Consider the following 56,991-nt stretch of genomic DNA (forward strand, 5'->3'; position numbering starts at 1 on the left):
TCGACGACTTCGTCGATGACACAGATCTCGTCGCCCGCATCAAGGCCAAATCACCGCGGTAGCAACCGGCCGGTTACTCAATGACTTAGCAGACTCTCAACGAACGTGGCCTCGCGCGTCTAAACATTCGTCCAAACATTCTGTTTTTGTTCTGTTCGCATTTCGGCGCTCTAACGCGCATCGCGAACGCCCTGAGCCGACCACATGTGGCAGGCCCAAGATTGCTTAGAATAGGGGAAGGATTGTTGCGGCACCTCACGCGCTGAGACGGCCCGCATGGGGCCGTACAGCCGACTGGCGGACTCAGGCCTGCGGCTTGCGCTTGGTGCGCTGCTGCTGCGCCTGAAGCGCCCTGACCTTCTGCCGGACCTTCTTGGTGTAGTGCAGCACCATCGCCGGGCTCTGCCCCGTTACCGAGGCAACCAGGTCGTCGCTACAGGCCGCCTCCACGAGCTCACAGGCCGCGTTGTAGCGTCAACTGTGAATTTCGTAATCGAGCCCCCAATGCGCTCCATGACGTTCCTGACGGCCGCCGAGGCGCCACGATAGGACCAGCGATTAGTCCCCCGCTCATTCGTCAGGATGAAGACCGAGTTCCGCTTGGCCGCGTCCAGCGCAATCTGGAGCTCGGGCAGGATCGGCACCCAGAGCTCTTTGCCGGTCTTGTTCTGCCGAACGACGAAGCCGCCATTCTCGATGTCGGACCAGCGCATCTCGAGCACGTCACCGATCCTCTGCCCCGTGCCAACGCAGAGATCCATGACAAGCCGCTCTCGTGTGCCGAGAGGGCATGTGTCCCGATAGACGTCCAGAGGCTCCTGCGGCCACGGCTCGCGGTCTTTCTGGACGGTCTTCAGCTCGGGAACACCGCGAACGGGATTGGTCTCCCGCCAACCCAGGTCAACGCAGTGCTCCATCAGGACCCGGAGCACCCGCAGCGAGTAGTTCGCGAAGTAAGCTTTTTCGGAATTTGCATCGCGCAGCCGGATCACGTCCTTGCGCTGCATTTTGGCGGGATTGGTCTCTCCCATGATCTCGCGGAAGAAATCGAGATGCTTGTCATAGTCGAGCCCGGTTCGGGGTTTCAGATCTCGATACCTGGGCGAATTCCTGTAGCTGTCGATCAGCGCCCCGAAGTTGCGGGCTATGACCTTTCGCGGCGCATCTTTCTGCGACAGGATGCCCGCGTACTCCCGCCAGAACTCGGGCGTTCCGAACTCAGACTGGAACTTCTGCGACGGCCCGCCGCTCGGCAGAAAAGCCGATCATCTCGCGAAGCAAGCCGGCATCGGCGCCCTGCTTTGCCAGCGCACGCAGGTCAATCGTGGGTTTGGTCCTCCGGGGCGTCCCTCGGTTCAGCTTGGTTCTGCAACCCGACCCGACCGAGACGCCCGATGGCCACCGAAAGCTACACCACGTCAATGGTCGTCACCTTCGGATGGGTATCGACCCGCGATGACGGACAGCGGCCTCAACCTACTTGGACAACGGATGCACCACGCGCCATAGAAGCGCCCGCCATCTTGCCAGTCACTGTTTTTTGAACAGGCGGTGGACCGTTCGTGACGCCATCGGACCACCGGGCCAGATGAGTCTTTCAACCCGCACAAAGGCAGCGGCTTTGTCGTGCATGTCGGCTTTGGACAGAATGGATATCGCCCATTCCTCAACGGCTTGACTCCAATACAGGAATCTCGGTTGAGTTTGTCATTTATCCAATTGCGCTGGAGACGGGCGCGCCCTGATCCCTTTCACCTTGCCGATAAACTCCGGGGGAGTCGCCGCAGGCGACGGGGGCTGGCCCCCTGTCCGGCCGGCCTCAGCCGTTGCCGGTGGGATTGAGCGCCGCGGCCAGCAGGCTGCGCGCATAGTCGGTTTGCGGCCGCTCAAAGAGGTCCTCGGCGTCGCCGTATTCCACCACGTCGCCCTGCTTCATCACCAGCACCTTGTGCGACATCGCCCGCACGACCTTGAGGTCGTGGCTGATGAACAGGTAGGCCAGTCCGTATTTCCGCTGCAGGTCCCGCAGCAGCTTCACGATCTGCACCTGCACCGTCATGTCGAGCGCCGATGTCGGCTCGTCCAGCACCACCAGGCGCGGGCGCAGGATCATGGCGCGGGCGATGGCGATGCGCTGGCGCTGCCCGCCCGAAAATTCATGCGGGTAGCGGTCCATCGCCATCGGGTCGAGCCCGACCTCGGCCATGACCTCGGCCACCAGCTGACGCACCGGGCGGCCGCCGGGATTGCCGTGCACGCCCAGCCCCTCGGAAATGATCTGCTCGCAGGTCATGCGGGGCGAGAGCGAGCCGAAAGGGTCCTGGAAGACGATCTGCATCTCGGCGCGCAGCTTGCGCAGCCGCTTGGTGGACCAGGCGCGCATGTCCTCGCCCATGAAGCGGATGCCGCCTTCGGAGGCGATCAGCCGCATCAGCGCCAGCGCCACGGTGGTCTTGCCCGACCCGCTTTCGCCGACGATGCCGATGGTCTCGCCCGCGCGGACGGAAAAGCTGGCGTCGTTCACGGCCTTCACATGGCCAACCGTCCGTTTCATCAGCCCCTTGTGGATCGGGAACCAGATCTTGAGGTGCTCGGCCTCGGCCACGACCCCGGCGTCCTCGGGCACCGGGTCGGGGGTGCCTGTCGCCTCGGCCGCCAGCAGCATCTGTGTATAGGGGTGCTGCGGCGCGTCGAAGATCTGCGCCGTCGGCCCGGCCTCGACGATCTCGCCGTCCTTCATCACGCAGACCCGGTCGGCGATGCGGCGCACGATGCCCAGGTCATGGGTGATGAAGAGCATCCCCATCCCCTCGTCCGCCTTCAGCTCGGCCAGCAGCTCGAGGATCTGCGCCTGGATCGTCACGTCAAGCGCTGTGGTCGGCTCGTCCGCGATCAGGATGTCGGGCTTGTTGGCAAGCGCCATGGCGATCATGACACGCTGGCGCTGCCCGCCCGAGAGCTGGTGCGGATAAGCGCTGAGCCGCGTTTCCGGATCGCGGATGCCGACCCGCGTCAGCAGCTCGAGGATGCGCGCCCGGGCGGCATCGCCGGTGATCCCCTGGTGCAGCGCGAGGCTTTCGCCCAGCTGCTTTTCCAGCGTGTGCAGCGGGTTGAGCGAGGTCATCGGCTCCTGGAAGATGAAGGAGATGTCGTTGCCCCGCACCTTACGCAAGAGCTTGCCATCGGCGCCGACCATCTCTTGCCCGTCATAGGTGACCGACCCCTCGACCATGGCGCTGTCGCCCAGCAGTTGCACGGTGGACAGCGCGGTCACCGACTTGCCCGACCCGCTTTCGCCGACCAGCGCGACCGTCTCGCCGCGCTCGAGCGCAAAGCTCACGCCCTTGACGGCCCGCACCGTCTGGCCGTCCTGCCGGAAGCTGACGGTCAGGTTCTTGACGGTCAAGAGGCTCATGAAAAGGTCTTCCTCGGGTCGAAGGCGTCGCGCACGCCCTCAAAGATGAACACCAGCAGCGACAGCATGATCGCGAAGGTGAAGAAGGCGGTGAAGCCGAGCCAGGGCGCCTGCAGGTTCTGCTTGGCCTGCAACGTCAGCTCACCCAGCGACGGCGCCGAGGACGGCAGGCCGAAGCCCAGGAAATCGAGCCCCGCGAGGGTCGAGATCGTGCCGGTCACGATGAAGGGCAGCATGGTCACCGTCGCGACCATGGCATTGGGCAGCATGTGGCGGAACATGATGGTCCAGTTCGACACGCCCAGGGCCCGGGCGGCGCGGACGTATTCGAGGTTGCGCGCGCGCAGGAATTCCGCCCGCACGACGCCCACGAGCGCCGTCCAGCTGAAGAGGATCGTCAGGAACACCAGCAGCCAGAAGCTTCGGCCCAGGATCGCGAAGAGGATGATGATGACGTAGATCGACGGGGTGGACGACCAGATCTCGATCACGCGCTGGAAGATGAGGTCCAATAGCCCGCCGAAAAAGCCCTGAAGCGCGCCGGCGATGATGCCGATGACCGACGAGACCACGGTGACGATCAGCGTGAAAAAGATCGACAGGCGGAAGCCGTAGATCACCCGCGCGACCACGTCACGCTTGGTGTCGTCGGTGCCCAGCCAGTTCTGGCCGTTGGGCGGCAGTGGCGCCGCGCCGGGGCGGTCGACGGGGGTGTTGAAGCTGTAGGGAATGAGCGGCCAGAGGGTCCAGCCCTTCTCGATCGCCTCACCCTCGACCACGCCGTCCTGCGCGTCGAGGATCACGCCCTCGGGGTCGTCGAAACAGATGTCGAGGCCGCCGGATTCGATCAGGCATTGCACCTCGATGTCGCGGTAGGGCGCTTCGGTCCGGAAGTCGCCGCCAAAGGCCGTCTCGGGGTAGAAGGTGAAGATCGGCGTGTAGTACTCGCCGCGATACTTCACCAGGATCGGTTTTTCGTTGGCGATGAACTCGGCAAACAGGGTGATCGTGAAGATCACCCCGAAGATGATGAGCGACCAGAAGGCGCGGCGGTTGCGCTTGAAATTGTTCCACCGGCGCCGGTTCAGCGGCGACAGGCGGCCCTTTGGGACCTCGGGGATGTGCAGCGGCTGCGGAGCGTCGGTCATGGCTCAGCCCTCCCGCCGCTCGAAGTCGATGCGGGGATCGACGAAGACATACATGAGGTCCGACAGGATGCCGACCACCAGCCCGATCAGGCCGAAGATGAAGAGCGTGCCGAAGATCACCGGGTAGTCGCGCGCCACCGCCGCCTCGAACCCGAGGCGCCCGAGGCCGTCGAGCGAAAAGATCGTCTCGATGATCAGGCTGCCCGAGAAGAAGACACCGATGAACACCGCCGGAAAGCCCGCGATCACGATCAGCATGGCGTTGCGGAAGATGTGGCCATACAGCACGCGGCTTTCGGTCAGGCCCTTGGCGCGGGCGGTCATGACGTAGTGCTTCTTGATCTCGTCGAGGAAGGAGTTCTTGGTCAGCAGCGTCAACGTGGCAAAGGCCGAAATGGTCGAGGCGATGACCGGCAGGGCGATGTGCCAGAAGTAATCCGCGATCTTGGCGAAGAAGCCCAGCTGGTCCCAGTTTTCCGAGGTCAGACCGCGCAGCGGGAAGATCTGCCAATAGGACCCGCCCGCGAACAGCACCAGCAGCAGGATCGCGAAGAGAAAGCCGGGGATCGCGTAGGCCACGATGATGACGCCGCTGGTCCAGGTGTCGAAACTCGACCCGTCGTTCACGGCCTTGCGGATACCCAGCGGGATCGACACGGCATAGGCGATCAGCGTCGACCAGAGGCCGAGCGAGATAGACACCGGCATCTTTTCGATCACCAGCTCGATCACGCCTTTCGACCGGAAATAGCTCTCGCCGAAGTCGAGCCGCATGTAATTCCACATCATGTTCAGGAACCGCTCCAACGGCGGCTTGTCGAACCCGAACTGCCGCTCGAGATCGGCGATGAACTCGGGCGGCAAGCCGCGCCCGCCGGCGTAATCCTGCGAGCCGGTGCCGGCCCCGCCGCCGCTCTCGGCCCCGCCACCGCCACCGGCGATGCCTTCGAAGACATCGCCGCCGCCATCGACCTGGGCCAGGATCTGTTCGATCGGGCCGCCGGGCACGAATTGCACCAGCGTGAAGTTGATCACCATGATACCGATCAGCGTGGGGATGATCAGCAAGAGCCTTCTCAGGATATAGGCGCCCATGGGCTTACAGTGCGCCCGCGTCGCGGAGCGCCTGCTCCTTTTCCGGGTTCACCCACCACAGCGACATCTCGCCAAGCCCCTTGGGCGGCGGGTTGTCGGTGTAGGGCCGGTCGAACATGTCGAGATAGGCGATGTTGTGCACGCCCTTGTACCATTGCGGCACCCAGATGTGCATGGCGCGCAGGCTCCGGTCGAGCGCGTGGACGGCGGTCGTCAGCTCTTCGCGGCTGTCGGCGTCGATGATATGCTGGATCAGCGCGTCGATGGCCGGGTTGCTGAGGCCGGCGGTATTTGCCGAGCCTTCGACGCTCGCCGTGTCGGATCCGAAGATCTGCCGCAACTCGTCGCCGGGGGTCTGGGACATGGAGTAGCGCTGGGTCACGATGTCGTAGTCGAAGGTCTTCTCGCGTTCCTGGCTCTCGGCCGCGTCGACCCGGGTGGCGTCGGCGCGGATGCCGAGCCGGCCGAGGTTCTCGACGAACGGGTTCACGATCCGGTCAAAGCTGGGCGAGTCGTTGAGGAACTGCACCTCGAGCACCTCGCCGGCCGCGTTGCGGCGCAGCCCGTCGTCGCCGACGGTCCAGCCGGCCTCGTCCAGCAGGCGGCCGGCCTGGCGCAGGCTGCGGCGGTCGGCCACGGTGTCGGCGGCCTGTACGGGCGGCACGAAGGCCTCTTCGGTGAACACCGTCTCGGGCAGGTGTTCGCGCAGCGGCTCGAGCAGGGCCAGTTCGGCCTCGGTCGGCATGCCGCTGGCCTGCAGGGTCGGCGAGTTCTCCCAGAAGCTGTCGGTGCGGTCATAAAGGCCGTAGAACAGCGATTCATTCGCCCATTCAAAATTGTAGGCCAGCCCGATCGCCTCGCGGACGCGCGGGTCCTGGAATTTCTCGCGGCGCAGGTTGAACCAGAACCCCTGCGTGCCGGCGGGGCGGCCATCGGGCAGGGTTTCGACCTTGATTGTGCCGTCCTCGATGGCGGGAAAGTTGTAGGCCGTGCCCCAGAGCTTGGACTGGAATTCCTCGCGGAAGGCATAGGCGCCGCCCTTGAACGCCTCGAAGGCGGTGGTGTAATCGGCGAAATATTCGACCTTCAGCACGTCGAAATTGTTCTGGCCGATGTTCACGGGCAGATCCTTGCCCCAGTAATCCTCGCGCCGCTGGTAGCTGACGGACCGGCCGGGATCGACCGAGAGCAGCGCGTATTCGCCCGAGCCCACGGGCGGCTCGAGCGTCGCCTCGGCGAAATCGACCTCGCTGTAATACGCCTCGGAGAAGACCGGCAGGCCGGCGGCGGTCATCAAGAGTTCTTTCAGCGCGCCCTCGGGCTTGAAGGTGTATTTGACCGTGTGTTCGTCCAGCGCCTCGACGCTTTCGAAATCCTTCAGGATCACCTTGTAGACCGGGGCGCCCTTTTCCAGCAGCACGTTGTAGGAAAAGACCGCGTCGGCGGCGGTGACCGGGGTGCCGTCGCTGAACCGCGCCTCGGGACGCATGTGGAAGATCACCCATTCGCGGCTTTCGGGATATTCGATGCTTTCGGCCAGCAGGCCGTACATCGAATCCGGCTCGTCGAGGGTGCCGGTCATCATGGATTCGAAGAACACAGAGGACAGCGCCGCCGCATTGCCCTTGAGGATGTAGGGCGAGAGCGAATCGAACGTCCCGAAGGCCCAGGTCGACATGGTGCCGCCCTTGGGCGCCTCGGGGTTCACATAGTCGAAATGCTGGAACTCGGGCCCGTATTTCAGCTCTCCGAAGATCGACACGCCGTGGGAGCGGATCACCTCGTCCTGCGCGCGGGCGGCGCCGGCCCAGGCGCCCAGCGCGACCAGCACTGCCCCGCCGGTCAGCGCCACCATCCTGCGAAAGTCCCGGGTCCGTGTCGTCGCAATCGGTCGTGCACGCATGTCAGCCTCTTTCCTCAGTCCTGTGGATGGATCTGGTGCAAACAACTTAAGTTTCGAGTCAAAGGCTATTCAAGTTGAGAAACCGTGAACGAAAGGTGAAAGCACCGTGTTCGGACAAAAAAGCCGCCGCACCGGGTGCGACGGCTTTGCAATTCTGCGCAAGACAGGCTGGATCAGCCGCCCAGCGTCTCCAGGTAGGCGATCAGGTCGGCGCGGTCCTCGGCCTTCTTCAGACCGGCAAAGCCCATCTTGGTGCCCGGCGCAAAGCCCTTGGGGTTCTCGAGGAAATGGTTCAGGTTGTCCGGCGACCAGACGTCGGCGACCGCTTCCAGCGCGCCCGAATAGCCGTAGCCTTGGACGCTGTCGACCGCGCGGCCGACCACGTTGTACAGCGTCGGGCCGGTACCGTTGGCGCCGGGCTCGACCTGGTGGCAGGCCTTGCACTTGTTGAAGACGCGCTCGCCCGCGCCAGCATCAGCCGAGGCCAGAAGGGTCGCGAAATCGGGACCTTCTTCCACTTCGCCGCCGCCGGTTTCGCCGTCGGTTTCAATCATGTAGCCCATGGCGTGTTCTTCGTCGCCGTGGCCCACGGGACCGACGTGGTAGATCGATTCAGCCGTCCAGTTGGCCAGCAGGTACACCAGGAGGGCGCCGCACACGGCACCGCCGGCCTTGGTCAGAGTCATCGTGTCGAACATGGCTTGCCCATTCGCTGCAGGTTTCGTCGGGCGGTATGTATATGCTTCCCCTGCCCCAACGCAAGGTGTACATGCCGCGACCAAACGACAGGGGCCTTCGGGCGCCGACCGACGGACAAGGACCACCCGCCATGACCCATCGCATCGCTTTTCAGGGCGAACCCGGCGCCTACAGCCACGAGGCCTGCCACGCCGCCCGCCCCGAGATGGAGGCCCTGCCCTGCCGGACCTTCGAAGATGTGATCGACGCGGTCAAGTCGGGCGAGGCCACGCTGGCCATGCTGCCGGTCGAGAACTCGACCTATGGCCGGGTGGCCGACATCCACCGGCTGCTGCCCGAAAGCGGGCTGCATATCGTCGATGAGGTCTTCACCCGCGTGCGCATCAGCATGATGGCGAACCCGGGCGTACGGCTCGAGAATGTCCGCGTGGCGCGCGCGCACATGGTGCTGCTGCCGCAGGCCAAGTCGTTCCTGGTGAAACACGGGATCGCGCCGGAAAGCTCGGTCGACAGCGCCGGCGCGGCGGCCGACCTGGCCGCCAGCGGCGAGCGGGACGTGGCCGTGATGGCGAGCGAACTGGCGGCCGAGATCTACGGGCTCAACATCCTGGCCCGCGACATCGAGGACCACGGGCACAACACCACGCGATTCCTCGTCATGTCGCCCGAGGCCGACCTGGGCCGGCGCAGCGACGACATGATGACCACCTTCGTCTTCCAGGTGCGCAACATTCCGGCCGCGCTCTACAAGGCGATGGGCGGTTTCGCGACCAACGGCGTCAACATGACCAAGCTGGAAAGCTACATGGTCGACGGCAGTTTCACCGCGACGCAGTTCTATGCCGATATCGAGGGGCACCCCGAGGACCCGGCCGTGGCCCGCGCGCTGGAAGAGCTGGCCTATTTCACCAAGGAACTGCGGATTCTTGGTGTCTACCCGGCCGATCACAAGCGGCACTGACAGCACGGGGGCGCTGCCCCCGTCCGCCCGGTGGGCGGACTCCCCCGGAGTTTATCGGCAAGATGAAGGGGGATCGGGTGCCTTGCTCGGGCCCGGACGCGCGGCGGAGATTGCGGGAGTAAGGGGCCAGCCCGCGGGCCGCGGGCTCGGCACAAGGATAAGGAGGGGCCCCAGGCGCGAGACAAAAGGTCGTGGGGCTCCGCCGCTAGGGCTTCGCGGGATATTTCCGGCAAGATGAAGCGGGATCGGCACCTGCGGTGACAGGGGGCCTTGCCCTTGGGCGGCGGCGCTGTGATGGTCGGACGAACAGGGGATTTGCCGGGCAGAGTGTCGTCATGAAATGCATTCTTCACATCGGGACCGAGAAGACCGGGACCACCCTGTTGCAGGACTGGCTTTACGACAACCGTAAGGCGCTGTCGGCGCAGGGGATCGCGTTGACCTCGAGCGCGGCGGCGCCGAACAACCGTCGGCTGGCGGCCAGCGTGATGCAGGAGCCGGACGATTTCTTTCGCCGGCTCGGGCTGCTTGAGCCCGGCAAGGCGGAGGCGTTCTTTGCCACCTTCCGGGCCGAGTTCACCGCCGAGGTGCAGGCGCTTGCCAAGACCCATGACACGTTGGTGCTGACGTCCGAGCATTTTCACAGCCGGCTGGAGACGGTCGAGGAGATCCGGGCGCTCAGAGCCTTCCTTGCGCCGCTGGTCGAGGACATCGTGGTGCTGTGCTATTTCCGCGAGCAATCCGAGGTGCGGCGGTCGCTTTATTCCACGGCGCTCTGGGTCGGGGTGTCGACCGGGCCGATCGACGGGTTCCAGCGTCACAACGACGAGCGGGACCATTACTACAATTACGAGCTGATGTTCGGCAAATGGGCCGAGGTCTTTGGAGAGGACGCGCTGCGCCCGCGGCTCTACGGCACGGCGCATTTCGAAGGCGGCGACATCCGCCGCGATTTCCTGGCGCAGCTCGGCCGCGATGTGGACGCGGCCAAACTGTCGTGGAAGGTGACGACCGCCAACACCAGCTTTGGCCGGCTGAAGTCGGTCATCGCCCGGGCGCTGAACATCGCCCAGCCGCAATATGTCAAGGATCGCTACAACGACACGCGCCACCGCCTGATGGCCCGGATCGCCGAGGCCGACGCTCTGGACAGCGGCCCGCTGACCAGCCCCGGGCAGGCCGAGTTCCACGCCCGGTTCGACGCCTCGAACCGTCGCTTTGCCGAGAGGTTCCTGGGCCGGACGGGCAATCCCTTTCCCGCGCCGGACGACACGCCCCGCAGCGCCGGAGAAGCGCAGATCGAGGCGGCGCTGCTCGAGGGGATGCAGGCGGTCTTTGCCCGCCCTGGCCTTGTCGTCATCGGCAAGGAAGAGGCGCGGCGGCTGCGCGACATGGCGCTGCGGCTGCACAAGGCCGGCCAGGTCCATGATGCGCGGTTCCTGCTGCGGATGGCCGTGCGCGCCGTGCCCGGCCTGCCCAAGGCGCAATCGACGCTGGAGGCCTGGGAGGCCGAGGCCCAGAAGGCCCCGGCCCGCTGACCCGGAGGCTTCAGGCCGCCGGCGAGACCAGCGACACCGGCAGGTCCTTGGCGCCGAAGGCCTGGATCTGGTCCTCGGCCCAGAAGCGGATGTCATGCTTGGACACGACCCTGCGCATCTCTTCCATGCGGGCGCGGCGGTCTTCCTCGGACATGACCAGCGCGGCCGAGATCGCGCTGTCCATCGCCCGGTGCGAGAAGGGGTTCGTGAGCACGGCCGAGCTCAGCTCGACCGCGGCGCCGGCGAATTCGGACAGCACCAGCACGCCGTCGCCATCGGTGCGGGCGGCGCAATATTCCTTGCACACCAGGTTCATCCCGTCGGCCAGCGGCGTGATCCAGGCCACGTCGGCCGCCTGGTAATAGGCGATCAGGTCGCGGAACGGCACCGGCTGCGAAATCAGCGCCACGGGCTGCCATTCGAAGCTGCCGAAGCGGCCGTTGATGCGCCCGGCCAGCTGTTCGAGGTCGTTCTGGATTTCCTCGTAGGCCACCATGTTGCGGTTGGCCGCCACCGACACATGCATCAGCCGCACCTTGCCGCGCAGGTCGGGGCGGCTGTCGAGCAGGCGCTCGTAGCTTTGCAGCTGTTCGATCCCGCCCTTGGTGTAGTCGGTGCGCCCGACCGACAGGATCAGCTGCGCCTCGCCCAGCTCCTTCCGGACCTCCGCCAGCTTGACGGCAGTTTCCTCGGTCCCGGCGAGGCGTTCGATATACTCGACATCGACGCCCACCGGCGAGGCCTGCAACGTGATCTCGTGGCCGCCGTAGGTGAGCCGGGTGGGCACGCTTTGTTCGGACAGGGCCGAGGTCTGCGAGGACAACTCGGGCTTGACCTTCTCGCGCTTCAGCACGTCCACCTCGAGCAGCGAGCGCGCGGCATGGACGAAATTGTTGACGTAGCGCGGGATGTGGAAGCCGACGACGTCGCAGGCCAGCAGGCTTTCCAGGATCTCCTTGCGCCAGGGCAGCACGTTGAAGATGTCGGCCGAGGGAAAGGGCGTGTGGTGGTAGAAGCTGATCTTCACATCCGGTCGCAGCTTGCGCAAATAGCCGGGCACGAGCCACAGGTTGTAGTCATGCACCCAGACCACCGCGCCCTCGGCCGCCTCGGCGGCGGCGGCTTCGGCAAAGGCCCAGTTCACCTCGCGGAAGGTCGGCCAGTCGACGGGGTCGTAATTGTAGCGCTCCTTGAAGCCGTGCAGGATCGGCCAGAACGCCTCCTTGGACGAGACATGGTAAAAGCTGCTGACCTGTTCGCGGGTCAGCGGCAGGCGCGACACGCTGTAGGTGCCGTATTGATCGTCGATCTCGATCACCCGCTCGAAATCGGGGTTGCTGGGGTCCTCGGCCTCTTTCCAGGCCACCCAGGCGCCCTTCTCGAACCGGCCGAAAAAGCTTTTCAGCGTCGGGACGATGCCGTTGGGGCTCTTGTTCTCGCGGTATTCGATCTTTCCGTCGACCTCCACCTCTTCGTAGGGCTGGCGGTGGTAGACGATGACGAGGTTGGAAGACATGTCAGGCTCCTTTCGGGCTGTCGTGCAGGTCGAAGGCGGCGATCGCCTCGAGGATGCCGGCCGCGCCATGGCCGCCTGCGTGGTGCAGGTGGGGCGCTTCGCCCAGCGCCTCGACCAGGGCGGGTTCGGAATTGCCGACGGCGACCGCGGGCAAGCCGCAGGCCAGCATCGACAGGTCGTTCATCGTGTCGCCGGCACAGAGCACGCGGCGCGCCTCGATGCCGAGATGATCGACCAGCCGGCGGATCGACGGGCCCTTGGAGACGCCCTTGGGCAGTACGTCGAAATAGCGGTTGTCCGAGATCAGCCAGTCCAGGCCCAGCTCCTCGACCTTGTCCTTGGCGGAATGGTCGAAATCGGCGGGGTGCAGGTCATAGCTGACGCGGTAGCGAAAGGCGGTGGGTTGCAGCGAGAGGCCGGAATGGCCGTCGAGCGCCGCGCGCACCACGTCGCCCTGGTCCTGCCAGCGCGCGGCGATGTCCTGTTCCAGCGGCTCGATCGGGGCGATATCACCCTCGGGCGTCACCTCGGCGATGGTCGTGCCCACGTCGCCGACCACGTATTCGGGCCAGGGCAGGCCCTGCTTGCGGCACATCTGCATGATGAACTCCGGATCGCGCCCGGTGACAAAGATCAGGCCCACGGTGTCGCGGTTGTCCTCGATCCAACCGTAAAGGCGGGCGCGGTCGCCGTCGCTGCCGCCCAGGAAGGTGCCGTCGAGGTCGGTCGCCAGCACCATGCGGCGGGCCGAGATGTCGGGGCGCGGGGTGGCGTGGACGTTCATTTGCTGTCTCCGAATTGCAGGCTGAGGCCGGGGGCCGGGTGGGAAAAGCTGAGGTCGAGCGCGCGCGGCTCCGCCTCGATCGGCCGGGACCAGAGCGCGTTGAAGCTGCCGGCAAGGTCGGCGCCGGTGTGCAGCACGGCATTCACCGTCTCGCAGATCGGCATGGGCACGTTGATGCGCCGCGCCAGGTCGATGACGGAAACGGCGTTCACCTCGCCCTCGACCACCACGGGCTGCGCATCAAAGCACATGGCGCGCGGGATGCCCTGCCCCAGCTGGGTGCCCAGCGACATGTTGCGCGAGGTGGTGGACGAACAGGTCAGCGTCAGGTCGCCCGCGCCCGACAGGCCGGTCACCGTCTCGCGCCGGCCGCCCAGCGCCTCGGCCAACTGCTTCATCTCGTCGATGCCGCGGGTGATGAGCGCGGCGCGGGTGTTCTCGGCAAAGCCCGCGCCCGACATCATCCCGCAGGCGATGGCGATGACGTTCTTGACCGCGCCGCCCACCTCGACGCCAACGAGGTCGTCGCTGACATAGGGGCGAAAGCCCCCGCCGCTGAGCGACACGGCCAGCCGCACGGCCGGGCTCTGGTAGGGGTCGAGCCGGTCCTGGTAGGCGAAGGGAAAGGCCACGGTGGCGGCAGTCGGATGCTCCAGCGCGGTTTCGGCGGCAAAGGTCGGGCCGGACACGGCGCCGACCGGGTGGCCGGGCAGCTCCTCCGAGACGACCTCGGACAAGAGGTACCCGGTGCCGCGTTCGACGCCCTTGCAGGCCAGCGCGATGGGGATGCCCTCGGGCAGCTTGCCGGCGATGGCGCGGCACATCTGGCGCAGCGACGAGGACGGCGTGACGATCAGCAGCGCGTCGATCCCGTCCAGCGCGGCATCGAGATCGGCGGTGGCGGTGATGCCGGTGGGCAGGTCGATCCCGGGCAGGTAGGCCTCGTTGCGGCCGGTGGCGTTGATCGCCTCGGCCAGCTCGGCGCGACGCGCCCAGAGGCTGACCTCGCGGCCGTTTCGGGCAAGAACGCTGGCCAGGGCAGTGCCCCATGATCCAGCGCCGAGAACGGCCAATTTCGTGTAAGGCAGGGCGGGCTTCTGGTCGACAAAGTCCTTGATAACGAACCTCCATTGGATGATCCGCAGGGTGCGCGGACGAATTTCTCGCTGCAAGGCAAACGTGCCGCAGCGCAGAAAGTTCCCGGAAATTCGAGATTATCGGTTATTTTTTCGGCGCGGTGCCCGTCAGGTCTCCACCAGCCCATCGGTGAACTGCAGCCGGGCAAGGCGCGCGTAAAGCCCGCCTTCGGCCACCAGCGCGTCGTGGGTTCCCTGCGCGACGATGCGGCCGTTCTCCATCACCACGATGCGGTCGGCCTTTTTCACCGTGGCCAGCCGGTGCGCCACGATGACGGTGGTCCGGTCGGCCGAGACGCGGTCGACCGCCGCCTGCACCAGCCGCTCGCTTTCGGCGTCAAGCGCACTTGTCGCCTCGTCCAGCAGCAGCACCGGCGCGTCGCGCAGGATGGCGCGGGCGATGGCGATGCGCTGCTTTTGCCCGCCCGACAGCATCACGCCCCGCTCGCCCAGCCAGCTGTCGTAGCCCTCGGGCAGCGCGGCGATGAACCCGTCGGCGGCCGCGGCCTGCGCGGCGGCGCGCACCTCGTCGTCGCTGGCCCCCGGCCGGCCGAACCGGATGTTGTCGGCGGCCGAGGCGGCAAAGATCACCGGATCCTGCGGCACCAATGCAATCGCCTTGCGGAAGTCGTCCCGCGCCATGTCGCGCAGGTCGATGCCGTCCAGCGTGACGCGCCCCTCGGCCGGATCATAGAACCGCTGGATCAGCTGCACGATGGTGGTCTTGCCCGCGCCCGAAGGGCCGACAAGGGCCACCGTTTCGCCCGGCTCGATCACCAGGTCGACCCCGTCGAGGGCCGAGACCTCGGGCCGCGTCGGGTAGGCAAAGCGCACGCCCTCGAAGCCGATCCGCCCCCTGGCGGGCATCGGCAGGGCGACGGGCGCCGCCGCATCGGTCACGGTGTCGGTGGCGGTCAGCAGCTCGACCAGACGCTCGGTCGCGCCGGCGGCGCGCTGCAGCTCGCCCCAGATTTCCGAAAGCGCCGCGACGGACCCGGCGGTCATCACCGCGTAGATCACGAATTGCACCAGCGCGCCGGGCGACATGTCCCCGGCCCGCACGTCCCGCGCGCCGATCCACAGAACGCCGACCACGCCCGAGAACACCAGGAAGATCACGATGGCGGTCATCACCGCCCGCGTGGTGATCCGCTTGCGCGCGGCGACAAAGCTTTTCTCGGTCACGTCGTCGAACCCGGCGCGGCTGAGGTCTTCGTGGGTGAAGGCCTGCACGGTCTGTACCGCCAGCAGCGTTTCCGACGCGGTGCCGGACGAGGCGGCGATCCAGTCCTGGTTCTCGCGGCTCAGTACCCGCAGGCGGCGGCCCAGCGTCAGGATCGGCACAATGACGACGGGCACGATCAGCAGCACGAGGCCGGTCAGCTTGGCCGAGGTGAAGAGCATCAGCACGATGCCCCCCAGCAGGATCAGCGCGTTGCGCAGGGCGATGGAAATGGACGAGCCGATGACCGACAGGATCAGCGTGGTGTCGGTGGTGATGCGGCTCAGCACCTCGCCGGTCATGATCTTTTCGTAAAAGCTGGGCGACAGGGCCAACACGCGGGCAAAGACCGCCTTGCGGATGTCGGTCACGACCCGTTCGCCCAGCCGCGTGACCAGCGCGTAGCGCACCGCCGTACCGAGGGCGAGCAGCAATGCGAAGGCCAGCGCCGCCCCGAAGTAGCGGTCTAGCAGCGCGCCGTCCTCGGTGCCGAAATTGTCGATGACGCGGCGCACGGCCATGGGCATGACCAGCGAGATCGAGGCGGTCAGCACCAGCGCGACCACGGCCGCACCGGCCAGCGCGCCATAGGGACGGATATAGGGAAATAGCGCCTTCAGCGCGCCCACGCGCTTGGATTTCTCGCGCTCCGCCTCCGCGCCCGGGGTGTTCCTGTCCGCCATCCACGTCCCTCCTGCCCGGTTGGTCCGGGTCGGTGGCGGGTTTGTGCCATCTGGGGCGCGCTGGTCAAGAGGCGCTTTGACGCCCCCCGGCGCCGGCAGCGGGGCCCGGACCCCGGGCCGCCTCTCGTCGCGATTGCCCAAGGCGGGCCGGATGTGCGACCATTGACATGCCAGGCAAATCAACCAGGAGGTCTGCCATGAAGATCATCCGCAGGACCTTCTGCGCCGGACTGGGCGGCGTGACGGCCCTCGCCGGGCTCGGCCTCGGGCCGTCCCTGGCCGCGCCCGCACCGCTGGTCGCGCGCAAGGCCCGCGTCCAGCTTGCGCCCGAAGGCTACCCGGACACCGAGGTCTGGTCCTATGACGGCACGATCCCGGGCCCCTTGATCCGCGTCCCGCAAGGCGCGCGCGTGCAGCGGCAACTGGTCAACGACCTGGACGAGCCGACGTCGATCCATTGGCACGGCATCCGCATCGACAACGCCATGGACGGCGTCTCGGGCCTGACGCAGGACCCGGTGCCACCCGGCGGCACCTTCGTCTACGACTTTGCCGTGCCCGACGCCGGCACCTTCTGGTACCACGCGCACCGCAACTCGATGGAGCAGGTGGGGCGCGGCCTCTCGGGTGTGCTGATCGTCGACGAAACGATGCCGCCGGAGGTGGACGGCGACGAGGTGCTGATGCTGGACGACTGGCTGCTTGATCCGGACACCGGCGCCTTTGCCGCGCCCTTCGCCCAGCCGATGATGATGAGCCATGGCGGCCGCACCGGCAACCTGGTCGGTGTCAACGGGCGCTACGATCACGCCCTGACCGCCCCCACGGGCGCGCGTCTGCGCCTGAGGCTGATCAACGCCGCCAATGCCCGCATCTTCTCGTTGCGGCTTCAGGGCATGACCGGCTGGACCGTGGCGCTGGACGGGATGCCGCTGGAGGTGCCCGAGGCGGCAGACGGCGCGATCACTCTGGCCCCCGCCCAGCGCGTCGACCTCATCGTCGACGTGACGGCGACGCCCGGCGCGGCGGCCGGGCTGCTCATGGGGATGAACGATGACAGCTGGAATGCGCTGGTCGAGATGGAGGTCACCGCCGGCCGTGCCCCGCGCGGCACCGCGCCCGCGCCGTTGCCCGCCAATCCGAACACCGCCCGGCCCGATCTGGCCGGGGCGCGCCGGCTCGAGATGGTGATGGAAGGCGGCGCCATGGCGGGGCTCGAGCAGGCCACCTACCAGGGCGAAACGCTCGACTTCCGGGGGCTGATCGACCGGGGCCAGTTCTGGGCGCTTTCGGGCCAGGCCGGGCTGTCCGACACGCCCTTTGCGCGGCTGGATCGCGGCGAGGTCCTGCGCCTGGGCCTGGTCAACCAGACCGCCTTTCCCCATGCCATGCACCTGCACGGCATGCATTTCCGGCAGGTCCGGGCGGATGGCAGCCTTGGCCCGCTGCGCGACACGATCCTGTCGATCCCGCGCGAGCCGCTCGAGATCGTGCTGGTCGCCGACAATCCCGGAAAGTGGCTGCTGCATTGCCACATGCTGGCCCATGCGGCCACGGGCATGACCACCTGGATCGAGGTCGCCTGACGCCAGCCCGCCCCGGCCCTCGGCCCGGCGCGGATCGGACCTTGGTCCGGCCCGGGGCCGGACCCTTGCGCGCAAGCCCATGGACCACCGCAGGATGTGCCGCCCGCCCCGCCGCCGCAGGATGCCCGCACCCAGACATCACGGAGCGGGACAATGGACATCGAGAAGATCGAAGTGAACGGCGCGAATATCCAGGTGAAATACCAGGATGGTTCGCGCGAAGAGATCACGGCCGGCGTGTACGAAGCGCGCGACACCGAGGGCGACCGGACCGAACGGCGCACGGCGACCGAGGCGGACATCGCCCGGCTGACCACCCTGGCGACCGACTGGCTGGCCGAGGTGCAGCCGCTGGACGCGCTGGTGATCGAGGTGCAGATCCTCGGCACCCATATCGACATCTATTATGACGACGGCCGCAAGGAATCGATCCACGACGGGTTCTACGAGATCAAGAACGCCGCCAACGACACGATCTACCAATCCCCCGCCACGCCCGAGCTGACCGAACGGCTGAGCGGGCTCGAGGCCGGAGAGCTGGGCTCGGGCGAGCCGGGCAGCACCGATCCAATCGTGCTGGACGGCACCGACGGTGCAGACGACATCGACGGCACGGCGTTGAGCGACATCATCTCGGGCGGCCTTGGCGACGACACCCTGCGCGGGCGCGAGGGTGACGACACGGTCACCGGCGACGAAGGCAACGACCGGGTGCGCGGCGACCAGGGCGCGGATGACGTCTCGGGCGGGGCCGGCGATGACCGGGTGCGCGGCGGGTCGGGCGATGACGTGGTGCACGGGGGCGACGGCAACGACCTGGTGCGCGGCGACTGGGGCAACGACATGGTCTACGGCGACGCGGGCCACGACACCGTGCGCGGCAACCACGGCGCCGACACCGTCTCGGGCGGCGACGGGGACGACCTCGTGCGCGGCGACGAGGGCGATGACCTGGTGATGGGCGACGCGGGCAACGACCGGGTGCGCGGTGGCGATGGCAACGACACCGTGCTGGGCGGCGACGGCGATGACCGCGTGGACGGGCAGCTGGGCGACGACACGCTGGACGGCGGCGCGGGCGAGGACCGCTACGATGGCGGCCTCGGGGCGGATGTCTTTGTCTTCTCGGCCGATGGCGTGACCGACCGGATCGTCGATTTCGAAGACGGCATCGACGTGATCGACCTGTCGGCCTTCGGCCATGTCGGCGGCGCGGCGGCGCTCACGCTGACCCAGGTCTCGGTCGACCATGTGGCGATCGACCTGGGCGGCGGCGACCTGATCGACGTGTCCGACTGGACCCTCGGCCAGGTGGACGACAGCGACTTTTTGTTCTGAGGCCCGACCGGCCCCTCCCCGGGGGCCGGTCCGCCGCGTGGGCCCGTTGCCCAACCCGGGTCCCCGCGGCACATCGCGTGTCAGCCGCCCGACCAAAGTCCATTGCCAGCGCCGCGCGCGCGGCTAGGGTGAGCTGATTGAAGACCGGGACCAAAGCGGCGTGACCCCAAGACACTGGACAGACCTGACCCTCGCGACCCGCTTTGCCATCGCTTGCGGCGTGGTGATGATCGTCTCGGCGGCGCTGATCGGCAGCTTCGTCGATCACCGGATCGAGGCCACCGTGGTGCGCAACAATGCCGATGCCGCCGCGCTCTACATGGACAGCGTGATCGCCCCGCTGGGGCAGGAGCTGGCCGAGGACAACCGCCTGTCGCCCGGCGCGCGCCAGGCCCTGACCGAGGTGCTGGGCGCCCCGCCCCTGTCGGACCGCGTGGTGTCCTACAAGCTGCGCAACGCCGATGGCGTGCTGGTCGCCGCAAGCGATCCCGAGCTCATCGGCCGCGATTTCGGCATGACGGACGAGCTGCGCGCCGCCCTTGCGGGCGAGGTCATCGCCACCTTCGAGGACCTGCACGACGAAGAGGACAGCGGCGAGGCCGCGCTTGGCGTGCCCCTGCTCGAGGTCTATTCGCCCATCCGCGAGGCCTGGTCGGGCGAGATCATCGGCGTGGCCGAGTTCTACGAGATCGCCGAGGTGCTGCATGGCGATCTGCGGACCGTGCGGCTGCTCAGCTGGCTGACGGTGATCGGCGTGCTGACGGTGATCGGCGGCGCGCTGTACCTCATCGTGCTGCAGGGCAGCCGGACCATCGTCGCCCAGCAGGGCGAGCTGACGCGCCAGAACGCGGCGCTGCGGGCGCTGTCCGACCGCAACGCCGGGCTGCGCCGCCGGGTCAGCCAGGCCGCCGCCCGTGCCGCCGCGCTGAACGAGGCAACCCTGCGCGGCGTCGGCGCCGACCTGCACGACGGGCCGGCGCAATACATGGGCTACGCGGCGCTGCGGCTCGACGGGCTGCGCCGCCACGCGCCGGACGACGCGGCGCGCGCCGATTTCGACGCCGTCTCGACCGCCATCGCGGATTCGATCCGCGAGCTGCGGCAGATCTCGCGCGGGCTGGCCCTGCCCGACATCGAGCGCCGCACGCCTTGCGAGATCCTGTCGGGCGTGGCCGAGGCGCACAGCGCCCGCACCGGCGCGCCGGTCGCGCTCGACTGCCGGCTGGCCGATGACCTGCCCCTGTCCGAGGCGGCGCGCATCTGCCTTTACCGCGTGGCGCAGGAAGGGCTGACCAACGGCTGGCGCCACGGCGGCGGGGCCGACCAATCGCTCGAGGCGCATAGCGCGGGCGGCACGCTGCACCTCGCGGTGCGCGACCGTGGCCCCGGCCCGGGCCAGGCCCAGCCCGACCCCGATGGCGGGCTCGGCCTGGCCGGGCTGCGCGACCGGGTGGAATCGCTGGGCGGCACCGTCGTCCTGATGCCCCGCGGCGACGGGCCGGGCGCCGAACTGACCATGATCCTGGACCTGGAAGAGAGCCATGACTGACCCGATCCGCATCCTGGTCGCCGATGACCACCCGATCTACCGAGACGGCCTGGCCCGCACGCTGGAAGAAGACCCCGCCTGTCGCGTCATCGGCCAGGCCACCAACGCGCGCGAGGCCGCCGAACAGGTGGCCGCGCTGCGCCCCGACGTGGTCCTGCTGGACCTGTCGATGCCCGAGGGCGGCGGCATGGCCGCGCTCGCCGCGATCCGCGAAATGGAAAACGCGCCCAAGGTCGCCATGCTCACGGTGTCGGAAAACGACGACGACGTGCTGCGCGCGCTCAAGGCCGGGGCCATGGGCTACGTGCTCAAGGGTGTGGCCGGGCCCGACCTGGTGCGGATCGTCAAGGATCTGGCGGCGGGGCAAAGCTATGTCTCGCCCAGCCTCGCCATGCGCATCCTCAACGCCATGCGCAGCGGGTCCGAGCGCGAGGCGCATCCCGTCGACAGCCTGACCAAGCGCGAGGAGGACATCCTGCGCCTTGTCGCCAAGGGCCTGTCGAACAAGGAGGTCGGCCGCGCGCTGGACCTGCAGGAGAAGACGGTCAAGCACTACATGACCACGATCCTGCAAAAGCTCCAGGTCCGCAACCGGACCGAGGCGGCGCTGATGGCCCGCGAACGCTGGGCCGAGAAGCCGGCGCGCTAGGCGCCGCGCGCCCCGGACCCGTCGCCGCTCGGGCGGCTTCGGTTCCGGGGGGGCTTTTCCGGTGTCAGGAAAACAGGATATCGCTGTCCAGCGGCGCGTCGCCGCGCAGCAGCAGGATCTCGTCTTCGAAGGCGATGCGGGTGGCGCTCCCCAGGTCGGTGACGGCAAGGTCCGCAAAACCCGTCGCCCCCCAGGACCGCAGGTCGAGCGTGTCGATCCCGGTCTCGAAGTCGATGACCCGGTCGACCTGGCCGTCACGTTCCAGCACGAAGGTATCGGCCCCGGCGCCGCCGATCATGCGGTCCTGGCCGAAGCCGTCGATCAGCACGTCGTCGCCAGCGCCGCCGCGCAGCGTGTCGCCGCCCCGGCCGCCGTCGATCCAGTCGTCGCCCGCGCGGCCCGACATGAGGTCGCGCCCGCTGGCGCCGAACATGGCCTGCGAACCGGCGCTGCCGGTCAGCTCATCCTCCCCGTCCGTGCCCACGCGGCGGTCCCAGGTCAGGAACTCGGTGCGATAGATGTCCACCTGCTGGTCCAGCGGCGGGGTGCGGTTCCAGGCCCCGGCCGAGATCGACCCGTCGCCCGAAGCGCCGATGTCCCAGCCCATGTAGGGGATGCGCGGATCGTCGCTTTCCAGCTGCATCAGCATCAGCACCGGCGCATCGCCCGAGATGTCGTAGACGTAGATCGCGCCATCGTTGACGTCGTCGCCGGTCGTGGTGTTCAGGTCCGGCCCGTCCCAGCCCGGCGCGCCCACGTAAAGCGTCTTGCCGTCCGCGGTCAGCGCGATGTCCTGGCCGAACTGGTCGAGCACATCGTTGTCACCGGCGGTGAAGGACATGCGCAGCGTCGGCGCGCCGGTCTCGTCCAGGTCGTAGACATGGACGCTGCCCCCGCGCGTCGCGTCGAACAGCCCCGCGGTGCCCACGTCATCGGCCGAGGCGACAAGCACGGTGCCATCGGCCGACAGCGCCATGTGCTCGCCGAAACTGGCGCGGACCCCCGTCGCGGGCTCGGCGATCCGGGCCACGAAGGCCGGCGCCGCGCCCGACAGGTCGTAAAGGTAGATCGCGCCCTGGCTGGTGCCCGACATCTCGAACGGGGCCGAGATCGCGGCCAGCGTCCCATCGGCCGACAGCACCATGCCGCGCCCGAACCCGCCGCCCGCCGGATTTCCGGCGGGAGCCGTGTCGATGGTGTAAAGGAACGTCGGCGTGCTGCCCGAAAAATCGTAGACATGGACTTGGGCCGCCCCGCCGACCGCCGTCGGCTGCACGGCCATGATCATGGCGCGGGTGCCATCGGCCGACAGGACGATCTCCTCTCCGAAGCGGTCGTAGCCGGTCAGCCCGTCCGGCGCCTGCATCGTCCCGGCCAGCAGCGGCGCGGTGCCGCTCAGGTCGTAGACATAGACCATGCCGGTGTCGTTGATGTAGGACGGATCAAAGACCGAGGGGTCTTCCTCGCGGTCATGATCGTCGCCCGGCGCCGAGACCAGCAGCAGACTGCCATCGGCGCTGAGCGACACGGAATAGCCGAAGTAATCGTCGGCGAGCAGCGTCGGTTGCAGCACCGCCAGCGGCGCCGAGAAATCGCTCGTGTCGTAGATATAGACCGCACCCTGGGCCGTGCCCGGAATGTCCGGGTAGGCATGGGGGCCGGCGCCGATGACCATCAGCCCGCCATCGTGGCTGAAGGTGATCTGGTTGCCGAAACCGTAGCCGCTGAACGTGGCCGTGAGCCGCAGGTCTTCCGTCAAAATCGTCATCCTTGAAATCCTTCGAGATCGGCCGATATGCCCGGCCCTGTCCGTGATGATGGACCGCGTCCGCCGCCTCGACGACGGACCTTGGTCCGGTAAACTGCGGCCTACCTGTCGCCCAGCAAGGCGCGCAGGCGGGCGGTGTCGTCCGGGCGCAGCGGGCGGCTGCGCACGACCCGGCCGCGCGGGTCGGTCAGCATGTACCGGCCCTGCCCCATGACCTCGCGCCAGCCCCGGCGGTCGACGATCTCGGCGGCACCGTCGCGGCTGTTCATGCGCACCATGATCTCGCTGGCCGCGCCGGGTTTGGTCCCGGCGATGCGGCGCAGGTCGCCCGTGGTGGCGGCCCGCGTCTCGCGCAGGCGGCCATCGGGGCCGGTGGCGCGGTAGCGACCGCGCTGCACGCTTTCGCGGCTGCCGTCGGCATAGGTCACCGCGGCGGTGTCGATCCGCGCCGGCGGCGCCGGGCGCGGGCCGTTGCCGTCCCGCCCGGCCTTGCCGCCCCCGCTCCCCGGGCTCCCCTTGCCGGATCGCCCGCTGTCCGGGGCCCGGCTGCCCGATGTCGAACTGCCCGGGCCGGAGGCACCCGAGGCGTCCTCCCCGGTCGCGCCCGACCCGGTCGAACCGGAGCCGCCGCTCTCGTCGCCCCGATCGTCCCCGCGATCGTCCGATCCGCCCCGGCCGCTGTCGTCGCCCCGGCTGTCGCCTTCGCCGCTGCGCCCGCGGCCCCGGCCGCCGCCATCGTCGCCGCGGTCGTCGCCGCCCCGGCCCCGGCCGCCACCGTCGCGATCACCGTCATCCCGGTCGCCGTCCTTGGCCCAGCCCGGCAGCGGCCCCGCCACCAAGGCAGAGCCCGCCAGGATCAGTCGCAAGATGTCACGCCTCGTGGTCATTCCCGCCCCCTGAAAACCCCGCCGCGCGGCATCGCGACGGGGATCGCCCCGGGCCTCAGCGCAGCGCGCTCAGGCGGGCCATGTCTTCCTCGGTCGCCATCCGCTCGCGCACCGTCCGCCCGGCGGGGTTCTTGAGCTCGTAGCGGCCGTTCTCGATCTCTTCCTTCCAGCCGGTGGAATAGCGGGCCTCGATCTTGTTCGGACCGGTCTCGTATTCCACGAGACGCCCGACGCGGATCACCTGCGGACCGGCCCCGTTGCCGTGGCGGCCGGCGCTGTCGTCGCTGCCCCGGCCGCGCCCGCCGCGGTCATCGCCCGCACCGTCGTCCGCGCCCCGGCCCCGGCCGCGCCCGCGGTCGTCATCGGCGCCGTCGTCGCTGCCCCGCCCGCGGCCGCCCCGGTCGTCGCCGGGCGCATCGTCCGAACCGCGGCCCCGGCCGCCCCGGTCGTCGCCGGCGCCGTCGTCACTGCCGCGCCCGCGGTCGTCCCCGCCCCGGTCATCGCCGCCCCGGCCCTTGCCGCCATCGTCGCCACCGCGGTCGTCGCCGCCCTTGGCGTAAGCCGCCGGGACGCCAAGGCTCCAGCCGCCGTTGCTGAAATCCGTGCCCAGCGGCGACAGGGACAGCAGCGCGCCGGCCCCGAGAAGAAGAGCCATCCGGCCCAGGTTTTGCGTGATCATGTCGCGATCCTCCGAAAGCTGTGGTGCCGACCATCCGGCAGATCGACCCTGCGCCGTGCCGCGCGACCGGGCCATCCCCGCCAGACCCCTGCGCGCAAGAGGGCCGACCATGCGCCCCGACCTTGCCGGACTTCGCGCGGCCGCGCATCGGACCTTGGTCGGACGCAAGCAGGGCCCCTGGTCTGCCCGGCCCTGGCAAGGCCCCTTGCGCCCCCGGCCGATCCGACCCAATCTGGGCCCAGACGCCCGGCCTGGCCCGGCGCGAACACGAGGGGATGCCATGACCCTGCCCGCCCTTTGCAGACGCCTTGCCCTGTTGCCCCTGCTGGGCTTCGGCCTCGGCTGGACCGCCGCGCAAGCCGAAACCATCGCCCTCGGGCTACTCGCGCAGGAACGCATCGCCCTGACCGCCACGGCCAGCGAGCTGGTAACCGAGCTGCCGGTGCCCGAGGGTACGGCCGTCACCGCCGGCACGCTGCTGGTGCAGCTCGATCCCGGCACGCGCAAGGCGGCCGTGGACGTGGCCCGCGCGCAGCTCGCCATCGCCAGCGCCGAGGTCGACCGGCTGACCGCCGGGGCCCGCGCCGAAGAGATCGCCATCGCCGAGGCCGGCGTCGCCGCCGCCCGGGCCGCCGCGACCGAGGCCGAGGCGACGTTGCAACGCGATCGTCAACTGCTGACCAGCGGCACGATCACCGAGGCCCGGCTGCAGGCCACCACCGCCGCCCGCGACGCGGCCGAGGCCGGGCTGGCCGGCAAGATCGCCGCGCTGGACGAGCTGCGCGCCGGGGCCCGCCCCGAGGACCGCCGCATCGCCGAGGCGCGGCGCGACGCGGCCCTCGCCTCGCTCGCGGCCGAACAGCGCCGGCTCGACGACCTGCAGATCCGTGCCCCACGCGACGGCGTGCTCGACAGCCTGCCCTGGAACCTGGGCGAGCGGGTAACGCTGGGCAGCCCGGTCGCGGTGATGGCCGCCGGGAACCGCCCCTTTGCCCGCGTCTACATCCCCGAGACGGCGCGCGTGGGCCTTGCGACCGGCACCAAGGTCACGCTGCGGGTGGACGGGCTGGACGCGCAACTCACCGGCAGCGTGCGCTGGATCAGCTCCGAGCCTGCCTTCACGCCCTATTACGGCCTCGACCAGGCGCAGCGCAGCCGGCTGGTCTACCTGGCCGAGATCGCCCTGCCCGAGGACGCCCCGGACCTGCCCGCCGGCCTGCCGGTCGAAGTCGTGTTGCCGTGAGCTCCAGGGCCGAGCTGGTGGTCGAGGCGCGCGGCCTCTGCCGCGATTTCGGGCCGAAACGGGCGGTCGACGGCCTCGACCTCGAGATCCCGCGCGGCACGGTCTATGGCCTTCTCGGCCCCAACGGGTCGGGCAAGACCACCGCCATGCGCATGCTCACCGGCCTGCTGCGCCCCAGCGAGGGCACGGCCCGCGTGCTTGGCATCCCCCTGCCCGGCCGCGCCGAGCCGCTGAAAAGCCGCATCGGCTACATGACCCAGGGCTTCTCGCTGTACCGTGACCTGACGGTGCACGAGAACCTGGCGTTTGTCGCCGACATCTACGGCCTCGGCCGCCGCGCCCGCCGCGCGCGCATCGCCGAGTTGATGGAGACCTACGCGCTGGCCGAAATCGCCTCGATCCGCGCCGGGTCCCTGTCGGGCGGGCAGCGGCAGCGGATGGCGCTGGCGGCGGCGGTGCTGCACGCGCCGGGGCTGCTGTTCCTGGACGAGCCGACCTCGGCCGTCGATCCCGAAAGCCGGCGGCTCTTTTGGGAGCAGCTGTTCGACCTGGTGGAGGGCGGCACCTCGATCGTCGTCTCGACCCATTTCATGGACGAGGCCGAGCGCTGCCACCGTATCGCGATCATGGACCGGGGCGTGAAACGCGCCGACGGGACCCCGCGCGAGATGATGGAGGCGATCGCCGGCCGCGTCGTGCAGGTCGAGGGCGCGGACCTGCGCCATGTCGGGCGCAAGCTGACCGGCGCGCCGGGCATCCTGTCGGTCGCCCAGGTCGGCGCGCGGCTGCGGGTGCTGACCCGGCAGGGCGTCGCGGCCCCCCTGGCCACCGTCACCGCCGCGCTGGACGGGGCGGCAGAGGTCACGGCCCAGCCGGTCGCCGCCAACCTCGAGGACGTCTTTGTCTACGCCACGCGGGAGGACGCGCCATGAGGTCCCTGCGCCGCATCCTCGCCATCCTGCGCAAGGAGCTGCTGCAACTCCGCCGCGACCGGACCACGTTCGGCATGGTGGTGATGATCCCGCTGATTCAGCTGATGCTGTTCGGCTACGCGATCAACACCAACGTGCGCAACATCCCCGTGGCGCTGGTCGACCAGGCCCAGACCGGGCTGTCGCGGGCGCTGGTGCAGATGGTCGAGGCGACGCAGGTCGTCACCTTCACCGAACAACATGCCACTTACCAGGAGGCCGAGGCCGGCCTGGTCGCCGGCCGCACCCGCGCCGTGCTGGTGATCCCGTCGGACGTGGATTCTCGGCTGGTGCGCAGCCCGGCGGTTTTCCCGACCTCGGGCACCGGGCCGGACCGTTCGGTGGACCGGCCCGTGGCGCAATGGGTGGTGGACGGGTCCGACACGCTGGTCGCCGCCTCGATCCGGTCGCTGCGGACCATGCCGCTGACGGAACTGTTCCGCCAGGCGCCCAACGCCCAGACGCCCACCTTTGCCACCACGCTGCTCTTCAACCCCGAACAGCGCAGCGTGGTCAACATCGTGCCCGGCCTTGTCGGCATGATCCTGACGATGACCATGGTCATGTTCACCTCGGCCGCGATCGTGCGGGAAAAGGAGCTCGGGAACATGGAGATGCTGATCAACACGCCGATCCGCCCGCTCGAGCTGATGCTGGGCAAGATCCTGCCTTACGTGGTGATCGGGCTGGTGCAGGCGGCGATCATCCTCGGGCTCGGGCACCTGGTCTTCGACGTGCCGATCAACGGCGCGGCGCTGGTGATCTTTGCGGTGACGCTGTGCTTCATCCTCGCCAGCCTGGTGCTGGGGCTGATCATCTCGACCATCGCGTCGAACCAGTTGCAGGCGATGCAGATGACGGTCTTCGTGCTGCTGCCGTCGATCCTGCTGTCGGGCTTCATGTTCCCGTTCGAAGGCATGCCCGAGATCGCCCAGCACATCGCCAGCGCCCTGCCCGCCACGCATTTCGTCCGTGCGATCCGCGGCGTGGTCCTGCGCGACGCCGGGCTGGCGGAACTGGCACCGGACATCCTCTGGCTCTGCCTCTTCACGCTCGCGGGGCTGGTGTTGGCCGCGCTGCGGTTCCGCAAGCGACTGGGCTGACGCGCCGCCGGTGAAGGGCGCGCAGCAGGCCGACCGCTGGCGCCATCCTCGCAAGGGGCGGATTCTGGGCAAGTTGTCAGGGGGTTTCTGGAGCGGGCGACGGGAATCGAACCCGTATCATCAGCTTGGAAGGCTGAGGTCTTACCATTACACAACGCCCGCTCGGTGCAGATCCTGTTATGATATGCTGTTTTTGGGGTCAAGGGCGAACTCGTCGGAGGACGCAACCGACTGCTTGACCAACCCTTCGAGGTCTCATGATACGAGGCGTTCTGCTCGACATCGCCGGGGTGTTCCATGACGGCGACAGCGCTGTTTCGGGATCCGCGGACGCCGTCAGGCGGCTCCGTGATGCAGGTTTCCCTGAACGCTTCCTGACCAATGCGACACGTCGACCCGAACGGGTCATTCTCGACAAACTCCGCAGTTTCGGCATCGAGACGACTTCGGATGACCTTCTGACGCCGGCATCCGCGGCCCGTACCTGGATGGAGACCATGGCCATTCCCCGCATATCCTGCTGTATCCGGACCTGGACGAGGATTTCACCGATGACCCCCGGGACGGACCCGTCGCGAGGGTGGTCGGCGATGCCGGGCCATACCTTACCTACAACCGTCGAAACACGGCCTCCCGCCAGTTGACCAGGGGCGCACCGTTTCTCGAGCTGGCCGCCAACCGCGTGTTTCGTGACACAGACGGCGATCTGAGCCTCGACGCAGGCGCGTTCCTGCGGGCGCCGGAGTACTCCAGCGACACGAATGCCACGCTGGTGGGCAAGCCCACCGCAACATATTTCGCCGCCGGCGCCGACAGTCTCGGCAGCACCCTCTCGGAAGTCGCGATGGTGGGCGACGACACCGAGGGCGACATTGCAGGAGAGCTCTCCGCTGGACTGGGCATGGGTATCCTCGTGCGATCAAGCAAATACCGTCCCGGCGATGAAGGACGAGCAACCCCGACGCCGCCCTGCGTGGCAGACAACTCCGAAGCTGCGGTAGAAATCATTCTGAAACGACGCTGAACCTCTAACCGAAGGACCTGTCGCCGCTTGGCGTTACCAGGACCCTCAAGACGTTCGCAACGAAAAGAAGGGCGGAGAGCGGTCCTTCTCCGCGCATGAAACGAACGACCGCTCAGGGCCGCGCGCATCGTGCAGCGCCGCATGACCGCTTCGAGCCCAATTATATTCTCGGCGACGTTCAGCATATTTGAACGCACAGGGCGTCATGCGGCCGGGGGGTCAGACACCACGCATTTCGGACCTGTTGCGCTACATTCCGCCACCCCACGCGCCGCTCCCGCACGGGGTGTTCTTTCAGCCTAGATCACTCCTCGGCGAAGGGCATCGTCCCGATGCTCAGCCACGAGGCGTGATCCCCGCCAGTGTGGATCACATGTCGCCCCTTGTTGGCGGGCGTCAGGTTTTTCGTTCCCGGCATCGCGCCACCCAGCGTGTTGTGGCCACCGATCGTCAGGCGCAGCGCTTCACCCGGGTAAAGCAGCAGGCCCATCGGAAAGAGTTCGATGTCCAGCGTCACCATCGCACCAGGGGTAAGCTTTTCAACACGATCAAAGCTATGCACAGGCAGATCTTCCGTCGTCTTTTCCGCATCCAGATGACGCATCGAGGCACGCAGTCGCCCGTTCGAGCCTTTGTAGCAAAGGATCGAGGCGCCTGCGCGGGTCATGCCAAACATCTGCGGCCCTTTGTTGGGAACTGTGATTTGCTCAAGCACTTTGCCATCAGCATCGACCTTTTGCAGCAGCACGAAGATGTCCATATCATCCGCCTCAAGAGCTGCAGCATTCAGATGAAGGCGGGGATACCCGACAAAGGCAGTGTTAGCGTCCACTCTCATTTCAAAGCTCACTTGCCCCTCGGGAACGGTTGCGTCGTAGCTAAGGCTACCGGCCTCCGGACTTGCCGTCGTCAGACTGTTTTCGGCGGCATCGAGGTAAAACCGAGTCGTGACGGCCTTTTTCGGCGGGAATTGGTCAGCGACCAGACCGATGCGGTCGTTACCTTCCAGATCGTGCAGCGTGTAACGCACAATCGGCGTATCGTCCCAGCCGTTGTCGATGCCCTTGAGAAAACGGTCGAAGAACTTCAGCAGATCAAGCTGGTTTTCCTCGGTGTAGTAGTCCGGCCATTCCATTGTGGCGTGGATACGTAGCCACTTCTGCTCGGACGCGATGCTCCGCCAGCCACGGAACGTGCCCGGTGTGTGGATCGAGTTCGAATAGCTGGCAACGACATAGGCCGGCACATCGATCTTGGAGAAGTCCGCAGCCCGACGTTCCCAAAGTGAATCGCGCAGGGGGTGGGCGTCGGCATCCATGATCAGGTCTTCACGCTGGTTCTTGCCGATGTAGGCATAGCGCAGCGTTTCCGAGAAGCCGTAGTCGGGGATACCACCCCGCATGATCAGGTCGCGGTAGATGTCGGACATCCCTTCCCACGGTGCAATCGCCGCAAGGTGCGCAGGACGTTCGGCCGCCATGAACCACTGGGATGCCGTCAGATACGAGTTGCCGGATGCCGCGACCTTGCCATTGCTCCAGTCCTGCGTGCCGCACCATTCGACGAGGTCATGGAAATCCTCGCCTTCTTCGCGGCTCCACCAGCGCGAGTCACCGTCGGAATTGTGGCTGCCGCGCGGATCAGGGTGGCAAATGGCATAACCACGGGCGCACCACCAGGCCGGATCGGGGCCTTCGAATTTTTGCAGGCCCGACAGATGGCTCGTACCGATCCCCAGAAGGCCGAAGAGATCGTCATACTGGGGCGCGTTGCCGCGGCTCTTGCCATAGGGGCTCCATGCGACGATCACCGGCACCTTTTCCTCTGTCACGGGGCGCAGCACATCGGTGTAGATCGTCGTGCCATCGCGCAGTGTCACGGCGACGTCCTTTTCGTAAATGATGTCGACCGTCAGCGGTGCGCAGGTTTCGCTCACGCGGAACCCCTTGGGCAGAAAGACCGTGCTGGGCTTGAAGCCGCTGAAGAGGCCATGACGGCTGATGTCATCAGGCAGCGACGGCTGTTTTGCGTAGATGAAGTTGTTCATTTTCTCATTCTTTCATTGGGTTGCCGATCGCGTGGGTCACACGGCGAGGTCGGCTCAGCCGACTTATGCTTGGAGTTTCCGACTCGGATTTAACTCTACATACGTTGATATAAATGTGGCTATGCTTATGTCAACACTTGTTGATTTTATCGGTTGCGGGTACCTTTCGACAAAAGCCCAGCGACCAAGAGACGGTGACTGATCAATGTCCGCACAAGATAAAGCCGACAGTCCCAAGCTCGGGCGCCGTTCGGGCCCCAGCACGACCCGTGACGACGTGCTTCGTGCGGCGCAAAAGCGTTTTGCCCGAGACGGTTTTGATGGAACTTCAATCCGCAAGGTCGCTGCAGATGCCGGGGTTGATCCCGCCCTGGTGATGCAGTTCTTCAAATCCAAGGACGGCCTCTTCGCCGCGAGCCTTACGCTCTCGGACGAGGTGCAGGACCATATCACGGCTGCCTTTGACGGCCCTCGGGATCGATTGGGTCAAAATCTTGCCGTGGCATTCCTGAACCTTTGGGAAGATAGCCAAGACCGGCCGCCTTTGATGGCAGCTCTGCGCGGCGCAGCCTCCAACACTTACGCAGCCGAGCAGCTCGGCCAGTTTGTCCAAAACCGACTGGTCAAGGTGATCGGGCCCAAGGTGGGCAGTGGCCCCGAGGCAGCGCGCCGTGCGGGTCTCGTTCTGTCGATGCTGATGGGGCTGGTCCTGACGCGGAACATAGTAGTCGTGCCATTGACCGCCGACCTTACACGGGCCGAGATTGCTCAGACAATCGCGCCATCGATACAGATCTTGCTCGACGGCGCCTGAAAGCGACGATTGCGCAACGAACATCTGCTTCGTCTCGCTCGCCGGACCCTATGCGCCAGCCAGGATTTGTCAGCCGCGACCGGCGGCTATCACGGATTGCGCTACAGTATTTTCATTGAGGGATGAAGGTCAGGTTTGGGCCGGAACCAGCCGTAACCAGCGCTTGGCATTAAGGCAGGTAGGGCCGCTCACGGGCACTGACCTGGATGGCAGGCTGGGTTTCTCGCGTGCCATACGCTGAGGCTGCTGAACCGGCCGCGATGGGTTCGAGTTTCAACGACGAGCACTCCATCCTCGATCCCGGCCCGGCGAATGGTCGCCTTGGTCAAAGCGACACCCAGAGGTCGGCCCGACACCGTCAGCACCCGCACGCGCTGGTTTTCGACCAGCAAGACCAAGCCCTCTTCGACCAGCAGGTCACATTTGGTCGTGCAGTCCTGCAGCCCCACAAGGCGGTCTTCCGGCCACTCTGCGCATACGATGCGGCGGAGCATTCTGAAGCTTGGAATTGGCGCGTTTCCTGCGGTGCAACGGTGCGGGCCGCTCGCAACTCACATCGTCGAGCAACACCGCGCAAGGTCAAGAGACAACGGCAATGCGATCTGAAAGGCTGGGCACCAGCATCACGATGTTCAGCCGGAAGGTGATCTTCTGGCACTTGACCTGCGCCCTGCGAAATTCTTCACCCTCCATCAGACAACCTTTCCCGGGTTCATGATGTTGTCCGGATCCACCGTCGCCTTCAGGCGCTGCATCAGGCGGTAGGCGCCACCATGCTCCTTCTGCATGTACCGCTTCTTGCCCGTTCCGATGCCGTGCTCGCCGGAAACGGTGCCGCCGAAGGACAGGGCGATATCGTTGATCGTAGCGGCGAGCGCCTTTGCGCGACAGGCTTCCTCCGGGTTCTCCGGGTCGATCAGGAGGATGAGGTGAAAATTGCCGTCGCCGACGTGCCCGACGAGCGGCGCGGTCAGGCCGGAGGCCGCGATCTCCTGCTTGGTGCGGCGAATGCAGTCCGCCAGCGCAGAGATCGGCACGCAGCAGTCTGTCAGCAGACCCGTCGCCCCCGGTCGTAGCGCGCGGCCCGCGTAGTAGGCCTCGTGCCGGGCGGCCCAAAGTGCATTGCGCTCCTCCATTTTCGTCGACCCGGCAAAGTTGCTGGCGCCATGGGTCTCCGCAATCTCGCGGAAGAGCGCGACCTGCTCGGCGACACCGGCTTGCGTGCCGTGGAATTCGAGGAAGAGATGTGGCTTTTCCGGCAGGCCCAATTCGGGCTTGAACAGGTTCATGCCCCCCATCTGCACATCGTCCAGCAGTTCGATCCGCGCCATGGGCAAGCCGCATTGGATCGCGAGGATCACCATGTTCACCGCGTCATCCACCGTCTCGAAAGCGCAGGTGGCAGATAGGATCGCTTCGGGCTGGCCGTGCAGCTTGACCGTCAATTCGGTGATGACGCCCAGCGTGCCCTCGGCACCGACGAAGAGGTGCGTCAAGTCATAGCCGGTCGAGGACTTGCGGGCGCGACTGCCGGTGCGGATGATCTCGCCGTCGGGTAGCACGACCTCCAGCGCAAGGACGTTCTCGCGCATGGTGCCGTAGCGCACGGTATTGGTGCCGGACGCGCGCGTGGACGCCATGCCGCCCATCGACGCGTCCGCACCGGGGTCGACGGTGAACATCAGCCCCGTGCCGCGCAGCGCGTCGTTCAGCTGCGTGCGTCGCACACCGGGCTGGACCACCGCGTCGAGATCGCTTTCGTGGATCTCGAGCACCCTGTCCATGCGGCTCATGTCGAGGCTGACGCCGCCATCGACCGGGACCACCTGGCCTTCGAGCGAGGTGCCGAAGCCGTAGGGGATCACCGGGCAGCCATGGCGGGTGCAGATCTGCAGGATCTTTGACACCTCCTGCGTGTTCTCCGGAAAGGCCACGGCATCCGGTGCGACGGGGGGAGTGTGGGCTTCGTCATGGGAGTGCTGTTGCAGGATCGAGCTGCCGGTGGACAGCCGCGCCCCCAGCAGATCGCGCAGGGCGTCGAGCGCCGCGTCGCGGGACCGGCGGGTCATGTCTTCGGGCATCTTTGGTTCTTCCAGGTATCAGGTCAGGTTTCGGGCGGCGGCGTCGCGGCGGGTGCGCCCATGTTCATGGCGACTTCGAGCCCGCCAAAGCCCGCGATCATCGCGTCCTGGTCGGCGAAGGCCAGGTCGTTCATCGCCGCTGGGTCGCAGATCGCGTTCAGCGCGGCGGTGAGGTCGGCCAGGACACCGGCGCAGGCGGGGTCCGCGGCGCGGTTGGTGATCTCTTCGGGGTCTGCTTCAAGGTCGAAGAGTTCGGGCGGGAAGCCGTGGTAGTGGATCAGCCTCCACCGCCCCTTGCGCAGCATGTAGGCGCCCGAAACCGCGCCCACGGCGTGATACTCCGAGAAGATCACGCGCTCAGGTTCGGCGGCGCGGGTGGCGATGTCGAACAGGCTTTCGCCGGGCCGGTCGCCTTCGAGGGTCGCGCCGAAGTGGTCGATGATCGTCTGCGAGACGTCGAGCAGACTGACCGGGGTGGAACAGGTGCCGCCCCGATGCGCCTCGGGCACCGCAGGTCCGGCGACGATCATCGGCACGGCCACCGATTCCTCGTACATGTTCGACTTGCCCCACAGCCCGCGCGCGCCAACGTTGTCGCCGTGATCCGAGGTGTAGATCACCGTGGTGTCGTCGAGCTGTCCATTGACCTCCAGCGCGGCCATCAGCTTACCGATATTGTCGTCGAGGAAGCTGCAGAGTGCAAAGTAGCAGCGCGCCGCCAGCAGCCGCTCGTCATGGCTCTCAAAGCCGTCGTCGCCGGTCAGCGCCTGGTTCTGTTTGGCCACCCAAGGGTGGTTCTCGAAGCCGTCCAGCGTGTGCAGCTTGAAGGGCGGCAGGCTACCGGCGGGGTACATGTCGAGGTATTCCTGTGGCACGATCAGCGGGAAGTGCGGCGCGACCAGCCCGACATACAGGCACCATGGCGCGTCGCCCGCCTGCGCCAGCCAGTCCTCGGTCCGGGCGACCACGGCCTGATCGTAGCGGGTGTAATTGCTCTCACCGGGTCCGATGTACGGCCCCAGCATCCGGCCCTCCTTGCGCACCCGTTCGTCCTCGCGCCGGATCGAGCCCCAGACCATGCCGACGCCGTTTGCCACCTGCATCGGGATGTGTTCGACGTCGAAGCCTGCCGGGTCCTCTTCGCTGCGGCAATGCAGCTTGCCGATGGATTCGACGCGGACGCCCTTGTCCTGAAGCGCATGGCCCCAGCCGCGCGGTTTGCCCGTATAGAGCATGGCGTTGTCCCAGAGGCGGATGTCATGCACGTAGCGCCCAGAGGCGAAGGCCGCCCGCGCCGGCACGCAGATCGGCGACGGGGTATAGGCGTCGGTAAAGCGGATGCCCCGCGCCGCCAGCCTGTCCATGTGCGGCGTCTTCACCAGCGGGTGCCCCGCGCAGGACAACGCCCGCGCCTGGTGTTCGTCGGACATGATGACGAGAAGGTTCCTGGAGCGGGTCATGTGTCGGATCCAGTCGGAATATCGGTGGTCTCGGCCGCGATGCTGAGCTTCAGCAGGGCCGAGCGGATCAGGCTGCGTTCCTCGGGGGACAGCGCCTGCATCAGGAAGTCGTTGCGCGCGTCCAGCTCCGGCGTCAGGCGATCCAGCGCGGCGCGGCCTTCGTCCGTCAGGGCCAGCCGGAACTGCCGCCGGTCGGTGGGATGGTCGAGGACCTCCACCAGGCCGCGCGTCTGCAACTGGCTGACGGTCTTGGAAAACTGGCTCTTGTCAAAGCCCAGCACCTTGCGGATCGCGGTCGAGCCGTCGGCGGTATCCATGCCGATCACGCGGATGATCCGCCATTGCGGCAGCGTCAGATCACCGTGTTTCGCGATCAGCGCACGGGCCTGCGCGCCCAGCTTCATCTCAAGCTGGTGGATCATGAAACTCAGCGGAAACGCCGCCTCGATCCGGGCCACGGCCGCGGCATTGTCTTTGTCGTTCTTCGGCACGTCCTGTCCTCCCCTGGAGCCAAAGTTTCGCCGATTTGGCGGACTTGTCAACCTTGTCGTTGATATTTCCACCTCTTCGAGTCAACGTCGGGCCATCAAGGGAGGACACCATGACCCATTTCTTCAAGCCGCTTCTTGCGGTCGCGGCCCTGTGTGCAACGGCCATCACGACCCCGACCGCCACGCTGGCACAGGACTGGACCCCGCCGGGGCCGATCACCATGTATATCGGCTTTGCCGCCGGGGGCGGCGCGGACACGCAGGCCCGCCTGATCGCGCAGGGCATCGAGGAGAAATACAGCTGGACCGTCATCCCGCAGCAGGCGCCTGGCAACTCCGGCCTGACCCTCGCGGCAGAGCTGGCCAAGGCCCCGGCGGATGGCACGGCCATCGGAATGGTGGTGTCGGAGACCATGTCCTATTCGTCGCAGGCCTCCGGCGACCCGGCCTTCGGTTACGAGAATTTCACCATGCTCGCCACCACGGCGGAGTTCCAGATGGGGCTCGTGGCCATGGCGAACGGGAATTTCGACAGCTGGGACAAGGTGAAGGGCGCGGCAGAGGCCGGCACGCCGATCCGATTCGCCACGGCCTCGGACCGACAGGCGGATATGGCATGGCATCTTGGCCAGAAGGTGGGCATCGACTTCAACATCGTCGAAGTGCGCGGCGGCAAGGGCGTCATGGACGGTCTGCGCGGCGGTGACGTGGACATCGGCTGGGTCGCGGGCGCGCAGTCCAAGCCGGTGCAGCAGGGCGAGATGGTCAACATCGCGCGCGGCATCGAGGCTCCGCTGGCCGACAGCCCGGATGCCCCGATGATCACGGAACTGGGCAGCGACTTCCTGCTCGACGGCTACTTCATGTTCATCGCGCCGGGCGGTCTGGAGCCGGCAGCGCGCGAGGCTCTCGGCGCGGCGATCCGTGACGTGGCCGAGGACGGCGCGACCGATGCGAACGGCCTGCTGACCAAGGCCTTTGGCGGCGCGGCGGTGCGCACGGGCGAGGACCTCGACGCCTACATGACGCAGGCCAACGCGGATGCGGCCGAACTGATGAAGGCGGTCGCGGAATAACTCCGCGCGACGGAGCCTCCCCGTGCGACACCCGTCCCTCAGGCTGACCCCGAGCCGTATGCTCGGGGCGGTCGTGATCGTTCTCGCCGTCCTCGCGCTGCTGGTATGGGTGCCCAATGACACCGTCTCCGGCTACGTGCAGTCGAAGCGCGGGCGCGTCTCCATCGGCGACGCCATGGCGCCCGGGCTGGCCTTCGGCCTCATGGCCCTGTCCGGGGCGCTGATCCTTTGGGAGACGCGAAAGTCGGACGCGCCTGGTCAGCCCGACCCCCGCGGTCCGGCGTTTCTCGCGGTGATGCTGGGCATCTGCGTGGTGGCCCTGACGGTCATGATCTGGGCCGGGCCGCTCGCGGTGGCGCTGTTTGCCCCGGACGAGACCTACCGCAACCTGCGCGACGCGGCACCCTGGAAACACATCGGTTTCGCCCTCGGAGGCACGGGCCTCGTGACGGCCCTTGTCTGCTTGGTGGAGCATCGCTTTTCCCGGCTCGCGCTGTTGATCGGGCTGGCGACGGTGGCCGTGCTGATCGGGGTCTTCGACCTCGCCTTCGATGATCTTCTCCTGCCTCCGAACGGGGACCAATGACTGACCTGCTGGACTATATCGGCCTTGGCATGATGGCCGTCATGAATGGCCCCGCGCTGTTCGAGATCGGCGGCATCGGCCTGCCGATCGCGCTGGTCATGCTGGCGGCGGGGCTGTTCACCGGCATCGCCGTCGGCGCGACGCCGGGGCTTGCAGGGCCGATGGCCATGGCGATTTCCCTGCCGCTGCTGATCTCGGCCTTCGGGTTTTCGCCGGACGCGCTGCTGCCGGTCTTTGCCTTCCTGATCGGCATCATGAAGGGCGCGACCCTCGGCGGCGCCGTTCCCGCGATCCTCTTCAACCTGCCGGGCACGCCGGACGCGATGATGACCACGCTCGACGGGCACCCCATGGCACGCAACGGCCAGCCGCGCCGTGCGCTGCGGATCGCACAGCTGTCCTCCGTCGCGGGGGACAGCTTCTCCGACATCGTGCTCTTCGTCTGCGCGCCCTTCCTCGCGGTCGTGGTCGAAGCCTACCTCGACCTGCCGGAAAAGACCGCGCTGCTGATCCTGTCGATCTCCTTCATCGCCGCGGTGATGGGGGCGTCGGTGGGCAAGGGGCTGCTCTCCGTCAGCCTCGGGTTGGTCGTCGCCTATATCGCGTCGGGCAACGACCTGTCGCCCCGCCTGACCCTGGGGTTCGACGCATTGGACGCGGGCGTGCCTCTGATCGCCGCCATCCTCGGCGTGCTGATCGTGGGCGAGATCCTTGCCACGCTGGAGACGCTTTGGCGCAACAACCGGGCGCTCGACGTCAAGACCGAGGCGCATGGCACGGCGCAGGACGGGCTCGCCCCTGGTGACCTGAAGCGCATCACCCCAGTCGTCGCCCGAGGCGCCCTCATCGGCACCGTCATCGGCGCCCTGCCCGGCGTCGGCTCGACCCTCGCGGCGACCCTGTCCTATTCCATCTGCGCGCGCCGGGCCAAGCGCATTCCCGATGCGCAGCCCTTCGGCACCGGTGCGCCCGAAGGCATCGCCGCAACCGAGGCCGCAAATTCCGCCGTCTCGGGCGCGAACCTGATCCCGGTGCTGTCGCTGGGCATTCCCGGCAACGCGGCGGCGGTGTTCCTCATTCTCGCGGCAGACAGCATCGGCGGCTTCAATCCCGGCCCGGCGGTCTTTGCCATGCCCGAAGGCGAGACCAACCCGCAGCTCGTCATCGCCTTCGGTATCTTTACCCTGATGGCCATCGGCAACCTGCTGAACTGGACCGTCGGCGGGGCGGTGATGCGGTCGATGAGCGTGCTGGCCAAGGTCCCCGCGACCCGTCTGCTGCCTGTGGTCCTGCTGGTCTCGCTCACCGCGATCTACGTGCAGGAGACGTCGATGTTCGCGGTCTGGGCGACGTTGGTCTTCGGCGTCCTGGGTTATGCCATGCGCAGGCTCGCCGTGCCCGTCCTGCCCTTCGTCATCGCCTTCATCCTCGCCGGGCCGCTGGAGCGCAGCGCGCGCGAGGCCTTCGCGGCCACCGGCGCCGACCCCTGGTTCCTGTTCTCCAGCCCGACCTCGGTGATCCTGCTGCTGATGGCGCTGGCGGCCCTGGTCTTCCTCGGACGCCAACGCTAGAGCGGCACTTCCCTCGTGTGCTTGATCCGCCGCAGGGCAAAGATGGTCGAGGTGCCGGCCACGCAGTCAAGTTCCAGCAGGCCGCGCATGAGGATGGCTTCGAAGTCGGCGATGTCCCGCACGACCATGTGCAGCATGTAATCCCATTCGCCGGTGACCGAGTAGACCTCGAGGATCGCCGGCTCCGCGTCCACTGCCCTCTGGAAGGCGGCGCGCGAGGGCGCGTCCTGCGATTTCATCCGTACCTGGCAGTAGACATCCATGCCCCGCCCCACCTTGGCCGGATCCACAAGGCGTACGGGCGGGCCGATCACGCCGCGCTCTTCCAGCGCGCGGATGCGGCGCCAGACGGTGGCGGAGGAGGCATTGGTGGCCTCTGCCATCTCTGCCACGCTGGCCGATGCGTCCCGTTGCAGGATCGCAAGAAGTTTCGCTTCCGCATCCGTAAGGTGATGCATTTTTTTCATGAATTGCCAGATTTCGAAAGAACAGGGTCAAATACTGCCCTGCCTGGCGCAAGGTTGAAAGCACTTTTCACCTTCGCCGCGCGACCATGATCGGCAAGGAGGACCCACCATGACCGCCCAGACTCCGATCCTGCGCGACTACGCGCTGTCAGACCGCTATACGCAGACCCAAGGACGTGTCTTCATGACCGGCACGCAGGCCATCGTGCGGATTGCGCTCGATCAGGCGCGGCGGGACAGGGCGCGCGGTCTGGACACGCGCGGCTACGTGTCCGGCTATCGCGGCTCTCCGGTGGGCGGGATCGACCTCGAGATCGGGCGCAATGCCAAGCTGGTCGAAGAGGCGGGCGTCACCTTCCTGCCCGCAGTGAACGAGGAATTCGGCGCGACGCAGATGATCGGCACGCAACAGGTCGAGACCGACCCGCACAAGACCTGCGCGGCGGTCTTTGGACTGTGGTACGGCAAGGGGCCGGGCGTCGACCGGGCGGGCGATGCGCTCAAGCACGGCAACGCCTACGGGTCCTCGCCCCATGGCGGCGTGCTGGTGGTGGCCGGCGATGACCACGGCTGCGTGTCGTCCTCCATGTCGCACCAGTCGGACGTGGCCTTCATGAACTTCTTCATGCCGGTGCTGAATCCGTCGAACGTGGCCGAGTTCCTGCCGTTTGCCGAATGGGGCTACGCGCTCTCGCGGTTCTCGGGGATGTGGGTCGGGTTCAAGGCGATCTCGGAGACGGTCGAGTCGGGCATGTCCTTCGACCTTCCGCCGGACCGGGAGTTCGTCGCGCCGGACTTCACGCCGCCTGCCGACGGGCTGCACTACCGCTGGCCCGACCTCCCCGGTCCGCAGATCGAAGCACGGCTGGAGCACAAGAAGAATGCCGTCATGGCCTTTGCCCGCGCCAACCCGATCGACCGTGCCGAATGGGGGCACAAAGCACGCTTTGGCATCGTGACCACGGGCAAGGCGCATCTGGATGTGCTGGAGGCGCTGCGGCTCCTGGGCATCGACCAGGCGCGCGCCGCCGAGCTGGGGATCGACCTCTACAAGGTCGGCATGGTCTGGCCGCTGGAGCACGAGGGCGCGCTGGAATTCGCCCAAGGCAAGGACGAGCTGCTGGTCGTCGAGGAAAAGCGCGGCATCATCGAGAGCCAGCTGAAGGAGTATTTCTACGACTTCCCCGGCCGCAAACCGCGCCGCATGGTCGGCAAACGCGACGAGAGCGGCAAGCGGCTGATCCCCTGGACCTCCGAGCTTGGCCCGGTGATGCTGGCAAAGCACATCGCGGACCGGCTGGAGCGGAACTTCGTCGATCTCGACCTCGTGGACGTGGCCGCTCATTTCACGCCTGACCCGCGTCCGATTACCGTATCGGGCGCCTCCCGCACGCCCTACTTCTGCTCGGGCTGTCCGCACAATTCGTCGACGAAGGTGCCCGAGGGGTCCGAGGCCTTTGCCGGGATCGGCTGTCACTTCATGGCGTCGTGGATGAACCGCAACACGACCTCGCTGATCCAGATGGGCGGCGAAGGGGTGAACTGGGTGGCGCGGTCGCGGTTCAACGGCAACCGGCACGTGTTCCAGAACCTCGGCGAGGGGACGTATTACCACTCCGGCTCGCTGGCAGTGCGGCAGGCGATTGCGGCGAAGACCAACATCACCTTCAAGATCCTGTTCAACGATGCCGTCGCCATGACCGGCGGGCAGACTGTCGACGGACCGATCTCGGTCGAGGCGATTGCACGGTCCGTGCTGGCCGAAGGCGCGAAGCGGGTCGTCATGGTCTCGGATCAGCCGGAGGGGCTGCCGCAGGTGGCAGGCGTTCAAAGCTATCACCGCCGCGACATGGACCGGGTGCAGCGCGATCTGCGCGAGATCCCCGGCACCACGGTCCTGATCTACCAGCAGACCTGCGCGACCGAGAAACGGCGCCTGCGCAAGCGTGGTAAGATGGAGGATCCGAAGAAATTCGCCGTCATCAATCCGCTTGTCTGCGAGGGCTGCGGCGATTGCTCGGTCGAGTCCAACTGCCTCAGCGTCGAGCCGCTGGAGACCGAGTTCGGCCGCAAGCGCAAGATCAACCTCAACACCTGCAACAAGGACTTCACCTGTGTGAACGGCTTCTGCCCCAGCTTCGTGACCGTCGAAGGCGCAACGCTCAAGAAGGGCACGCAGCGCGGCGAGGCGACGTTCGAGCGGTTGTCGAAGGGGCTGCATCAGCCCGACATGCCCGCGCTGGACCAGCCGTGGGACATCGTCGTCACCGGCGTCGGCGGCACCGGCGTGGTGACCGTCGGGCAGTTGATCGCCATGGCGGCGAACCTCGAGGGCAAGAGGGCGAGCGTGCTCGACTTCATGGGCTTCGCGCAAAAATTCGGCCCGGTCATCAGCTACATCCGCATGGCGCGGGACGCCGCCCAGGTGAACCAGGTGCGGGTCGAACCGGCCTCGGCGGATGCGCTGATCGGCTGCGACATAGTGGTCAGTTCCTCGCCCAAGGCCTCGCAGACCTTCCATCTCGGCACGCGCGGCGTGGTGAACACCGCCGTCATGCCAACGGGCGACCTGGTGCAGAACCGCGACGCGGACCTCAACGCCTCTGCTCGGCTGGAAGCCATCGCAGGCGCAACCGGGGGTGTCAGCACGTTCGACGCCAACGCCCTTGCCGAGGCGCTCTTGGGCGAGACGGTCTTTGCCAACGTGATGATGCTGGGCGCGGCCTGGCAGGCGGGGCTGGTGCCGCTGACGCTCGACGCGCTGATGCGGGCGATCGAGTTGAACGGCGAGAAGCCCGACCTGAACAAGCGGGCGTTTTCATGGGGCCGAATGGCGGTGCAGGACCGCGCCGCCGTCGAGGACGCCGCCGGGCTGACCGCCGCGCCGGTGCAGACGCTGGACGAACAGATCGCCCGGCGTGTGGCTTTCCTGACGGACTATCAGGATGCGAATTGGGCGGACACCTACCGCAAGGAGATCGACCGTATCCGCCTGGCCGAAACCCGTGTGAGCGGCGGTGCCGGCCCGCTGACCGAAGCCGCGATGAAAGGTCTCTTCAAGCTCATGTCCTACAAGGACGAATACGAGGTCGCCCGGCTGCACACCCAGACCGGCTTTATCGAAGGTCTGACGGACCGCTTCGACGGCGCCTTCACGGTGACCCACCACCTCGCCCCGCCGATGCTGCCCGGCAGGGACGCCCGTGGCCGCCCGCGAAAGCGCGCCTTTGGCCAGTGGATCCGCCCCGCGATGCGCCTGCTCGCCAAGGGAAAACGCCTGCGCGGCGCCGCCTTCGACCCCTTCGGCCGCGCCAAGGAACGCCGCATGGAGCGCGCCTTGATCGCCGCTTTTCGCGGGGTAATCGGCAACCTGTCGGAAAGTTTGACCGCAGAGAGCTTGCCCGAAGCATTGGCGCTGCTGCGTTCCGTCGAAAAGGTGCGCGGCTTCGGCCCGGTCAAGCAGGAGACGGCGGATATCGCCCTCCAAGAGTTGATTGGATTCAGACATTTCTGACGGGAAGTTACCTTCCAAGGGTCAGCCCTGCGACTTCGCGACGGCGCACTGCGGCGTCGATGTGGGAAGCATTCGCATCGCGCGCCCATCTTCCGGGGCCACCGAAAGCCGCGCCATGCCGTGTCAATCCGTAGCAGCCCGGCAAACACACCGTGAGCGGCGTTTCAGTCGACGTCCAGCGTGTCGGGCAGCGTTCCCGCATCGCGGTCCACGTGAAAGTCGACCCGGTTCGGGAGACCGGTGAAATCGCGCTGAACCTCTCGGTCCGGGTCGACCGGTGGCAGGTTGTCCTTGCCTGGCGCAAGACCTGTCAGCGACGGGCGCAGGAGGGTGCGCAGAATGGCCGCGCGGCCTGCGGGTCGTCCGCCGATGAACAACTCGGCCTCGCCTTCGAGAGTAACCGTCCGGGTTAAGACCATACTCAGCTGACCGCGTCCGGAAGGCTTCGTGTTGGTGGATGTCAGTCGCGTGACCTCCCGTCCCGCATCATTGTAGATGTAGACCAACCGATGGCCGGTGATGTCCAGCATGTATCCGCCGTCGTGATTGCCAAAGGCCAGAAGCGTGCCGTCTTCCGTGCCCAGAGGGCGCTCCAGAACGACGTCGATGCGAGGCCTCGGCCAGGACGGGGCCGGGTTCTGCGGGGAGAGTGGCGATGGCGGGTAACAGGGCGAGCTGTCGCGCCATCTGGGCACACCGGGGCGCAGCGGCGGCGCGAACAGGGCATCACTGTCGTCGAGCGGCAGAACGCCATAGCGACCAGCCTCGGCCCACCCGCGTTGTATCATCTCGGCAAGTTCCTCGGGCTGCGACACGGCAAGGACGTTCAGCGCGGAGAAATCCTCGTCGAGGTGATAAACCTCCCGGGCCTGCGACGTGGAATCATCGCCGTTTCCGTGCTTGGTCACCGCTTTCCAGCCGCAGTGCCAGACCAAGCGCTGGCCGTACATCCCGAAATACCGGGTTTCCTTTCGGGTCGGCGCGTCCGGCGCACCCAGCGCATGGGCGAAGCTTTCGCCATGGATCGGCATCTGGGCCACGCCCTTGATACTGTCGGTCGCGGTGACGCCGCAGAGTTCAAGGATCGTTCCCGAGATCCAGGTGACATGGGCGAATGGCTGGCGCATGCTGCCCGCGTCGGCGATGCCTTCGTCCAGCTTACGGTCATCGGGTCCCGGACTCCGCCGCCAAGGGTGAAGGATTTGAAGAGCTTCAGCGGGGTGTTCGACGCCTGAGCCCAGCCCCAGGGATAGGTCGTGGCGCTGCGGGGCCCGCCGATCAGGTCGAAGTCGCGGGTCGCGTCCTCGTAGGTTTCGGGACTCTGGTTGAACCAGCGGATCACGTCCATGGTGCCCGGCGGATCGCAATCGACCGAGGCGCCGTTGTCGGAGATCAGCACAATGATCGTATTGTCGCGCCGCCCCGTCCGGTCGAGAAAATCGAGCACCCGACCAAAGCTGTGATCGGCGTGATCGAGGAGCGCGGCACAGGCTTCCTGCAAACACTCGGCGACGGTTCTCTGCTCGGGTGTCAGGCTGCGCCCGGTCAACAGACTGGCGCGTGTCGGAGAGCACAGCGTCGTTGTGTGGAAGTTCGAGAACCGGAACCCGTCATGGGCGAGGCTGTCGAAATTCGGGGTGTCGATCCCGGGGCCGAAGCATCCGAGATCGGACTAGCCGACGTCGTCGAGCACCACGTAGATCACGCTGGGGGCGCCCGGCGCGGCGGACGGAAACCCGGCGTAGCTGCGCTGGGACTTGTGATGCGTCAGGCCAAGGTGGGGGGATTTGGTCATGGGTATGGTCCCCGGATCAGTAGGCGGTGCTGCACCGAAGGTAACGTTTGAGCAGCGTGCGCCCGATCAGCCGCCAGGCCCGGTCGGTGCCGAAGCCCAGGAGGCCCAGCACGACGATGGCGGAGAACATCCAATCAACCGGGAAATAGAGCCGCGAGGCCCAGATGATGTCGCCAGGCCCGCGGTCGGCGGCGAGCATTTCGGCGGCCACGCTGACAAGGAAGGACGAGGCGAGCGCCAGCCGCATCCCGACATAGATCGACGGCAGCGAGGCGGGGATGACGCAGCGCCGAAACACTTGCACCGGTGTCGCGCCAAGGCACTTGGCCGCATTGATCTTGTCGGTCGAGATCGAGGCCACGCCGCTTGCCCTGGTCACGATCACGATGAACCCGGTGGCATAGGCGATAAGCAGGATCTTCGACACTTCGCCTGCGCCAAACCAGACAATGAACAGGGTGACGAGCGCGAGCGCGGGAACAATGCGGAAGCAGTGGATGAACGGGTCCACCATGGCGCGGGTCACGCGCGACGATCCCACCAGGAGGCCCACGGGAATGGCAACCGCGCTCCCCAGGATCCAGCCGCCGAGAATGTGCCTCATCGAAATCAGGATCGAGGAGATCAGGGTGCCGTTCAGCAAGAGCTCCCAGGTCGCGGCGAGGGTCGACAGGGGCGAAGGCAGGAAAGTGTCGTCGATGAACCACGACGAAGTGATCTGCCACAGCACCAGGATGGTGCAGACGCTGAGCGCCGACAGGAGGAAATCGGATTTCATGGCACGTCCGATTGGGTGGAGGATTCCCGTTCGATGTCGGCGTCGATCGCGCGGACAGCGTCTGCAAACCACACGCCGAGATCGTCGCGCGGATTAGGCAAGTCGATGTCGCAGCTGCGCGTGATGTTGGCGCGCGGACCCCGGCTCATCACGGCGACGCATTGGCCAAGGGTCACGGCCTCGCGAATATCATGGGTGGCGCAGACCATGGTGCGGCCCGTCTTCTGCCAGATCGAGATCAGCTCTTATTGCAGGACCCCGGCGTGTCAGCACGTCGATCGCGGCGAAGGGTTCGCCAAAGAGCTCCAGGTCCGGCGCGGCGGCGCGCGATCTGCACCCGTTGCGTCATGCCGCCGGACAGCTTGTGGGGGCACTTGCGTTCGTGACCTTTGCGGCCAAGGAGTGTGATGTGTTCCATGGCGATCCGGGCGCAATCGGATTTCGATTTCCTGGCCACGGACGGTCCGAAACCCACGTTCTGTTCGACAGTGAGACATTCAGAGAGCGGGTCGTCGATTGATTGAAATACCATCCAGCGCCGCCGGTTCGGGCCACAGATCGGTTGGCCATGGGCCGTCACCCGACCTTTTGTCTGGGTCTTGGTGCCCGCGACGATCTTGCGCAGGGTGGACTTGCCCGAACCGCTGGGTCCGACAAGGACGAAGAACTCACCGTCGGTAATGTCAGGCGACAGCTCCGCAAGGATCAGATCGCTGCCGACCGACTGATCGGGATAGGCCATTCCGACCCGGTCAAAGCTGACACCGGGACAGGCCGCCCGTAGCTTTGGTGTCCGTCACGCAATCATTCCCCGAGCTGGACGGCGTCAGGCGACACCTGCACGAGGTAGTCGGGATCGACGACGGTATCGAAGGAGATATCCGCGTCCATGGTGTCGGCGGCAAAGGCCAAGATCGCTTCGAATCCCGGACGCTCATAGTCGGTCAGGGCAATCTCGAAAGTGTTGTATACCCCAGCAGCCCGAGCACTGCGTCTTCCGGCGCGCGGGTGTGCGACGCGACGATGGCTGCTGCGTCTTCCGGGTTGTCGGTGATATGGGCGCTGGCGGCAGCCGTCGCTTCGAGCGCCGCAACCACCGCGTCCGTGTTCTTTTCGGCAAAAGTCGTGGTGCCGGTGATGTAGGCGCTGGAACTGGGCCCGGCAGCGCCGTCATCGACCAGGATGCAGTGCGCGCCATCCTCGATGGACCTTTCGGTGCCGTCGGCCCAGACGAACGAAGGATCGATGCGGCCCGACTTGAGCGAAGCAACCAGTTCGACGCAGCTCGTGAACCCGACCAGGTCGGCATCGTCCTGGCTCAGCCCGTTCGCCTCGAGGTACTTGACGGTCACGAGGTGCTCGAGTCTGCCAGTGGCGATCCCGATCTTCCTGCCCTTGAGCTCGGCGGCAGTCACGATCTCGTTGGCGACCACCAGCTTGTGCCAGCCGGGGTTGGCGCGGAAGATGCCCGCCAGACCCATCAACCGGCCATTGGTGGCGAGGTTCTTGAGCACGGCAGTGCCCGCGTCGACCCGGAGAACCCCTGCAATCTCGGGGTCGGCCAGTTCCGCCGCGTTCAGCGTTTCCAACGTCGCGCCTTCGGTCACGATGTGGCCATGCAGCGGCGGCAAGACATCGTTGATCCTGTCCGTCTGACAGGCGTCAAATGGCACATCCGGCACGATCTAGTGATCGATCAGAACGCAAGGTTTCCCGTTCGCAAGGAACAGCCAACGCGGATAGCCCAGCGGTCTGGGCGCATCCCATTCGAAGCGGTTGGTCAGCGTATGGCGCGGCGTCACGTTCCAGTTCGATCAGACCCGGTGCCATGCCCGCCGCTTCGATCATGCGCCAGAACCCGAAGGCGCCGCCCGGCGCATTGTAGATCATCGGTTCGGCACCGAATGTGCCGAACCGATGCTTGCGGTTGATGACGCACTTGGCGATCAGGTCCGAATAGGCTTCCCGCATCGAATTGCGGCTGAAGCCCAGGTGCGGTTCATCTCCACTTCCGCAGGAAGCTTGTCACCGGGTGTCAGGCCCTGCTCGGAAATTTGGGACATGATGTATTCGGCAACCGTACTTGCCAGGGTCGGCCTGCTGTTCGCTGTCGTCCCGCCCTCAAGAGGTAGGACGTCCGACCACGTTGCTTCGGCAACATGGGTCTGGCGAGATAAATATTGCCGGCCAGCGCACGAGGAGCCGAAAGACTGTCCTGCTGCAGTCCCAAATCCTCGCGTGCGCAGGCGCCCTCGAGACCATCGCAGCCCGTCACCGAGGGATCGACACTCGCAAGCGATTTCGATGGGTTGGTGAGGATTCCGGGGGGAGTGTACCTGATCGGGCACGACGGACCCGAGGCGAATGTCGGCGACCGCTTAGGGCCCGTGCGACAGATCTCGTTGCCCGGGTCCCGGATATCGAAATCGACCGTCACCAATGCAGTCTTCGCGCGTTTCATCGCCGAATCCGGCTATGTCACCGATGCCGAGAGGCTTGGATGGTCGTTCGTCTTCGCGCCACAAAGGCATCCGGACGCCACGGTGTTTGAGGACGAGGACACGACCGCGCCCGAGCTGTGGCTGCCCGTTGCCGGAGCCTCCTGGCATCGACCTGACGGGCCGGGCAGCACCCTGTTATGCGCGCCGATCACCCGGTCGTCCATGTGTCGCGTCGTGACGCCAAGGCGTTCATGGCCTTCTACGGCAAACGGCTCCCGACCGAGAGCGCGTGGGAAGTCGCGGCGCCGGGAGGGTCGGATCACGCGATTTGGCCGTGGGGCAATACGCTGCATCCAAACGGCAGACCCATGTGCAACATCTGGCAAGGCCGGTTCCCTGACAGCAACACAGGCGAGGACGGAAGGCTCGCACACCTCGGCCGCAAGCTTTGCCGCGAATGGCTACGGCTTGTTCAACATGCTCGGAAACGTCTGGGAATGGACATCGTCGCCGTGGCTGGCCGACCCCACGATCCGGTCCATGCGCGGTGGCTCCTACCCGTGCCACGCTAGCTATTGAAACCGCTACAGGGCCTCTGCACCAACATCGAACCACGTGATTGCCACCTCCAGCCACCGGGGATTCCGGTTCGCAGCTCAGGCCGCTGTGGTCTTGGCGCACAGATGTAAGCTTACGCATCGTGGCAAGGGGATGTTCCGCATTCAGTACGATCCCCCAAGCGCACTGCGGCGAAATTCTACCATCCACCGATGCTGCCTCGACGGGTAAGCGGCCCTTTGCCGCCATTCGTGTGTGATGCAACGAACGACGGCAGTCAGCCCGTTGCGACCTCAAGTCAAGCTGAATTTCGACATGTGACACCGGCTCGACCTGCCGCCCCCGGGGCACGACACAGCATTGCAGTGCGCCAATGGCCCACTGCAATGCTGCTCAACGACTCGAGGGGTCAGGACCGTTCGGCCAAGGTGCCCTGGTACGCGTTCAAGGCGTCGATCATTTGCGGTCCAGTCGGGCGCTCCGCGCGGGCGCAGAACTCGGACCAGATGGCTCCGTGAGGCAGGCTCTTGAACTCTTCGGTCAGCATCAGACGGGTCGTGAAATCGAGCTCCGACTCCGCCGCGCGCAGCCGGTCGATCGGTGTCAGCAAGGCTTCGAGCAACGCCTTCTGCATGTTCCGCACGCCGATGACCCAGGCGGCTGTCCGGCTGATCGTGGCGTCGAAGAAATCCAGCCCGATCCGGGTGCGGGCCAACAGGTCGGCAAAGACGATCTCCTGCGCCATCGCCCGGATGCTGTCGTCCAGCAGGATCACGTGGTCGCTGTCCCAGCGCATCGGGCGGGAGACGTGCAGCAGGATGTCCTGGACCGAAAGCGCCACGGCGGTCAGCTTGTCAGCCACGTTCTCGGTCGGGTGGAAATGCCCCATGTCGAGGCAGAGCGCCGTCTGGTTGCGGATCGCGTAGCCCATGTAGAACTCGTGACTGCCCACGGTCATGGCCTCGACGCCGATGCCGAAGAGCTTGCATTCCACGGCATCCAGCAGATGCGTGCGATCATGCTTGGGCGCAAGCATCGCATCCAGCGACGCCTCCAGCCGCCGGCGCGCGCCCATACGGTCGACGGGGTTGTCCTTTGACCCGTCCGGCACCCAGATGTTGTTGACCACCTCGCCGCCCTGCGCCGCGCCCATCTGCGCCGCGATCTCGCGGCAGCGGCGGCCGTGTTCGATCCAGAAATCGCGGATGCCCGCGTCGGGGTGCGACAGGGTCAGGTTGTCGTCCGCCTTGGCGTGGGCAAAGAAGGTCGGGTTGAAGTCCAGTTTCACGGCCTGCTCTTTCGCCCAATCCACCCAAGGCGAGAAATGCCGGTACTCGATAGCGTCCCGGTCCGGAGACTCGTCCGTGTCGAGGTAGAAGGCGTGCAGGTTCAGCCGGTGCTTGCCCGGGATCAGCGAATAGGCAAATTCAAGGTCGGCGCGCAACTCTTCCGGCGTGCGTGCGCGGCCCGGGTGGTTGCCCGTCGCCTGAATGCCGCCGCCGGACGTGCCGGTGGCGCGCTCGAAGCCGCGGACATCGTCGCCCTGCCAGCAATGCATGGAAATCGGGATGGTTGCGAGGGCCGCCAGCGCGGCCTCGGTGTCGACACCCCATTCGGCAAAGGCCGCGCGGGCCTGGTCGTAGGTCATGTGAAATCCTCCCTTCTGGCGGGTTTGACCGCCTGCGCCTTGTCGGGGCGCCGGTGGGGTAAACCCCACCCTACCCATTGATGCGACCGCCCCAAGGGCCGCAAGCCATCCGCGTGGCACATCCCGATGCCAAAGGCCGTCGGGTGGGGTTTTACCCCACCGCGCCGGACCTCAGCGCGTGAACGCCTCCTTGTTCCCGGCATCGACGTTGATGATGTTCCCGGTGGACTTGGCCGACCGGTCGGACGCGAGGAAGTAGGCTGCCTCGGCAATGTCCTCTGGCAGCACAGAGCGTTTCAGCATCGACCGCTGGCGGTACATCTCCTCGAGCCCACCCTTGTCCGTGCCATAGGTCGAGGCGCGCTGTTCCAGCCATTCGCCTTCCCAGATCTTCGAGCCGCGCAGCACCGCGTCGGGGTTGACGACGTTCACGCGGATGCCCGCCTCGGCCCCCTCCAGCGCGAGGCATCGCGCCAAATGGATTTCCGACGCCTTCGCCGTGCAGTAGGCGGAGGCGTTGGGCGAGGCCGCGAGGCCGTTCTTCGACGCCACGAAGACGACGGAGCCACCGATGCCCTGCACGCGCATCACCTTGAACGCCTCGCGCGAAACGAGGAAGTAGCCGGTGGACAGGATGTCCATGTTCTTCTGCCAAAGCGCCAGAGAGGTTTCCTCGATCGGCGCCGAAGACGCGATCCCGGCGTTCGACACGAGGATGTCGATGCCGCCGTATTCCACGGCCAGATCGGCATAGGCGGCAGAGACGGCGGTCTCGTCGGTGACGTTCATCTCGACCGAGCGGACGACGTCGTGGCCATAGGACTGCGTCAGTGCCTCTTTTGCCTGGGCCAGCGTCTCGGGGTTGATGTCGGCCAGCATGACGCATGCCCCTTCGGACAGGTAGCGGTCCGCCGTCGCCATGCCGATGCCGCCCGCGCCACCGGTGACCAGCGCAACGCGCCCCGCCATGCTCTTCGGCTTGGGCATCCGTTGCAGCTTGGCCTCCTCGAGCAGCCAGTACTCGATGTCAAAAGCTTCCTGCTCCGGAAGGCCGACGTACTCGGAAACCGACGAAGCGCCGCGCATGACGTTGATCGCGTTGACATAGAACTCGCCGGAAATCCGCGCGGTGGCCTTGTCCTTGGCAAAGGTGATCATGCCGACGCCGGGGACGAGATAGACCACCGCGTTCGGATCGCGCAGTGCGGGGCTGTCGGCGTGCTTGCAGCGGTCGTAGTAGGCGGCGTAGTCGTCGCGATAGGCCGCGATCTGGTCCGCAAGCCCGTCCAGCACTACGTCGATGTTGTTTTGCGCCGGATCGAAGTCGATCACCAGCGGGCGGATCTTGGTGCGAAGGAAATGGTCCGGGCAGGACGTCCCGAGCGCCGCCAGATCACGCATGTCGCAGGCGTTCACGAATTCCAGCACGGCGGCGCTGTCCTCGAAATGGCCGACCATGTGCTGGTTGCCCGAGACGAAACCGCGGATCGCAGGCATCAGACGGGCGGCGATCGCACGGCGCTGTTCGGGAGCAAGCGAGTCGTGGATCGGCCCGCCAAAGGCGGCGACGCCCGCCGTCTTGTCCGCGAACCAGTCCATCGCCTTCTGGATGATCTCCAGCGTAAGCTCGTAGCAGGCCTTGGCATCGTCGTCCCAAGTGAACAGCCCGTGGCTTTCCAGAACCACGCCTTTCGCCTCCGGGTTCTCCAGTGCGAACTTCTCCAGCCAGAGACCCAGTTCGTAGCCCGGCTTTTTCCACGGCAGCCAGCCGATGGTGTCGCCGAAAATCTCCGCCGTCAGCTCTTTCGAATTCTTCGAGGCGGCAATCGCGATGATCGCATCCGGATGCATGTGGTCGACGTGCTTTTTGGGGACATAGGCGTGCAGCGGCGTGTCGATGGAGGCCGCGCGGGGGTTCAGGTTGAAGGTGCAATGCGGCAGGTAGCCGACCATCTCATCTTCGAATTCCACGCCCCTGTACTTGCCCTTCAGCGCGCGCAGCTTGTCCATGTAAAGCGTGGCGAACCCGTCCATCTTGATGGAGCCGACATCGCCACCAGACCCCTTCACCCAGAGCACTTCGACCTGCTCGCCGCTGAGCGGATCGGTCTCCATGACCTTGGCCGAGGTGTTTCCGCCGCCGTAGTTGGTGATTCGCTTGTCCGAGCCCAGAAGGTTGGAGCGGTAGAGCAGTTTCTCGGGCTCGGTCATGGCTGCCGCGCGGGCGTCATCCCACTGGTTTTGCAGCCGGTCCTCGTTGCGGGTCAGCATGGTCATCCTCCCTGGAACGCCGCAGGATGCGGCCCAATACGTTGCGGTCAGCCTGAGCGGATTGGGGCCGCAAGTCAAGCAAAGACAATCATAAACAATCATGCTGCACCGCAATATGATCGAAACTGAAAGAAAATGATTGACCAAGACAGTGAATCAGGCATTCTTGGTGAACGGGAGGACGCAATGCACGAGACGGAACGCCACAGGATCATTCTATCCGCGGTCCAGGAACGCCCGGTCGCGACGGTGGCCGAACTGGTCGCCCTGACCGAGACATCCGAGGCCACGATCCGCCGCGACATCGCGACGCTTGACACGCAGAAACGCCTGCGTCGGGTGCGGGGCGGGGCCGAGGCCCTGACGCCGCCCGCGCTGCCGGGACTGGCGGGGCGCCCGTTCAGCGTCAACCAGACGATCAACGCCGAGGCCAAGGCGGCGATTGCCCGCGAGGCGGTGGCGCTGTGCCGGGACGGCGAGCCGATCATCATCAACGGCGGGACGACGACCTTCCAGATGGTGCATCCGCTGGCCAACCGGCGCGTGCAGGTGCTGACCAACAGCTTTCCCATCGCGGAACACCTTCTGCGCCACACCAAGAACACGGTGATGGTGCCGGGCGGCGCGATCTACCGCGAGCAGAACATCATCCTGTCGCCCTTCGACAACGACATGACCCGGCATTTCTATGCGCGGCGCATGTTCATGGGGGCCTACGGGCTGGCGCCGATCGGGCTGATGGAAAGCGATCCGCTGCTGATCCAGGCCGAAGAGAAGCTGATCGGCCAGGCGGACGAGCTGGTGGTGCTGGTGGACAGCTCGAAATTCGAGAACCGGTCGAGCCTGGTGCTCTGCCCGCTCGACCGTATCGACGTCGTCATCACCGACGAAGGCATTTCGGACCGCGCCGTCTCCATGCTGGAGGCGGCCGATATCCGGGTCATCGTGGCGCAACGCAGCGCCGCGCGTGCAACGAGCGCCGGCTAGGCGCTTTTCCAGGGAGGAAAGACTATGAAACTGACACGCAGATTGTTCGGTGGCGCGGCCATGGCGACGGCGCTGATGGCAGGGTCGATGGCGCAGGCCCAGGACCCGGTGCGCATCGCGCTGGTCGTGAAGGCGCTGGGCATCGGCTTCTTCGAAGCCGCAGCCAAGGGCGCGGAGGAAGCCGCCGCCGAGCTGGGCAATGTCGAGGTGATCTACACCGGCCCGACCGACACCACCGCCGAGGGCCAGATCGAGGTCATCAACGCGCTGATCGCCCAGCAGGTCGATGCGATTGCCGTGTCGGCCAATGACACCGACGCGCTGGTGCCCGCGCTGAAGAAGGCGATGCAGCGCGGCATCACGGTCATCTCCTGGGACTCCGGCGTCGCGGCCGAGGGGCGTGAGCTGCACCTGAACCCGTCCTCGAGCCCGCTGATCGGCAACATGATCATCAAGATGGCCGCCGACGAGCTGCCCGAGGGCGGCCAGGTCGCCGTCTTGTCCGCCACCACCACCTCGACCAACCAGAACACCTGGATCGCCGAGATGAACAAGGTGCTGGGAAATTACGAGGGCATCGAGGTGGTGGGCACCGTCTATGGCGACGACCTTGCCGACAAGTCCTACCGCGAGGCCACCGGCCTGATGCAGACCTACCCGGACCTCAAGGCGATCATCGCGCCGACGAGCGTGGGCATCGTCGCCGCCGCCCGCGCGGTCGAGGATGCAGGCAAGGTGGGCCAGGTCAACGTGACCGGCCTGGGCCTGCCCTCCGAGATGGCGGGCGCGATCGAAAGCGGCGCCTCCAAGTCCTTCGCGATCTGGAACCCCATCGACCTTGGCTATTCGGCCACGATGCTGGCCTACCAGCTGGCCACCGACGCCGCCGAGGCCGCGCCGGGCGCCGAGATCCCCATGGGCCGCATGGGCACGCTGACGCTGGACGACAACACCGAGGGCGCGATGGCCGATCCCTTTGTCTACGACGCGTCGAACATCGCGGACTTCAAGGACATCTTCTGATCTCCTCCCGTCCCGGCGCCGCTTTGGCGCCGGGGCACGACCCCGGGGCCGCCTGGCGCCCCGGGGCGCGCCCATTCCCATGATCCAGCGGAGGCCACGATGCAGATGAGCGTCGAGTCCCGGCAGTTCGACGGCACATCCGCGGATGTGCCCGTGCTCGAACTCAAGGACATCACCAAGACATTCCCCGGCGTGAAGGCGCTGGATGGCGTCTCGCTGGAGCTCTATCCCGGCCAGGTCACGGCCCTGATCGGCGAGAACGGCGCGGGCAAGTCAACGCTTGTCAAGACATTGACCGGCATCTACCAGCCCGACGGCGGCGCGATCCACGTCGCGGGAGAGCAGGTGCGTTTTGCGACCGCACAGGATGCCTCCGCCGCGGGGATTACGGCGATCCATCAGGAAACCGTTCTGTTCGATGAACTGACCGTGGCCGAGAACATCTTCATCGGTCACGCGCCGCACGGACGGTTCGGCCTGATCGACTGGAAGACGATGCGCGTTCGCGCTGCCGAAATCCTCGCGCGCATCGACGCCGATCTCGACCCGGACACGCCGCTGCGTGATCTTGGCATTGCATCAAAGCACCTCGTCGCCATCGCGCGCGCGCTGTCCGTCGATGCCCGCGTCGTGGTGATGGACGAACCCACCGCCGCGCTGTCGCACAAGGAGATCGAGGAGCTCTACGAACTTGTCGACCGCTTGAAGGCCGAGGGCCGCGCGATCCTGTTCATCTCGCACAAATTCGACGAAATCTTCCGCATCGCGGACCGTTACACCGTCTTCCGGGATGGCACCCATGTGGGCGCGGGGTTGATGACGGAGGTGACCGAGTCCGACCTCGTGCGCCTGATGGTCGGCCGTGACGTGAACCAGATATTCCCCGAGCGCGCCAGGAACCCGGGGGACGAGGTTCTGAAGGTGGCCGGCTACGCCCACCCCACCGAGTTCGAGGACATCAATTTCACCCTGCGCCGCGGCGAAATCCTTGGCTTTTACGGTCTCGTCGGGGCCGGGCGGTCAGAGGTGATGCAGGCCCTGTTCGGCATCACCAAACCGTCCAAGGGTGCCACTCGGATCGACGGCAAGATCAAGGTGATCCGCTCGCCCGCCGAGGCGGTGGAGGCCGGCATCGTCTATGTGCCCGAGGATCGTGGCAAGCAAGGCGCCGTCATTGGCGTGCCGATCTTCCAGAACGTGACGCTGCCGTCTTTGACACAGACCTCGCGCAACGGCTTCCTGCGCCTGTCCGAAGAATTCGCGCTCGCGCGGCAGTACACCGAGCGGCTGGACCTGCGGGCGGCGTCGCTAGACCAGGACGTCGGCAACCTGTCGGGCGGCAACCAGCAGAAGGTCGTTATCGCCAAGTGGCTTGCCACAAAGCCGCGCGTCATCATCCTGGACGAGCCGACCAAGGGCATCGACATCGGGTCCAAGGCCGCCGTCCATGCCTTCATGGCGGAACTCGCCGCCGAAGGGCTGTCGGTCATCATGGTCAGTTCGGAAATCCCGGAGGTGCTGGGCATGTCCGACCGCGTCATCGTCATGCGCGAAGGGCTGATCGCCGCCGAACTGGAAGGCAGTGACCTGACCCCGGAAACACTTGTCCGCTATGCTGCGGGGATCGGAGAGAGCGCATGAGCCTGCTCAAGTCACGCGAGGCCCTGCTCGGCGGAGCCATCCTGTTGCTGCTGGCGCTGATCGCCACGCGCTTCCCCGGTTTCGTCGCGCCGGACAACCTCGTGCGCGTCTTCACCGACACCTCGCCCCTGCTGATCCTCGCGCTCGGACAGACGGTGGTGATCCTGACGCGGTGCATCGACCTCTCGGTGGCGGCGAACCTTGCGCTGACGGGCATGGTCTGCGCCATGCTGAACGCGGCCATGCCCGGCGTGCCGATCGTGATGATCCTTTGTCTGGCGGTTTCGCTCGGTGCGGTGATGGGGATGGTGAACGGCCTGCTGGTGTGGAAGCTGTCGATCCCCTCCATCGTCGTGACGCTCGGCACCATGACGATCTACCGTGGCATCATCTTCCTTATCTCGGACGGCGCATGGGTGAATGCGCACGAGATGTCCGAAGCGTTCACCGGTTTCCCCCGCGCATCCATCCTCGGCCTGCCGGTGCTGGCGTGGTTCGGCATCCTTGCCGCCGCGGCCATGCTGCTGGCGATCAATCGGACACCGCTCGGGCGGGCCTTCTATGCGGTGGGCGGCAATCCGCACGCCGCCGTCTACACCGGGATTTCCGTGGGCCGGACGCAGTTCTGGGCATTCACGCTCTCGGGGGCGCTGGCCGGTCTGTGCGGCTATCTCTGGGTGGCGCGCTATGCCGTGGCCTATGTGGACATTGCTGGCGGCTTCGAGCTCGAAGTGGTCGCAGCCTGCGTCATCGGTGGCATTTCCATCGCCGGAGGCGCCGGGACCGTCGTCGGGACGATCCTTGGCGCGCTGTTTCTCGGCATCGTCAAGAACGCCCTGCCGGTG

At 66.5% G+C, this 56,991-nt stretch carries 48 protein-coding genes, 1 tRNA gene and 3 pseudogenes (1 of these 52 only partly in view); 22 read left to right on the forward strand and 30 right to left on the reverse strand.

Annotated features, from left to right (window positions below):
• Positions 1-410 precede the first annotated feature (410 nt).
• The 6 genes from MF270_RS20580 to MF270_RS20605 all read right to left on the reverse strand — a co-directional run bounded on the left by MF270_RS20580 (position 411) and on the right by MF270_RS20605 (position 8,259).
• Positions 411-1,031 carry a tyrosine-type recombinase/integrase gene (locus tag MF270_RS20580; RefSeq protein ID WP_238367671.1) on the reverse strand — a complete coding sequence of 207 codons (621 nt, stop codon included), beginning with the start codon at positions 1,029-1,031 and terminating at the stop codon, positions 411-413.
• 788 nt (positions 1,032-1,819) lie between these two features.
• A complete protein-coding gene (locus tag MF270_RS20585; RefSeq protein ID WP_238367672.1) occupies positions 1,820-3,415 on the reverse strand; it encodes an ABC transporter ATP-binding protein in 1,596 nt (531 codons plus the stop codon).
• Complete coding sequence (locus MF270_RS20590; protein WP_238367673.1) at positions 3,412-4,563, reverse strand: ABC transporter permease; 1,152 nt, start codon at positions 4,561-4,563, stop codon at positions 3,412-3,414. Before MF270_RS20590 ends, MF270_RS20585 begins: the two co-directional genes overlap by 4 nt.
• Before the next feature lie 3 nt (positions 4,564-4,566).
• Complete coding sequence (locus tag MF270_RS20595) at positions 4,567-5,658, reverse strand: microcin C ABC transporter permease YejB (protein ID WP_238367674.1); 1,092 nt, start codon at positions 5,656-5,658, stop codon at positions 4,567-4,569.
• Between the two features lie 4 nt (positions 5,659-5,662).
• Positions 5,663-7,561 carry an extracellular solute-binding protein gene (locus tag MF270_RS20600; RefSeq protein ID WP_238367675.1) on the reverse strand — a complete coding sequence of 633 codons (1,899 nt, stop codon included), beginning with the start codon at positions 7,559-7,561 and terminating at the stop codon, positions 5,663-5,665.
• Between the two features lie 173 nt (positions 7,562-7,734).
• The gene (locus tag MF270_RS20605; RefSeq protein WP_238367676.1) at positions 7,735-8,259 is read right to left on the reverse strand and encodes a c-type cytochrome; all 525 of its coding nucleotides are present in this window, start codon (positions 8,257-8,259) and stop codon (positions 7,735-7,737) included.
• Between the two features lie 131 nt (positions 8,260-8,390).
• On the opposite strand from MF270_RS20605, the gene MF270_RS20610 reads away from it, so the two are divergent.
• Positions 8,391-9,221, forward strand: coding sequence for a prephenate dehydratase (locus tag MF270_RS20610; RefSeq protein ID WP_238367677.1), 831 nt, complete (start codon positions 8,391-8,393; stop codon positions 9,219-9,221).
• A gap of 335 nt (positions 9,222-9,556) precedes the next feature.
• Complete coding sequence (locus MF270_RS20615) at positions 9,557-10,759, forward strand: hypothetical protein (protein ID WP_238367678.1); 1,203 nt, start codon at positions 9,557-9,559, stop codon at positions 10,757-10,759.
• A 10-nt stretch (positions 10,760-10,769) separates the two neighbouring features.
• Here the strand turns inward: MF270_RS20615 and ggpS are convergent, their stop codons facing one another.
• The 4 genes from ggpS to MF270_RS20635 form a co-directional block, all read right to left on the reverse strand.
• Entirely contained in the window at positions 10,770-12,275 is a 1,506-nt protein-coding gene (gene ggpS / locus MF270_RS20620; RefSeq protein WP_238367679.1) for a glucosylglycerol-phosphate synthase, read from the reverse strand.
• Between the two features lies 1 nt (position 12,276).
• Positions 12,277-13,059 carry an HAD-IIB family hydrolase gene (locus MF270_RS20625; protein WP_238367680.1) on the reverse strand — a complete coding sequence of 261 codons (783 nt, stop codon included), beginning with the start codon at positions 13,057-13,059 and terminating at the stop codon, positions 12,277-12,279.
• On the reverse strand, positions 13,056-14,132 hold the full coding sequence (locus MF270_RS20630; RefSeq protein ID WP_238367681.1) for an NAD(P)H-dependent glycerol-3-phosphate dehydrogenase: 1,077 nt from the start codon (positions 14,130-14,132) through the stop codon (positions 13,056-13,058). Before MF270_RS20630 ends, MF270_RS20625 begins: the two co-directional genes overlap by 4 nt.
• 171 nt (positions 14,133-14,303) lie before the next feature.
• Complete coding sequence (locus tag MF270_RS20635) at positions 14,304-16,100, reverse strand: ABC transporter transmembrane domain-containing protein (protein WP_238367682.1); 1,797 nt, start codon at positions 16,098-16,100, stop codon at positions 14,304-14,306.
• Between the two features lie 197 nt (positions 16,101-16,297).
• On the opposite strand from MF270_RS20635, the gene MF270_RS20640 reads away from it, so the two are divergent.
• The 4 genes from MF270_RS20640 (at position 16,298) to MF270_RS20655 (ending at position 21,222) form a co-directional block, all read left to right on the forward strand.
• The gene (locus tag MF270_RS20640) at positions 16,298-17,686 is read left to right on the forward strand and encodes a multicopper oxidase family protein (protein WP_238367683.1); all 1,389 of its coding nucleotides are present in this window, start codon (positions 16,298-16,300) and stop codon (positions 17,684-17,686) included.
• A 153-nt stretch (positions 17,687-17,839) separates the two neighbouring features.
• Positions 17,840-19,024 (forward strand): calcium-binding protein, encoded by a 1,185-nt coding sequence (locus tag MF270_RS20645; RefSeq protein WP_238367684.1) that lies wholly within the window; start codon positions 17,840-17,842, stop codon positions 19,022-19,024.
• 160 nt (positions 19,025-19,184) lie between these two features.
• Complete coding sequence (locus MF270_RS20650; protein ID WP_238367685.1) at positions 19,185-20,573, forward strand: sensor histidine kinase; 1,389 nt, start codon at positions 19,185-19,187, stop codon at positions 20,571-20,573.
• Complete coding sequence (locus MF270_RS20655; RefSeq protein ID WP_238367686.1) at positions 20,566-21,222, forward strand: response regulator; 657 nt, start codon at positions 20,566-20,568, stop codon at positions 21,220-21,222. The genes MF270_RS20650 and MF270_RS20655 overlap by 8 nt, the downstream gene beginning before the upstream one ends.
• Before the next feature lie 64 nt (positions 21,223-21,286).
• On the opposite strand, the gene MF270_RS20660 is transcribed toward MF270_RS20655, so the two are convergent.
• From MF270_RS20660 to MF270_RS20670, 3 genes are all read right to left on the reverse strand, one after another.
• Entirely contained in the window at positions 21,287-22,990 is a 1,704-nt protein-coding gene (locus MF270_RS20660) for a hypothetical protein (protein ID WP_238367687.1), read from the reverse strand.
• Between the two features lie 101 nt (positions 22,991-23,091).
• A complete protein-coding gene (locus MF270_RS20665; RefSeq protein ID WP_238367688.1) occupies positions 23,092-23,877 on the reverse strand; it encodes a hypothetical protein in 786 nt (261 codons plus the stop codon).
• 55 nt (positions 23,878-23,932) lie between these two features.
• Positions 23,933-24,556 carry a hypothetical protein gene (locus MF270_RS20670; RefSeq protein ID WP_238367689.1) on the reverse strand — a complete coding sequence of 208 codons (624 nt, stop codon included), beginning with the start codon at positions 24,554-24,556 and terminating at the stop codon, positions 23,933-23,935.
• 280 nt (positions 24,557-24,836) lie between these two features.
• On the opposite strand from MF270_RS20670, the gene MF270_RS20675 reads away from it, so the two are divergent.
• The 3 genes from MF270_RS20675 to MF270_RS20685 are packed head-to-tail and all read left to right on the forward strand — an operon-like array spanning position 24,837 to position 27,873.
• A complete protein-coding gene (locus MF270_RS20675) occupies positions 24,837-25,799 on the forward strand; it encodes an HlyD family secretion protein (RefSeq protein WP_238367690.1) in 963 nt (320 codons plus the stop codon).
• Positions 25,796-26,731 (forward strand): ABC transporter ATP-binding protein, encoded by a 936-nt coding sequence (locus MF270_RS20680; RefSeq protein ID WP_238367691.1) that lies wholly within the window; start codon positions 25,796-25,798, stop codon positions 26,729-26,731. Before MF270_RS20675 ends, MF270_RS20680 begins: the two co-directional genes overlap by 4 nt.
• A complete protein-coding gene (locus MF270_RS20685; protein WP_238367692.1) occupies positions 26,728-27,873 on the forward strand; it encodes an ABC transporter permease in 1,146 nt (381 codons plus the stop codon). The genes MF270_RS20680 and MF270_RS20685 overlap by 4 nt, the downstream gene beginning before the upstream one ends.
• 88 nt (positions 27,874-27,961) lie before the next feature.
• Here the strand turns inward: MF270_RS20685 and MF270_RS20690 are convergent.
• A tRNA-Gly gene (locus MF270_RS20690) sits at positions 27,962-28,035 on the reverse strand.
• A 95-nt stretch (positions 28,036-28,130) separates the two neighbouring features.
• On the opposite strand from MF270_RS20690, the gene MF270_RS28440 reads away from it, so the two are divergent.
• Both MF270_RS28440 and MF270_RS20695 read left to right on the forward strand, forming a co-directional pair.
• Positions 28,131-28,517, forward strand: coding sequence for a hypothetical protein (locus MF270_RS28440; protein ID WP_418887892.1), 387 nt, complete (start codon positions 28,131-28,133; stop codon positions 28,515-28,517).
• Positions 28,454-28,897, forward strand: a complete 444-nt coding sequence (locus MF270_RS20695; protein ID WP_238367693.1) for an HAD hydrolase-like protein — start codon at positions 28,454-28,456, stop codon at positions 28,895-28,897. Before MF270_RS28440 ends, MF270_RS20695 begins: the two co-directional genes overlap by 64 nt.
• Positions 28,898-29,201: 304 nt before the next feature.
• Here the strand turns inward: MF270_RS20695 and MF270_RS20700 are convergent, their stop codons facing one another.
• Positions 29,202-30,944, reverse strand: a complete 1,743-nt coding sequence (locus MF270_RS20700) for a CocE/NonD family hydrolase (RefSeq protein ID WP_238367694.1) — start codon at positions 30,942-30,944, stop codon at positions 29,202-29,204.
• A gap of 205 nt (positions 30,945-31,149) precedes the next feature.
• Here MF270_RS20700 and MF270_RS20705 point away from each other — a divergent pair, with 205 nt between their 5' ends.
• Positions 31,150-31,758 carry a TetR/AcrR family transcriptional regulator gene (locus tag MF270_RS20705; RefSeq protein WP_238367695.1) on the forward strand — a complete coding sequence of 203 codons (609 nt, stop codon included), beginning with the start codon at positions 31,150-31,152 and terminating at the stop codon, positions 31,756-31,758.
• Between the two features lie 188 nt (positions 31,759-31,946).
• Here MF270_RS20705 and MF270_RS20710 read toward each other — a convergent pair whose 3' ends face one another.
• The 4 genes from MF270_RS20710 to MF270_RS20725 form a co-directional block, all read right to left on the reverse strand.
• The gene (locus MF270_RS20710; protein WP_238367696.1) at positions 31,947-32,252 is read right to left on the reverse strand and encodes a hypothetical protein; all 306 of its coding nucleotides are present in this window, start codon (positions 32,250-32,252) and stop codon (positions 31,947-31,949) included.
• A gap of 198 nt (positions 32,253-32,450) precedes the next feature.
• Complete coding sequence (locus tag MF270_RS20715) at positions 32,451-33,839, reverse strand: FAD-binding oxidoreductase (RefSeq protein WP_238367697.1); 1,389 nt, start codon at positions 33,837-33,839, stop codon at positions 32,451-32,453.
• Between the two features lie 23 nt (positions 33,840-33,862).
• Positions 33,863-35,299: a sulfatase family protein gene (locus MF270_RS20720; protein WP_238367698.1), complete on the reverse strand. Its 1,437-nt coding sequence runs from the start codon at positions 35,297-35,299 to the stop codon at positions 33,863-33,865.
• Positions 35,296-35,790 carry a MarR family winged helix-turn-helix transcriptional regulator gene (locus MF270_RS20725; protein ID WP_238367699.1) on the reverse strand — a complete coding sequence of 165 codons (495 nt, stop codon included), beginning with the start codon at positions 35,788-35,790 and terminating at the stop codon, positions 35,296-35,298. The genes MF270_RS20720 and MF270_RS20725 overlap by 4 nt, the downstream gene beginning before the upstream one ends.
• Positions 35,791-35,900: 110 nt before the next feature.
• Here MF270_RS20725 and MF270_RS20730 point away from each other — a divergent pair, with 110 nt between their 5' ends.
• From MF270_RS20730 to MF270_RS20740, 3 genes are read left to right on the forward strand one after another with little or no spacing between them, the layout of a single operon-like run.
• Positions 35,901-36,866, forward strand: a complete 966-nt coding sequence (locus MF270_RS20730) for a tripartite tricarboxylate transporter substrate-binding protein (protein ID WP_238367700.1) — start codon at positions 35,901-35,903, stop codon at positions 36,864-36,866.
• Positions 36,867-36,888: 22 nt separating this feature from the next.
• Positions 36,889-37,452: a hypothetical protein gene (locus MF270_RS20735; protein ID WP_238367701.1), complete on the forward strand. Its 564-nt coding sequence runs from the start codon at positions 36,889-36,891 to the stop codon at positions 37,450-37,452.
• Positions 37,449-39,023 carry a tripartite tricarboxylate transporter permease gene (locus tag MF270_RS20740; protein WP_238367702.1) on the forward strand — a complete coding sequence of 525 codons (1,575 nt, stop codon included), beginning with the start codon at positions 37,449-37,451 and terminating at the stop codon, positions 39,021-39,023. The genes MF270_RS20735 and MF270_RS20740 overlap by 4 nt, the downstream gene beginning before the upstream one ends.
• On the opposite strand, the gene MF270_RS20745 is transcribed toward MF270_RS20740, so the two are convergent.
• Complete coding sequence (locus tag MF270_RS20745; RefSeq protein WP_238367703.1) at positions 39,020-39,490, reverse strand: Lrp/AsnC family transcriptional regulator; 471 nt, start codon at positions 39,488-39,490, stop codon at positions 39,020-39,022. The genes MF270_RS20740 and MF270_RS20745 overlap by 4 nt on opposite strands.
• A 109-nt stretch (positions 39,491-39,599) precedes the next feature.
• Here MF270_RS20745 and MF270_RS20750 point away from each other — a divergent pair, with 109 nt between their 5' ends.
• Positions 39,600-43,004 (forward strand): indolepyruvate ferredoxin oxidoreductase family protein, encoded by a 3,405-nt coding sequence (locus tag MF270_RS20750; protein WP_238367704.1) that lies wholly within the window; start codon positions 39,600-39,602, stop codon positions 43,002-43,004.
• Positions 43,005-43,168: 164 nt separating this feature from the next.
• Here the strand turns inward: MF270_RS20750 and MF270_RS20755 are convergent, their stop codons facing one another.
• From MF270_RS20755 to MF270_RS20780, 8 genes and pseudogenes are all read right to left on the reverse strand, one after another.
• Entirely contained in the window at positions 43,169-44,131 is a 963-nt protein-coding gene (locus tag MF270_RS20755; protein WP_238367705.1) for an alkaline phosphatase family protein, read from the reverse strand.
• A gap of 20 nt (positions 44,132-44,151) precedes the next feature.
• Positions 44,152-44,661 (reverse strand): annotated as a pseudogene (locus MF270_RS28445) (sulfatase-like hydrolase/transferase); the annotation flags it as partial.
• 15 nt (positions 44,662-44,676) lie between these two features.
• The gene (locus MF270_RS28250; RefSeq protein WP_272490836.1) at positions 44,677-44,799 is read right to left on the reverse strand and encodes a hypothetical protein; all 123 of its coding nucleotides are present in this window, start codon (positions 44,797-44,799) and stop codon (positions 44,677-44,679) included.
• Between the two features lie 16 nt (positions 44,800-44,815).
• Complete coding sequence (locus tag MF270_RS20760; RefSeq protein WP_238367706.1) at positions 44,816-45,577, reverse strand: ABC transporter permease; 762 nt, start codon at positions 45,575-45,577, stop codon at positions 44,816-44,818.
• Complete coding sequence (locus tag MF270_RS20765) at positions 45,574-45,786, reverse strand: hypothetical protein (protein WP_238367707.1); 213 nt, start codon at positions 45,784-45,786, stop codon at positions 45,574-45,576. Before MF270_RS20765 ends, MF270_RS20760 begins: the two co-directional genes overlap by 4 nt.
• 29 nt (positions 45,787-45,815) lie before the next feature.
• Positions 45,816-46,319, reverse strand: coding sequence for an ATP-binding cassette domain-containing protein (locus MF270_RS20770; protein ID WP_238367708.1), 504 nt, complete (start codon positions 46,317-46,319; stop codon positions 45,816-45,818).
• A gap of 202 nt (positions 46,320-46,521) precedes the next feature.
• On the reverse strand, positions 46,522-47,208 hold the full coding sequence (locus MF270_RS20775) for an ABC transporter substrate-binding protein (RefSeq protein ID WP_238367709.1): 687 nt from the start codon (positions 47,206-47,208) through the stop codon (positions 46,522-46,524).
• A gap of 31 nt (positions 47,209-47,239) precedes the next feature.
• A complete protein-coding gene (locus MF270_RS20780) occupies positions 47,240-47,548 on the reverse strand; it encodes a GntR family transcriptional regulator (RefSeq protein ID WP_238367710.1) in 309 nt (102 codons plus the stop codon).
• A 341-nt stretch (positions 47,549-47,889) separates the two neighbouring features.
• Between MF270_RS20780 and MF270_RS28450 the strand changes: the two are divergent.
• Positions 47,890-48,195: pseudogene (locus MF270_RS28450) on the forward strand (SUMF1/EgtB/PvdO family nonheme iron enzyme); the annotation flags it as partial.
• A 20-nt stretch (positions 48,196-48,215) separates the two neighbouring features.
• Positions 48,216-48,597 (forward strand): annotated as a pseudogene (locus MF270_RS28455) (formylglycine-generating enzyme family protein).
• Between the two features lie 388 nt (positions 48,598-48,985).
• On the opposite strand, the gene MF270_RS20785 reads toward MF270_RS28455, so the two are convergent.
• A complete protein-coding gene (locus tag MF270_RS20785; protein WP_238367711.1) occupies positions 48,986-50,224 on the reverse strand; it encodes an L-rhamnose isomerase in 1,239 nt (412 codons plus the stop codon).
• Positions 50,225-50,395: 171 nt separating this feature from the next.
• Positions 50,396-52,495, reverse strand: coding sequence for a bifunctional rhamnulose-1-phosphate aldolase/short-chain dehydrogenase (locus MF270_RS20790; protein WP_238367712.1), 2,100 nt, complete (start codon positions 52,493-52,495; stop codon positions 50,396-50,398).
• Between the two features lie 186 nt (positions 52,496-52,681).
• On the opposite strand from MF270_RS20790, the gene MF270_RS20795 reads away from it, so the two are divergent.
• The 4 genes from MF270_RS20795 to MF270_RS20810 form a co-directional block, all read left to right on the forward strand.
• Positions 52,682-53,482, forward strand: a complete 801-nt coding sequence (locus MF270_RS20795) for a DeoR/GlpR family DNA-binding transcription regulator (RefSeq protein ID WP_238367713.1) — start codon at positions 52,682-52,684, stop codon at positions 53,480-53,482.
• 24 nt (positions 53,483-53,506) lie between these two features.
• The gene (gene rhaS / locus MF270_RS20800) at positions 53,507-54,505 is read left to right on the forward strand and encodes a rhamnose ABC transporter substrate-binding protein (protein ID WP_238367714.1); all 999 of its coding nucleotides are present in this window, start codon (positions 53,507-53,509) and stop codon (positions 54,503-54,505) included.
• A gap of 99 nt (positions 54,506-54,604) precedes the next feature.
• Positions 54,605-56,146 (forward strand): sugar ABC transporter ATP-binding protein, encoded by a 1,542-nt coding sequence (locus MF270_RS20805; RefSeq protein WP_418887893.1) that lies wholly within the window; start codon positions 54,605-54,607, stop codon positions 56,144-56,146.
• Positions 56,143-56,991, forward strand: partial view of an ABC transporter permease gene (locus MF270_RS20810; protein ID WP_238367716.1) — the 5' portion only. 147 nt of this gene lie beyond the right edge of the window; 849 of the gene's 996 nt are visible here — the first part of the coding sequence; it begins with the start codon at positions 56,143-56,145; the stop codon falls past the right edge of the window. The genes MF270_RS20805 and MF270_RS20810 overlap by 4 nt, the downstream gene beginning before the upstream one ends.

It is taken from the genome of Mesobacterium pallidum (genome assembly GCF_019966535.1).
GTDB lineage: Bacteria > Pseudomonadota > Alphaproteobacteria > Rhodobacterales > Rhodobacteraceae > Mesobacterium > Mesobacterium pallidum.

Excerpts from the sequence above, each read along its gene's own strand:
- MF270_RS20805 (WP_418887893.1), top strand. The coding sequence starts at position 54,605 with ATGCAGATGAGCGTCGAGTCCCGGCAGTTCGACGGCACATCCGCGGAT.
- MF270_RS20780 (WP_238367710.1), bottom strand. The coding sequence starts at position 47,548 with ATGCGGGAAGCCTATTCGGACCTGATCGCCAAGTGCGTCATCAACCGC.
- MF270_RS20655 (WP_238367686.1), top strand. The coding sequence starts at position 20,566 with ATGACTGACCCGATCCGCATCCTGGTCGCCGATGACCACCCGATCTAC.
- MF270_RS20705 (WP_238367695.1), top strand. The coding sequence starts at position 31,150 with ATGTCCGCACAAGATAAAGCCGACAGTCCCAAGCTCGGGCGCCGTTCG.
- MF270_RS20720 (WP_238367698.1), bottom strand. The coding sequence starts at position 35,299 with ATGACCCGCTCCAGGAACCTTCTCGTCATCATGTCCGACGAACACCAG.
- MF270_RS20685 (WP_238367692.1), top strand. The coding sequence starts at position 26,728 with ATGAGGTCCCTGCGCCGCATCCTCGCCATCCTGCGCAAGGAGCTGCTG.
- MF270_RS20605 (WP_238367676.1), bottom strand. The coding sequence starts at position 8,259 with ATGTTCGACACGATGACTCTGACCAAGGCCGGCGGTGCCGTGTGCGGC.
- MF270_RS20785 (WP_238367711.1), bottom strand. The coding sequence starts at position 50,224 with ATGACCTACGACCAGGCCCGCGCGGCCTTTGCCGAATGGGGTGTCGAC.
- MF270_RS20610 (WP_238367677.1), top strand. The coding sequence starts at position 8,391 with ATGACCCATCGCATCGCTTTTCAGGGCGAACCCGGCGCCTACAGCCAC.
- MF270_RS20590 (WP_238367673.1), bottom strand. The coding sequence starts at position 4,563 with ATGACCGACGCTCCGCAGCCGCTGCACATCCCCGAGGTCCCAAAGGGC.
- rhaS (WP_238367714.1), top strand. The coding sequence starts at position 53,507 with ATGAAACTGACACGCAGATTGTTCGGTGGCGCGGCCATGGCGACGGCG.
- MF270_RS20745 (WP_238367703.1), bottom strand. The coding sequence starts at position 39,490 with ATGAAAAAAATGCATCACCTTACGGATGCGGAAGCGAAACTTCTTGCG.
- MF270_RS20615 (WP_238367678.1), top strand. The coding sequence starts at position 9,557 with ATGAAATGCATTCTTCACATCGGGACCGAGAAGACCGGGACCACCCTG.
- MF270_RS20660 (WP_238367687.1), bottom strand. The coding sequence starts at position 22,990 with ATGACGATTTTGACGGAAGACCTGCGGCTCACGGCCACGTTCAGCGGC.
- MF270_RS20595 (WP_238367674.1), bottom strand. The coding sequence starts at position 5,658 with ATGGGCGCCTATATCCTGAGAAGGCTCTTGCTGATCATCCCCACGCTG.
- MF270_RS20675 (WP_238367690.1), top strand. The coding sequence starts at position 24,837 with ATGACCCTGCCCGCCCTTTGCAGACGCCTTGCCCTGTTGCCCCTGCTG.
- MF270_RS20710 (WP_238367696.1), bottom strand. The coding sequence starts at position 32,252 with ATGCTCCGCCGCATCGTATGCGCAGAGTGGCCGGAAGACCGCCTTGTG.
- MF270_RS20765 (WP_238367707.1), bottom strand. The coding sequence starts at position 45,786 with ATGGTCTGCGCCACCCATGATATTCGCGAGGCCGTGACCCTTGGCCAA.
- MF270_RS20790 (WP_238367712.1), bottom strand. The coding sequence starts at position 52,495 with ATGCTGACCCGCAACGAGGACCGGCTGCAAAACCAGTGGGATGACGCC.
- MF270_RS20625 (WP_238367680.1), bottom strand. The coding sequence starts at position 13,059 with ATGAACGTCCACGCCACCCCGCGCCCCGACATCTCGGCCCGCCGCATG.
- MF270_RS20635 (WP_238367682.1), bottom strand. The coding sequence starts at position 16,100 with ATGGCGGACAGGAACACCCCGGGCGCGGAGGCGGAGCGCGAGAAATCC.
- MF270_RS20665 (WP_238367688.1), bottom strand. The coding sequence starts at position 23,877 with ATGACCACGAGGCGTGACATCTTGCGACTGATCCTGGCGGGCTCTGCC.
- ggpS (WP_238367679.1), bottom strand. The coding sequence starts at position 12,275 with ATGTCTTCCAACCTCGTCATCGTCTACCACCGCCAGCCCTACGAAGAG.
- MF270_RS20755 (WP_238367705.1), bottom strand. The coding sequence starts at position 44,131 with ATGCGCCAGCCATTCGCCCATGTCACCTGGATCTCGGGAACGATCCTT.
- MF270_RS28440 (WP_418887892.1), top strand. The coding sequence starts at position 28,131 with ATGATACGAGGCGTTCTGCTCGACATCGCCGGGGTGTTCCATGACGGC.
- MF270_RS20750 (WP_238367704.1), top strand. The coding sequence starts at position 39,600 with ATGACCGCCCAGACTCCGATCCTGCGCGACTACGCGCTGTCAGACCGC.
- MF270_RS20700 (WP_238367694.1), bottom strand. The coding sequence starts at position 30,944 with ATGAACAACTTCATCTACGCAAAACAGCCGTCGCTGCCTGATGACATC.
- MF270_RS20730 (WP_238367700.1), top strand. The coding sequence starts at position 35,901 with ATGACCCATTTCTTCAAGCCGCTTCTTGCGGTCGCGGCCCTGTGTGCA.
- MF270_RS20600 (WP_238367675.1), bottom strand. The coding sequence starts at position 7,561 with ATGCGTGCACGACCGATTGCGACGACACGGACCCGGGACTTTCGCAGG.
- MF270_RS20795 (WP_238367713.1), top strand. The coding sequence starts at position 52,682 with ATGCACGAGACGGAACGCCACAGGATCATTCTATCCGCGGTCCAGGAA.
- MF270_RS20640 (WP_238367683.1), top strand. The coding sequence starts at position 16,298 with ATGAAGATCATCCGCAGGACCTTCTGCGCCGGACTGGGCGGCGTGACG.
- MF270_RS28250 (WP_272490836.1), bottom strand. The coding sequence starts at position 44,799 with ATGACCAAATCCCCCCACCTTGGCCTGACGCATCACAAGTCCCAGCGC.
- MF270_RS20645 (WP_238367684.1), top strand. The coding sequence starts at position 17,840 with ATGGACATCGAGAAGATCGAAGTGAACGGCGCGAATATCCAGGTGAAA.
- MF270_RS20585 (WP_238367672.1), bottom strand. The coding sequence starts at position 3,415 with ATGAGCCTCTTGACCGTCAAGAACCTGACCGTCAGCTTCCGGCAGGAC.
- MF270_RS20715 (WP_238367697.1), bottom strand. The coding sequence starts at position 33,839 with ATGCCCGAAGACATGACCCGCCGGTCCCGCGACGCGGCGCTCGACGCC.
- MF270_RS20770 (WP_238367708.1), bottom strand. The coding sequence starts at position 46,319 with ATGGCCTATCCCGATCAGTCGGTCGGCAGCGATCTGATCCTTGCGGAG.
- MF270_RS20580 (WP_238367671.1), bottom strand. The coding sequence starts at position 1,031 with ATGGGAGAGACCAATCCCGCCAAAATGCAGCGCAAGGACGTGATCCGG.
- MF270_RS20670 (WP_238367689.1), bottom strand. The coding sequence starts at position 24,556 with ATGATCACGCAAAACCTGGGCCGGATGGCTCTTCTTCTCGGGGCCGGC.
- MF270_RS20740 (WP_238367702.1), top strand. The coding sequence starts at position 37,449 with ATGACTGACCTGCTGGACTATATCGGCCTTGGCATGATGGCCGTCATG.
- MF270_RS20760 (WP_238367706.1), bottom strand. The coding sequence starts at position 45,577 with ATGAAATCCGATTTCCTCCTGTCGGCGCTCAGCGTCTGCACCATCCTG.